At 45.4% G+C, this 57,671-nt stretch carries 58 protein-coding genes and 2 other annotated features (2 of these 60 cut by a window edge); of the genes, 37 read left to right on the forward strand and 21 right to left on the reverse strand.

Annotated features, from left to right (window positions below; genetic code table 11):
- The 5 genes from IEX62_RS10310 to IEX62_RS10330 all read right to left on the reverse strand — a co-directional run.
- Positions 1-1,135, reverse strand: the 5' portion of a protein-coding gene (locus IEX62_RS10310) for a Y-family DNA polymerase (protein ID WP_188775402.1). The gene continues 146 nt to the left of window position 1, outside the view; the window shows 1,135 of its 1,281 coding nt (coding positions 1-1,135); it begins with the start codon at positions 1,133-1,135; its stop codon lies off the left edge, out of view.
- Between the two features lie 137 nt (positions 1,136-1,272).
- Positions 1,273-1,938 (reverse strand): hypothetical protein, encoded by a 666-nt coding sequence (locus IEX62_RS10315; RefSeq protein ID WP_188775403.1) that lies wholly within the window; start codon positions 1,936-1,938, stop codon positions 1,273-1,275.
- 40 nt (positions 1,939-1,978) lie between these two features.
- Complete coding sequence (locus IEX62_RS10320; RefSeq protein WP_188775404.1) at positions 1,979-2,251, reverse strand: hypothetical protein; 273 nt, start codon at positions 2,249-2,251, stop codon at positions 1,979-1,981.
- 17 nt (positions 2,252-2,268) lie between these two features.
- Positions 2,269-2,421 carry a hypothetical protein gene (locus IEX62_RS10325; protein WP_188775405.1) on the reverse strand — a complete coding sequence of 51 codons (153 nt, stop codon included), beginning with the start codon at positions 2,419-2,421 and terminating at the stop codon, positions 2,269-2,271.
- Between the two features lie 32 nt (positions 2,422-2,453).
- Positions 2,454-3,494 carry a hypothetical protein gene (locus IEX62_RS10330; protein WP_188775406.1) on the reverse strand — a complete coding sequence of 347 codons (1,041 nt, stop codon included), beginning with the start codon at positions 3,492-3,494 and terminating at the stop codon, positions 2,454-2,456.
- Positions 3,495-3,666: 172 nt separating this feature from the next.
- Here IEX62_RS10330 and IEX62_RS10335 point away from each other — a divergent pair, with 172 nt between their 5' ends.
- Genes IEX62_RS10335 through IEX62_RS10350 form a run of 4 tightly spaced genes read left to right on the forward strand, consistent with a single transcriptional unit; the run spans position 3,667 to position 5,314 of the window.
- Positions 3,667-4,326 (forward strand): hypothetical protein, encoded by a 660-nt coding sequence (locus IEX62_RS10335; protein WP_188775407.1) that lies wholly within the window; start codon positions 3,667-3,669, stop codon positions 4,324-4,326.
- On the forward strand, positions 4,323-4,808 hold the full coding sequence (locus IEX62_RS24100) for an accessory gene regulator B family protein (protein ID WP_188775409.1): 486 nt from the start codon (positions 4,323-4,325) through the stop codon (positions 4,806-4,808). The genes IEX62_RS10335 and IEX62_RS24100 overlap by 4 nt, the downstream gene beginning before the upstream one ends.
- Positions 4,792-4,932, forward strand: a complete 141-nt coding sequence (locus tag IEX62_RS10345; protein WP_188775412.1) for a hypothetical protein — start codon at positions 4,792-4,794, stop codon at positions 4,930-4,932. Before IEX62_RS24100 ends, IEX62_RS10345 begins: the two co-directional genes overlap by 17 nt.
- 1 nt (position 4,933) lies before the next feature.
- Complete coding sequence (locus tag IEX62_RS10350; RefSeq protein ID WP_188775414.1) at positions 4,934-5,314, forward strand: hypothetical protein; 381 nt, start codon at positions 4,934-4,936, stop codon at positions 5,312-5,314.
- Between the two features lie 239 nt (positions 5,315-5,553).
- Here IEX62_RS10350 and IEX62_RS10355 read toward each other — a convergent pair whose 3' ends face one another.
- Entirely contained in the window at positions 5,554-5,778 is a 225-nt protein-coding gene (locus IEX62_RS10355; protein WP_188775416.1) for a helix-turn-helix domain-containing protein, read from the reverse strand.
- A gap of 129 nt (positions 5,779-5,907) precedes the next feature.
- Here IEX62_RS10355 and IEX62_RS10360 point away from each other — a divergent pair, with 129 nt between their 5' ends.
- The 7 genes from IEX62_RS10360 to IEX62_RS10390 all read left to right on the forward strand — a co-directional run bounded on the left by IEX62_RS10360 (position 5,908) and on the right by IEX62_RS10390 (position 10,897).
- A complete protein-coding gene (locus tag IEX62_RS10360) occupies positions 5,908-6,165 on the forward strand; it encodes a hypothetical protein (protein WP_188775418.1) in 258 nt (85 codons plus the stop codon).
- Positions 6,166-6,972: 807 nt separating this feature from the next.
- Positions 6,973-7,569, forward strand: a complete 597-nt coding sequence (locus IEX62_RS10365; protein ID WP_188775420.1) for an RNA polymerase sigma factor — start codon at positions 6,973-6,975, stop codon at positions 7,567-7,569.
- On the forward strand, positions 7,566-8,192 hold the full coding sequence (locus IEX62_RS10370; protein WP_188775422.1) for an anti-sigma factor family protein: 627 nt from the start codon (positions 7,566-7,568) through the stop codon (positions 8,190-8,192). Before IEX62_RS10365 ends, IEX62_RS10370 begins: the two co-directional genes overlap by 4 nt.
- Positions 8,193-8,452: 260 nt before the next feature.
- Positions 8,453-9,028: a histidine phosphatase family protein gene (locus IEX62_RS10375; RefSeq protein ID WP_188775424.1), complete on the forward strand. Its 576-nt coding sequence runs from the start codon at positions 8,453-8,455 to the stop codon at positions 9,026-9,028.
- A gap of 258 nt (positions 9,029-9,286) precedes the next feature.
- Entirely contained in the window at positions 9,287-9,793 is a 507-nt protein-coding gene (locus IEX62_RS10380) for a gamma carbonic anhydrase family protein (protein WP_188775426.1), read from the forward strand.
- A gap of 22 nt (positions 9,794-9,815) precedes the next feature.
- Positions 9,816-10,055: an IDEAL domain-containing protein gene (locus IEX62_RS10385; protein WP_188775428.1), complete on the forward strand. Its 240-nt coding sequence runs from the start codon at positions 9,816-9,818 to the stop codon at positions 10,053-10,055.
- 209 nt (positions 10,056-10,264) lie between these two features.
- Positions 10,265-10,897, forward strand: coding sequence for a DUF1405 domain-containing protein (locus IEX62_RS10390; RefSeq protein WP_188775430.1), 633 nt, complete (start codon positions 10,265-10,267; stop codon positions 10,895-10,897).
- Between the two features lie 783 nt (positions 10,898-11,680).
- Here IEX62_RS10390 and IEX62_RS10395 read toward each other — a convergent pair.
- Complete coding sequence (locus IEX62_RS10395) at positions 11,681-12,556, reverse strand: YitT family protein (RefSeq protein WP_188775434.1); 876 nt, start codon at positions 12,554-12,556, stop codon at positions 11,681-11,683.
- A gap of 340 nt (positions 12,557-12,896) precedes the next feature.
- Here IEX62_RS10395 and IEX62_RS10400 point away from each other — a divergent pair, with 340 nt between their 5' ends.
- The 10 genes from IEX62_RS10400 (at position 12,897) to panD (ending at position 22,168) form a co-directional block, all read left to right on the forward strand.
- The gene (locus IEX62_RS10400) at positions 12,897-13,265 is read left to right on the forward strand and encodes a nucleotide pyrophosphohydrolase (protein ID WP_188775436.1); all 369 of its coding nucleotides are present in this window, start codon (positions 12,897-12,899) and stop codon (positions 13,263-13,265) included.
- Between the two features lies 1 nt (position 13,266).
- Positions 13,267-14,070 carry a 4-hydroxy-tetrahydrodipicolinate reductase gene (gene dapB / locus IEX62_RS10405; protein WP_188775438.1) on the forward strand — a complete coding sequence of 268 codons (804 nt, stop codon included), beginning with the start codon at positions 13,267-13,269 and terminating at the stop codon, positions 14,068-14,070.
- Between the two features lie 49 nt (positions 14,071-14,119).
- Entirely contained in the window at positions 14,120-14,548 is a 429-nt protein-coding gene (locus tag IEX62_RS10410; RefSeq protein WP_188775440.1) for a methylglyoxal synthase, read from the forward strand.
- A complete protein-coding gene (gene bshB1, locus IEX62_RS10415; RefSeq protein ID WP_188775442.1) occupies positions 14,545-15,243 on the forward strand; it encodes a bacillithiol biosynthesis deacetylase BshB1 in 699 nt (232 codons plus the stop codon). The genes IEX62_RS10410 and bshB1 overlap by 4 nt, the downstream gene beginning before the upstream one ends.
- A gap of 243 nt (positions 15,244-15,486) precedes the next feature.
- Positions 15,487-16,647, forward strand: coding sequence for an N-acetyl-alpha-D-glucosaminyl L-malate synthase BshA (gene bshA, locus IEX62_RS10420; protein ID WP_188775443.1), 1,161 nt, complete (start codon positions 15,487-15,489; stop codon positions 16,645-16,647).
- 8 nt (positions 16,648-16,655) lie between these two features.
- Entirely contained in the window at positions 16,656-17,987 is a 1,332-nt protein-coding gene (locus IEX62_RS10425; RefSeq protein WP_188775444.1) for a CCA tRNA nucleotidyltransferase, read from the forward strand.
- Complete coding sequence (locus tag IEX62_RS10430; RefSeq protein ID WP_188775445.1) at positions 17,980-18,951, forward strand: biotin--[acetyl-CoA-carboxylase] ligase; 972 nt, start codon at positions 17,980-17,982, stop codon at positions 18,949-18,951. The genes IEX62_RS10425 and IEX62_RS10430 overlap by 8 nt, the downstream gene beginning before the upstream one ends.
- A gap of 860 nt (positions 18,952-19,811) precedes the next feature.
- Positions 19,812-20,684, forward strand: a complete 873-nt coding sequence (gene panB / locus IEX62_RS10435; RefSeq protein WP_188775446.1) for a 3-methyl-2-oxobutanoate hydroxymethyltransferase — start codon at positions 19,812-19,814, stop codon at positions 20,682-20,684.
- On the forward strand, positions 20,681-21,595 hold the full coding sequence (gene panC, locus IEX62_RS10440; RefSeq protein ID WP_188775447.1) for a pantoate--beta-alanine ligase: 915 nt from the start codon (positions 20,681-20,683) through the stop codon (positions 21,593-21,595). The genes panB and panC overlap by 4 nt, the downstream gene beginning before the upstream one ends.
- 189 nt (positions 21,596-21,784) lie before the next feature.
- On the forward strand, positions 21,785-22,168 hold the full coding sequence (gene panD / locus IEX62_RS10445) for an aspartate 1-decarboxylase (protein ID WP_188775448.1): 384 nt from the start codon (positions 21,785-21,787) through the stop codon (positions 22,166-22,168).
- 96 nt (positions 22,169-22,264) lie between these two features.
- On the opposite strand, the gene IEX62_RS10450 is transcribed toward panD, so the two are convergent.
- The 4 genes from IEX62_RS10450 to IEX62_RS10465 all read right to left on the reverse strand — a co-directional run bounded on the left by IEX62_RS10450 (position 22,265) and on the right by IEX62_RS10465 (position 26,356).
- On the reverse strand, positions 22,265-23,209 hold the full coding sequence (locus IEX62_RS10450) for an ABC-2 transporter permease (RefSeq protein WP_188775449.1): 945 nt from the start codon (positions 23,207-23,209) through the stop codon (positions 22,265-22,267).
- Positions 23,181-23,846, reverse strand: coding sequence for an ATP-binding cassette domain-containing protein (locus IEX62_RS10455; RefSeq protein ID WP_188775450.1), 666 nt, complete (start codon positions 23,844-23,846; stop codon positions 23,181-23,183). Before IEX62_RS10455 ends, IEX62_RS10450 begins: the two co-directional genes overlap by 29 nt.
- An 89-nt stretch (positions 23,847-23,935) precedes the next feature.
- Positions 23,936-24,472 (reverse strand): hypothetical protein, encoded by a 537-nt coding sequence (locus IEX62_RS10460; RefSeq protein ID WP_188775451.1) that lies wholly within the window; start codon positions 24,470-24,472, stop codon positions 23,936-23,938.
- 162 nt (positions 24,473-24,634) lie between these two features.
- On the reverse strand, positions 24,635-26,356 hold the full coding sequence (locus IEX62_RS10465; protein ID WP_188775452.1) for a methyl-accepting chemotaxis protein: 1,722 nt from the start codon (positions 26,354-26,356) through the stop codon (positions 24,635-24,637).
- A gap of 375 nt (positions 26,357-26,731) precedes the next feature.
- Between IEX62_RS10465 and dinG the strand changes: the two genes are divergently transcribed.
- From dinG to IEX62_RS10485, 4 genes are read left to right on the forward strand one after another with little or no spacing between them, the layout of a single operon-like run.
- Positions 26,732-29,626, forward strand: a complete 2,895-nt coding sequence (gene dinG, locus IEX62_RS10470; RefSeq protein ID WP_188775453.1) for an ATP-dependent DNA helicase DinG — start codon at positions 26,732-26,734, stop codon at positions 29,624-29,626.
- Positions 29,623-30,282: a redox-sensing transcriptional repressor Rex gene (locus tag IEX62_RS10475; protein ID WP_188775454.1), complete on the forward strand. Its 660-nt coding sequence runs from the start codon at positions 29,623-29,625 to the stop codon at positions 30,280-30,282. The genes dinG and IEX62_RS10475 overlap by 4 nt, the downstream gene beginning before the upstream one ends.
- Complete coding sequence (locus tag IEX62_RS10480; protein ID WP_188775455.1) at positions 30,263-31,570, forward strand: amidohydrolase; 1,308 nt, start codon at positions 30,263-30,265, stop codon at positions 31,568-31,570. Before IEX62_RS10475 ends, IEX62_RS10480 begins: the two co-directional genes overlap by 20 nt.
- 30 nt (positions 31,571-31,600) lie before the next feature.
- Positions 31,601-32,134 carry a cell wall elongation regulator TseB-like domain-containing protein gene (locus IEX62_RS10485; RefSeq protein WP_188775456.1) on the forward strand — a complete coding sequence of 178 codons (534 nt, stop codon included), beginning with the start codon at positions 31,601-31,603 and terminating at the stop codon, positions 32,132-32,134.
- A 497-nt stretch (positions 32,135-32,631) separates the two neighbouring features.
- On the opposite strand, the gene IEX62_RS10490 is transcribed toward IEX62_RS10485, so the two are convergent.
- Positions 32,632-34,182, reverse strand: coding sequence for a 2-isopropylmalate synthase (locus tag IEX62_RS10490; RefSeq protein WP_188775457.1), 1,551 nt, complete (start codon positions 34,180-34,182; stop codon positions 32,632-32,634).
- A gap of 278 nt (positions 34,183-34,460) precedes the next feature.
- Positions 34,461-34,692, reverse strand: a binding site (T-box leader).
- Positions 34,693-34,821: 129 nt separating this feature from the next.
- Here IEX62_RS10490 and IEX62_RS10495 point away from each other — a divergent pair.
- The 4 genes from IEX62_RS10495 to IEX62_RS10510 all read left to right on the forward strand — a co-directional run bounded on the left by IEX62_RS10495 (position 34,822) and on the right by IEX62_RS10510 (position 36,601).
- Positions 34,822-35,238: a hypothetical protein gene (locus IEX62_RS10495; RefSeq protein ID WP_188775458.1), complete on the forward strand. Its 417-nt coding sequence runs from the start codon at positions 34,822-34,824 to the stop codon at positions 35,236-35,238.
- Positions 35,239-35,287: 49 nt separating this feature from the next.
- Complete coding sequence (locus IEX62_RS10500) at positions 35,288-35,704, forward strand: hypothetical protein (protein ID WP_188775459.1); 417 nt, start codon at positions 35,288-35,290, stop codon at positions 35,702-35,704.
- Between the two features lie 126 nt (positions 35,705-35,830).
- The gene (locus IEX62_RS10505; RefSeq protein ID WP_188775460.1) at positions 35,831-36,292 is read left to right on the forward strand and encodes a hypothetical protein; all 462 of its coding nucleotides are present in this window, start codon (positions 35,831-35,833) and stop codon (positions 36,290-36,292) included.
- A 15-nt stretch (positions 36,293-36,307) separates the two neighbouring features.
- Complete coding sequence (locus tag IEX62_RS10510) at positions 36,308-36,601, forward strand: hypothetical protein (protein ID WP_188775461.1); 294 nt, start codon at positions 36,308-36,310, stop codon at positions 36,599-36,601.
- Between the two features lie 259 nt (positions 36,602-36,860).
- On the opposite strand, the gene IEX62_RS10515 is transcribed toward IEX62_RS10510, so the two are convergent.
- Together IEX62_RS10515 and IEX62_RS10520 are read right to left on the reverse strand one after the other, a co-directional pair.
- Entirely contained in the window at positions 36,861-38,552 is a 1,692-nt protein-coding gene (locus tag IEX62_RS10515) for a methyl-accepting chemotaxis protein (RefSeq protein WP_188775462.1), read from the reverse strand.
- 36 nt (positions 38,553-38,588) lie between these two features.
- Complete coding sequence (locus IEX62_RS10520; RefSeq protein ID WP_229685714.1) at positions 38,589-39,581, reverse strand: substrate-binding domain-containing protein; 993 nt, start codon at positions 39,579-39,581, stop codon at positions 38,589-38,591.
- A gap of 619 nt (positions 39,582-40,200) precedes the next feature.
- Between IEX62_RS10520 and IEX62_RS10525 the strand changes: the two genes are divergently transcribed.
- The 7 genes from IEX62_RS10525 (at position 40,201) to IEX62_RS10555 (ending at position 49,126) form a co-directional block, all read left to right on the forward strand.
- On the forward strand, positions 40,201-40,728 hold the full coding sequence (locus IEX62_RS10525; protein ID WP_188775463.1) for a hypothetical protein: 528 nt from the start codon (positions 40,201-40,203) through the stop codon (positions 40,726-40,728).
- Positions 40,728-42,230 carry an AAA family ATPase gene (locus IEX62_RS10530; RefSeq protein ID WP_188775464.1) on the forward strand — a complete coding sequence of 501 codons (1,503 nt, stop codon included), beginning with the start codon at positions 40,728-40,730 and terminating at the stop codon, positions 42,228-42,230. Before IEX62_RS10525 ends, IEX62_RS10530 begins: the two co-directional genes overlap by 1 nt.
- Before the next feature lie 268 nt (positions 42,231-42,498).
- Entirely contained in the window at positions 42,499-43,371 is an 873-nt protein-coding gene (locus IEX62_RS10535; RefSeq protein ID WP_188775465.1) for a 3-hydroxyacyl-CoA dehydrogenase family protein, read from the forward strand.
- On the forward strand, positions 43,368-44,567 hold the full coding sequence (locus tag IEX62_RS10540) for an acetate/propionate family kinase (RefSeq protein WP_188775466.1): 1,200 nt from the start codon (positions 43,368-43,370) through the stop codon (positions 44,565-44,567). Before IEX62_RS10535 ends, IEX62_RS10540 begins: the two co-directional genes overlap by 4 nt.
- Before the next feature lie 38 nt (positions 44,568-44,605).
- On the forward strand, positions 44,606-45,898 hold the full coding sequence (asnS, locus tag IEX62_RS10545) for an asparagine--tRNA ligase (protein ID WP_188775467.1): 1,293 nt from the start codon (positions 44,606-44,608) through the stop codon (positions 45,896-45,898).
- Between the two features lie 307 nt (positions 45,899-46,205).
- Positions 46,206-46,901, forward strand: a complete 696-nt coding sequence (locus IEX62_RS10550; protein ID WP_188775619.1) for a DnaD domain-containing protein — start codon at positions 46,206-46,208, stop codon at positions 46,899-46,901.
- Positions 46,902-48,703: 1,802 nt separating this feature from the next.
- Positions 48,704-49,126 carry a LysM peptidoglycan-binding domain-containing protein gene (locus IEX62_RS10555; protein WP_188775468.1) on the forward strand — a complete coding sequence of 141 codons (423 nt, stop codon included), beginning with the start codon at positions 48,704-48,706 and terminating at the stop codon, positions 49,124-49,126.
- Positions 49,127-49,564: 438 nt separating this feature from the next.
- On the opposite strand, the gene mtnB is transcribed toward IEX62_RS10555, so the two are convergent.
- The 7 genes from mtnB to IEX62_RS10590 form a co-directional block, all read right to left on the reverse strand.
- Positions 49,565-50,209, reverse strand: a complete 645-nt coding sequence (gene mtnB, locus IEX62_RS10560) for a methylthioribulose 1-phosphate dehydratase (protein ID WP_188775469.1) — start codon at positions 50,207-50,209, stop codon at positions 49,565-49,567.
- The gene (locus IEX62_RS10565; protein ID WP_188775470.1) at positions 50,206-50,880 is read right to left on the reverse strand and encodes a 2-hydroxy-3-keto-5-methylthiopentenyl-1-phosphate phosphatase; all 675 of its coding nucleotides are present in this window, start codon (positions 50,878-50,880) and stop codon (positions 50,206-50,208) included. The genes mtnB and IEX62_RS10565 overlap by 4 nt, the downstream gene beginning before the upstream one ends.
- Complete coding sequence (locus IEX62_RS10570; protein WP_188775471.1) at positions 50,877-52,091, reverse strand: 2,3-diketo-5-methylthiopentyl-1-phosphate enolase; 1,215 nt, start codon at positions 52,089-52,091, stop codon at positions 50,877-50,879. The genes IEX62_RS10565 and IEX62_RS10570 overlap by 4 nt, the downstream gene beginning before the upstream one ends.
- Positions 52,088-52,957 carry a pyrroline-5-carboxylate reductase gene (gene proC, locus IEX62_RS10575; RefSeq protein WP_188775472.1) on the reverse strand — a complete coding sequence of 290 codons (870 nt, stop codon included), beginning with the start codon at positions 52,955-52,957 and terminating at the stop codon, positions 52,088-52,090. Before proC ends, IEX62_RS10570 begins: the two co-directional genes overlap by 4 nt.
- A 105-nt stretch (positions 52,958-53,062) precedes the next feature.
- A complete protein-coding gene (locus IEX62_RS10580; RefSeq protein WP_188775473.1) occupies positions 53,063-54,313 on the reverse strand; it encodes a glutamate-5-semialdehyde dehydrogenase in 1,251 nt (416 codons plus the stop codon).
- A 77-nt stretch (positions 54,314-54,390) separates the two neighbouring features.
- On the reverse strand, positions 54,391-55,500 hold the full coding sequence (proB, locus tag IEX62_RS10585) for a glutamate 5-kinase (RefSeq protein ID WP_188775474.1): 1,110 nt from the start codon (positions 55,498-55,500) through the stop codon (positions 54,391-54,393).
- A gap of 61 nt (positions 55,501-55,561) precedes the next feature.
- Positions 55,562-55,781 (reverse strand) — a binding site (T-box leader).
- A 217-nt stretch (positions 55,782-55,998) separates the two neighbouring features.
- Complete coding sequence (locus tag IEX62_RS10590) at positions 55,999-57,204, reverse strand: pyridoxal phosphate-dependent aminotransferase (RefSeq protein WP_188775475.1); 1,206 nt, start codon at positions 57,202-57,204, stop codon at positions 55,999-56,001.
- Between the two features lie 371 nt (positions 57,205-57,575).
- Between IEX62_RS10590 and IEX62_RS10595 the strand changes: the two genes are divergently transcribed.
- A protein-coding gene (locus tag IEX62_RS10595; RefSeq protein ID WP_188775476.1) for a carbon-nitrogen family hydrolase crosses the window boundary here: on the forward strand, positions 57,576-57,671 show its start. It continues 714 nt past the right edge of the window; the window shows 96 of its 810 coding nt (coding positions 1-96); it begins with the start codon at positions 57,576-57,578; its stop codon lies beyond the right edge, outside the window.

Here is a 57,671-nt window from a genome sequence, read left to right on the forward strand (position 1 = left end):
AGATACCATCGAACAGATCAACCTGTATCGCATCTTGGTGCACCATATTAGTAACGCCTACGCTAATATGACGAATAGGTGCGTCAGTAGAATGCGATAATAGTTCCATACAGGCTAAATAGAGCGTCTTAGACAAGTTCGTAGCAGAGTAGAGGGAAGTGGATTTGCTAAAGGATGGCGTGTCTTCTCGCTTACTAAAACGTAGAGATAGGGATATGGTAAACGCGGCAGCTCGCGCTTGACGAAGTTTGCGCGCAAGCATGTCTGTGAGCTCGTAGATGACGACTGCAGCCTCATCTTGGTAATAATCGCGTACAAGTGTGATCCCATGGCTAAATCCTTTACGTGCTTCAGCAAGCGGATCAACAATGACAGGGGAGTGATCGATCCCCCAGGCATGATAATACATTTGCTCGCCAATGATACCGAAACGTTTACTGAGTATGCGTAAAGGTGCTTTGGCGATATCACCAAGCGTAAAGATGGCCATACGATTAAGGTTGAGTTGCATGCGCCGTCCAATGCCCCAGATATGTTGCACGGGGAGCGGCCATAGGTGCTGTTTGATTTGAGGATAGTGAATAGCGGCAAGGCCGGTCTTCTTGGCATAGTTGTCTAATATGACTTTTGCTAGGAACTTGTTTGGACCAATACCTACTGCAGCGAGTAGACCCAACTCTTTATAAATGGCACGCTTGATCATCATAGCGATATCACGAGCTGTAGCGGGGACGCCGTTTTGCGCAAAGAGATTTTCAGTACCAGTGACGTTAATCCAGGCTTCATCGATAGAATATACCTGGATCGCTTCAAGGGGAGCGAAACGGTGATAGATATGTGTGATTTGCATCGACTTTTCCAGATACAAGCCCATGCGCGCTTTTGCAATATGTATGCGGCGGTCATCCGTTGGGATTTGATAGAGCCGGCTACCGGTTTGGATTTGATAGCGTTGTTTCAATGCGGGAGAGGCAGCCAATACCACGCCACCACGCCGGGTGACGTCACCCACAACGGCAATCATATCATGGAGGGGGTCAAGCCCTAACTCGACGGCTTCAACGGAAGCGTAGAATGATTTGAGATCCACACAGAGTATCTTGTAGTCAGGAAGCTTTGTATAGTCGATCTGCATGTTGATCACTCCTATAAGAACGTTTGTTCCTATATTAACATGGGTTATGTATTTTGTAACTTAGATATTTAGATATCAAAAAGTACCGTATCAAAATGATTGATCGGTACTTTACTATGGGCACTACTAAAGAAATATCAATTGGCTTTATTTTCGATTTTTTCTTTCTGTTTATAGGCCTCTTTTACGCAGAAATGGATACTTGATATCCACATATATCTAAACCATGTCAAAAAAACTATTAATACAACTACCAAAAGTACTGATATAAGTGAAAATAGGTACTGGTGATAAATATTAATTAATCCAATATTATAAGAATCGATCTGTTCATTTATGCTATCCTTGTAAAGCTTATGTTTAGCGCTGTAAAGAGCAACTGGATCTTTCAGCCATTCATGACTCTCTAATAGATCGGATTGTGCTTTCAAATCAAGCATAATTACATCGTGACTCCAGTCAACGTTTTTCATTGATTGCTGCATAAAGAAAGTAAGACCTCCTAGCATAGTCGTTAATAAAAATATAATGACAGTGAGAAGCAGGCCTACTTGTTTCATAAATTCATACTTCGATTCGATTCCAGAATGGATACTTGCTAGTGTTTGATAGCTTTCTTGTTTAATTAAGCTATGTTTTAGTTGTAAGTCCTCTTTTGGAGAAATTGAACCTAAGCCTAAATTGAGGATTTTACCTACACCGTATTTCTTTCTTAAATATGTGGTTACTTGGTAATCCGTGCTAAAATTCCTTCTCAGACTAATTCCTCCTCGACTTCTACAAATTGATATTTTATTACACATAAAAAACGCTCTATCAATATTTCTGACAGAGCGTTTTTTACTATGATCCCCAGCCGATGTTACTCGCTGGTTCAGAGCCTATGCCAAATCCGGCAATCAAAGGGCTGCCACCCTCGCCATGAGTGCATGTTACCTGATCGCCTAATCCATGCGTAGCAGGGCTTGTTCCTACTCCATAGCCTGCTCTTATTGGCTCTGCGCCGTCGCCATGGATTGAAGTTGGGCTACTGCCTATACCGTAACCTGCACGAATTGGACTGTGATCCCATCCATGATGTGCTAATACTGGACTTCCGCCTTCTCCGTGAATCATATTTCCATCTCCTTTGATTATGATCCCCAACCAAAATTGTAAGCTGGAGCTGATCCTTCACCATAGCCTGCGCGTGAAGGGCTTCCACCTTCGCCGTGCATAGACATAGCAGGACTTGTACCTACTCCGAAACCAGCTCGTACAGGATTACCACCTTCTCCATGATTCATATGTATCACCTCCTTTGTTAAAAGATATAATCTCAGTTGATTATATTTAGATAGGTTGAGACTTCATTATATACAGTCATGGCATCAGTGATACTAGTAAATGCTTGCTGCTCATAGTTAGCTTTATCATATTTTGATATTCCCTTGGCTAGTGACATAGCTTTTTGTGAATAAGCATCATATACCAAATTACAGTAAATATCTAACTTCTCAATGATTTGCTGATTAGATTGTCCGGTAGAGTTTCTTTGTGCTTCGTCTAATCTTTGTTCCAGGTATGCTTGTTCTTCAGTAAATACTTTTGTGTAATCCGTTTGTTTATCGGAACGAAGCTGGGTATAAGCCCTCATGTCTGCTGAGATCGTTTCGAAGATATTTCGCATGTCGTCTTTGGTGAGTGCGGTATCATTCGGTGTTGGCGAGTTAGGTTCGTCCGTGTCGCAAGCGTTACATACATAGTAATCGGCTGCCGGATCTCCAATACTATTCAAGTAAGCCAGAACGGCGCGATTTTCGTCAGGCGTTCCTTGTATCCAATCTTGTAAATTGATCTCAATTACCTTTTTGTTTTTAATGCCGATAGTTAATTTCTGATCAGTAACGTCACCGCCGTACCCGTAATATACTATGCCATTTGTATTCAAGGTTGTTAGCGGCTTACCTAGTTTTTTTAAGGCATTTGCAGGCGGATCGCCGACTGAGGCTACACCCGGTATACCTTTTCCTTTTTCTGAAGTGATAATGTTTTGAAGAATGCCGCTTTCAAATATTAATCTTTGATTTTTATCATAAAATGCAATCAAAGTATTATATTGCTTGTCTTCTGATGGCAGCTCATATTTCATTTTATTCAATTTAGGTAAGAGATCTGAAAAAGAAGCTCCAAGTTCCCAGCCAGCATTTTTCTGATAGTCAGCGTATGTCTTTACTTTGGTTGATTGCGTTGCTGATGACTTAGCAGTTGTAGCAGCAGTTATTGTTTCGGTAGTATGTATATTCTGAGCTGAAGAGTAGAACATAAGTCCAGCAATGGCGAAAATTACAATTGAAACCGAGAAGTGCTTCGATCTCATTATATATACTCCTCTCTAATTCATATTTAATAATAGTATATCGGTAAATAGTGGAAAAGGATTCATATTTTCATTAAATAATTTTAATTCACACATTTTTGTTATTTGTCAGTATACTAACAAGTATGTATTGACGTATAATTTGAACAACTACGTTTTCAAGAGGTGTGGAATGTCAGTAGCTGTATTTATTGGGTTAGGTATTCTAGATGTGTTTGCAGTATTCGTGTTGATTTTTAAACTGTATCGACTTCCTTTATTTTTTGATTTTGTTAAGATAATGTATTTTTGTGTCTTTGCAGCAGTCGTATCATACATAATCAGAATATTTTTAGTGATGCCTTGGATCGATATGCCACTACTGATTATCATGATGATCTTATTCCTGAGATACATTTTAAAGATGCGAGTACTGTATGCATCCTTGGCTATCAGTGCAGGCATGAATGCTTATATAATCATTCAATTGATGATCGCAATCCTGTTTACTAATTTTATTAGTTTTGATAAAACAGTGTTTGCGCAGGATTTAACAGCTCAATCTCAAATCATTCAGCTTACTTCAATCATTGTAGCCTATTTAGTAGGACTCTTACTTTACAAAACAAACCGTGGATTTTCTTTTATCCCAGTTATGCCGCACGAATTCAGTATTAAGACCAAGTATAGTAAGCATAAAGCGATAATGGTCGTTACCGTTGTAGGCATGATATTTCTTGCACTGGCAATAACATTGTTGTTGCAGTTGCAAATAATTTTGCTATTGCCTGGTAGTATTATAGCTTTTGGCTTATCTTATTATTTCTCTAAAAGGAAGGATATCGAATTATGATAGAGTCGATATCTGTATCCTTAGCCAAGAAAATTCAACGCTCATATCCGCCAGCGAGTGTTGAAATTATGGCGTATGAAATTGCACGTAAAATAAACTTTTGGGCAATTATAGTTTTGACTGTGTTGGTGTCTTGGAGAGTAGGTGACATGTGGGGGTCGATCTTGTCGATGTGTTCCTTTGCATTAGTGCGTTACTGGAGTGGGGGGAAACATTTCAATTTGACCTTATGTACGATCGTTTCAGTAGCTTTGTTTGTAATAACTCCTTTAATACCGATAACTCAAATTCTAATCTTATTGATTGGTGCAGTAACATTATTGGTTTTCTTTTTTAAAACCAATAGTCATCGCAGGATATATTCTTGCGTGTTCATTGTTATCGCCGCCTCCATAGATTCGTCCATACTCATTCTAACATTTTGCGCTCAAGCGATTTTATTGCTCTGGAGGGAGGACAACACGAATGAAAAAAATAGCTGAGTTGCTATCACGAAAGCTTGAAAAAGATGCTATCAGAAGCGCTAAAGGTGACTATACAACAAACAAGGTGTTCATTGGTAAGCAGGATTTGCCAAATGAGCTGCTAAAAAAGCTGGGTAAGTAATATGATTATAGACGGTAAAATACTAGGATCAATTATAGATAAAGAGAAAGAGATCGGCGAATACACTCTTCACGATCTTAACGATGTTTGTTATATTGATATGTTTTCTGTTAATAAAAATCAAAAGAACCGAGTTCCGCGATTTAATTCGCGGAACCTGATGACAACTGAAGTGAGAACATTTGAAGCAGTAAAGCAAGGATTAGAGGATGTAGGCGGTAATTTTCTTCAAATGGATACTGGTCTACTCGTTAATTTCGATCTTGTGAAAAGAATTTTAGATACTCCACAAGGATTATATGCTGACTTTGGAGATGGGTATAAGGTAAGGATTGCAGATAACAAAGACAAAATGCCAATAGTAAAGAGCCTCATGTATTAGAAACGAGGCTCTTTACTATTTTTATCTATAATTGTCAAGATATTTTGAGCAGGGGTCTAAATACAACCATCAATTACTTTTTTCGACATTTTTCCTGTTTATGGATGAAAAGTTTTGTAATAAACTAAATTGGTAAGTTTATAACATGAGAATCAGATAGAAGATGCATGAGAGCTACATAACATTTGAGAGCTATTTGCTCCCAAAATCTCCAAGGGAGACTGCGGAAGCCACCGCAGTTATTGCTGGTTACCAAATTCGAATTCATAAAACTGATCCATAGGAATATCAAGTATGATCGATGCCCCGTATAGAACATCTAGTGGCATTTCACGCTCATTATTACAGTAATGAGACACCATGCGTTTGTTGATATCCAGTCGCCGAGCGAACTCAGCTTGGCTCATTTTACGATTTCTCAAATGGTCACGCAGCAAGCATCTCCCCAGGGAGACTCTACTCATTGCTTCCTCCTTCTCGGTTCTCGGAAAGGAGATGTAACCCAATGAAGATTATAGCATTCGATTTCTAAGTGGTAAACGAGAACAATGAACGAACTATACACATAAAATACAATTAAAAGGGGAATATACATGGATACCGTTTACGAATGGATAGCGCCAAAATTAGAACAAAGAGCTTGGGAAGCAGTTTTGATAGTAGAAAGAGAGAATCAGGGTAATATAAAAGAATTCTCGGCACAGTTAGAAAAAATTAAGGTTTTTTTGACGGGGGAGGGTGCGGCAGAATTAAGTAAACTGGAAGCGATCTTTTTAGAAAAAAATGTCGCAGCTAAAAAAGCTTATAAAATGGGTTTTGAAGACGCACTCCATCTAAAAGCTTCATTATAATAAAAACTCCAGTACAAGGATAGGAGTGTCCACTCCTATCCAATAACTAGAGCACCTGAAATAGGGTACTCAGCCGCTAACAAATGTTAGCGGTTTCTTTTTTTTGTCTGCAACTTTTTGTAAGGCTTCGTTGTGTTCAGTTTGTGGAGAGATGTAGAGGATCGTGAAAGATAGGTCATATCGATTTTGTGCTCCGTATTGTTTTATGGTATAAAGGAAAAGTGGCGTAAACTGCTATCTGGCTAAATACGCTACAACACATAGATGTAATCATTTTGCACGGTGCTTGTTATACATAAGGTTAGGGCGCGTAGCTTGCTCCACGTCTACGATTTATGCCGATGATCGGTACGGCTGGTGACGTGAATTTGGCAAGATGGTGGGACGAAATGGAAGAATACGGCAACCTTTTGACTTTGCTTTGCGTCTAGAAGTCAGGTATGATGATAAGGTTGTGCGTGAATGCTGACTTGAAACGAAAGCAGCAGATGAGACGGTATGGATAAGGTAGGGCATGATTTGAGGCTGTTTTACACGGATATGAATACATTTTGACATAGATGAGGGAAGTGAGCTGGATGAGCTCGCTTTCGGTTAGAAGGCGCCTGGGGGAAGGCATCGTTTTGGCTGAATTGAGCATTCGTGCTCGGCTAAAAGGCTGTTGCTCCATTCGCGATCATCGGCTTGAATGGCTGTATATCGCGTAATTTCAATGATTAACCGCAACTTTTGCCGTCCTGTTCAGTATTAATGAATACATAAGGAACGGGAAGATGCGGCGGCAACAACGAGGAGGGTCGCATTTCAATGACAGATTCCCTGATTATTCAGGAAATAAAAAATGGCGATGTAGAGCTATATTCAGAGCTTATGCGTCGTTATCAACGCAAAATTCTGGCATTCATTTATCATATGCTGAAAAGTGCCAATCTGGAAATGATGGCAGAGGATCTTTGTTCGGAAACCTTTTATAAGGCGTACAAAAGCCTGCACTCATTTCGCGAGGTGGATGCATCGTTTTCCACCTGGCTTTACACAATCGCACGCAATACCGTACTAAGCGAGCTTCGTAAGCAAAAAGCTGGTCATGTACCGCTGGAGGAAAGTGGGTATACGCCGGTCGCTCCAAGTACGATGGTGCCAGAGCACGCGGTGCTACGTGGCGAACGTGTACAGATGGTACGTGATGCTATCGATCAGCTGCCGGAAAAGCAGCGTTCTGCTTTGATCCTCCGCGAATATGATCAGCTGGATTATCAGGAAATTGCTGATATCCTCTGTCAGAGTGTAAGCTCCGTCAAATCTCTTTTGTTCCGGGCGAGGGCGAGTGTGAAAACACGGTTAGAGCCGTATTTTCATGATTCGGTCTACGATGAGCCTATTGAAGGGATGAAGGGAAAATGAATTGCAGAGAGGCCGAGTTATTATTCGGAATCTATTGGGATATGAAGCCGGACGACCCGCGTCGTCAGGAACTCCATCAGCATCTCAGCGAGTGCGAGGACTGCGCAGCGGAATTTGCCATCTGGCAGGAAAGTCATGAGCTAATGGAAGCTGAAGCAGCTGCTCTATCGATAGATCCAGAGCTGGAGCTGCGAGCAGAGCAAGTGAATCGTAATGTGATGGAACGTATCTATGCAGAGACGCCGTGGGTGCTGCAAAACGGTGCCAAGCGTGGCCCGATCTCTCGCATGTTCCGCCGCCGGATGTCCTTCTGGATTGCGGCAGTAATCGGTATCTTCTTATGCAGTTTTGTTTATTTGACGCTTGATGTATCGAATAGCTTTCATTATGAAGCGGTACAGGAGCCTGTCTCCGGCATTGTGCCGACGGGTGTGGCAACAAGTGATGCAACGACGGTTATACACTCGTCACTGCATTTTGCAGGCTCTCAGCGAGGCTTAATTGATCCGCTCGTCATTCAGATGGACCCGACTCATCCGCAATACTGGATGATCCTATCTGTCGTAGGGATGCTGCTGGCATTGGTATCACTGCGCTTTCTGGCACGACCACGACATCAATAGAGGGCTATTACGGGCTAATGTGATGGGATATGAATGAGAATATAGATGAATTAATAAATAAGATAAAGGAATACACCGGGCAAAAGGATATGCCTGTACGCATCAACCTGATCTGCTGTCTTGCTGCGATGGATCAGGTTGATTTTTTGTATTGTGCTCCTTTATACTGTGGGCTATATGTAGGGAGGGAGCATGCAGGTAATCCATTCCTTTAAATACAATACCCGATTATAGCTAAAGAAAGGATGACAATACATAAGATGCGAATTGGATTAATCCGACATGGTCTGACCGATTGGAATGCGCTGGGACGCATTCAGGGACATAGCGATATTCCGTTAAATGAAGAAGGAAGACAACAGGCGAGCCAGCTGGCTGAGCGGCTAGCGATCGAGCCTATCGAGTGGGATCATATCGTGTCGAGCAGCTTGGAGCGTGCTCACGAGACAGCTCGTATTATTGCAGAGCGATTGCATATTCCGCTGCTTGAGCCAGATGAGCGACTCAAGGAGCGCGGCTTCGGACAGATTGAGGGTATGACCTGGGAAGAGCGCGAAGCAAAATGGGGTGCTGATTGGGAAACTATAGAGCTTGGACAGGAGCCGCTGGATGTATTACAAGGCAGAGCGATGGATTTTTTGGAAGCGTCCTGGCAGCAGTTTCCGAATCATAATATACTGGTGGTGAGTCACGGTGGCTTGCTGTCACAGCTGTTCAAGCTACTGATGCAGGAGCATCATACCGAGCGAGTGGGTAACCTATCACTGACGGTATTGGAGCGTGAAGCTGATGCGTGGAATACAGTGCTCTATAACAATAGCGACCATCTACGATAAATACTTTGAAAGATAGCCTAGCTTATGCTAGGCTATTTGGTTATAATTGGAATAAATAGCCCGTTAGTGCTGGCAAATCAGCACCATTGGCTGTTTATCGCCTTAAATGTCGTTTTTGACGTTTTTGTTACTCGGTTGGAGAAAGGTCGCTCTGTCGTGAAAGATGACAATACTTTTATCGAATCCGCCGCCTTTTTTACAAATTTGTTGATACGCTTACATGGATTTTGGTTAAAATGCAGATAAGGAGCGGATGACATGTTAATTCCCTACAAAAACCGGATGCCTAGCGTGGAGGAACTGACCTTTATCGCAGAAGGCGCAAAGCTGATCGGTGATGTCAGCATCGGAGCATACAGCAGTGTATGGTTCAATGCCGTACTTCGCGGCGATCTAGCTCCCGTTCAAATCGGACAGCGCTGCAATATTCAGGATCTGGCTGTAGGGCATGTGCATGAGATTCATCCATTACTTATCGAAGATGATGTTTCTGTCGGACACTCGGCTATCGTTCACGGCTGCCGGATCGGCAAGGGTTCGCTGATCGGCATGGGTGCAATCGTGCTGAACGGTGCGAATATCGGAGAATATTCGCTCATCGGTGCAGGCTCCATTGTGACGGAGAACAAAACGATTCCCCCTTATACTCTGGCTCTAGGCTCACCTGCACGTGTCATTCGTGAACTCACGGAAGAAGACTTGCAGCGTATGGCCAAAACAACGCAAAGCTATGTGGATAAAGGAGCAGAGTTCAGAAATCCCTGAATAGCATATGGAGGTGCGCCCTATGTACAAGATGAAGGTAACCTACGAAGTTATGTTGGGTCTGGCTGCAGAAATGGTATGGGATCAAATCCTACGCGAACATCGCATTGAAGAACTACACACACTCATTGACCGGGCGCTTGCCGATCGGGATGAACAGGCCTTTCAGCAATGGACGGACGAATTACGCTCACTAACACCGGCGATCGATACAACATTGCCAGAAGTGGAGCGTTATGAACGCAAATCGCTGTCACACTGATCATCAGCTAAGCATGGCACGGCACATACACAATACATTTTGCATACACAATACATTTCGATAAAAGTCCACCTGTATCCAGGGTGGACTTTTTGCTTGTTTACAGGTGCAGCTTGTACTTTTACAATGGAAAAGATTATTGATTCCAATCCAGCTCGCTTTTACTGGAAGAAGAGCTGGATACCCACTAGAGATAAAGGAGACTGGGAATGCCGATTTCTTATTTTTGGAGCAGAGCCTTTTTGACAAACCGCTGGCTACTATGGCTGCTGCTCATTTGCAATGTGCTAGGTACGATTTATGGATATTACTGGTATGCGCTACAATTGGAATATACACTGCTGCACTGGCCCTCCTGGATGATCGTGTTCGTACCGGATAGCCCGACAGCCAGTCTATTTTTCAGTATAGCGATTGCTTTCCTATTATTCCCGCCACGTAATCGCTGGCTAAAAGGAATTCGTGCCCTATTCGAAGCACTGGCTGTCGTCACATCCGTCAAATATGGAGTATGGGCAGTAACGATGATCTTCTGGGGAGCAGCACTTGGCGATACGCTCGTATGGCAGGACTGGATGCTAACCGCGTCCCACCTCACGATGGCGATCGAAGCGCTGATCTATGTACGCTTCTTTATCTTCCGACACACGACATTGGTGCTAGCATTAGGCTGGACGCTTCTGAACGACTATATGGATTACAGTCAGGGCATCTACCCATGGCTGACTGAACAACTAGTCATCCGCTTAAACCAGGTACGTAACTTCACTGTATCCCTGACGCTGGCATCCGCACTTGCAGGTGCATGGGCGCTGTGGCAAGCGCGCGATGAGCGCAAGTGAAATAGCTAATGGTGAGCGTTAGTAAAATGAATATGTAGTAATGGATAGCGATATTAAGTGATAAGAACAAAGTATTTCATATTTAAAATGAAGCAGATAAATAGGTTATTCGCGTACGATGTTATAGTATTTCTATAGAATAAATTGTGAAGGAATCATGTTCTGATGTACTCACAAAATTTGCTTCGATTCCACTTGAGGCAAACTGTATTGGATTTTAGTGGATAAAATATATTTTTGAATGGTTTTGATCTGAATTTTGCTTGAGATAAATGTGAACAAGTGTAGATCGGATAAGTTAGCAATAAGTGTGGAAGCATATAGTAATAGATAATATATCTACGAAGTGATTGATATAACATGAACAAATGAATGAAGTGGAGTACAAAGTGTATCTTGAAAGTTCCTGTCACTGATATGTTCAATGGGAAAACTGATACAAACGCACAATATTAGTGCATAAACGAAACAAAATTATGAAGTCACAAGCACTGAACGTAGACAAGGAAATAAGGGAAAAGGACGACTTTGGAGGGGCGGGAATCTACATTATCTCCCTAATCCATAGATTCCCGCGGCTCCACCGGAGTCTGTTCCCTTATTCCTTGTCGGAGTGGATTGAAGCACCTGCATCAATTCAGCATAACCGCTCGAATCAAACACTAATTCATTCCATAAAACCATCTACAAAACTACCAAAAGCCGCTTACAACCAAGCGGCTTTTATCATTCCTCATCCTATACCGAAGTCGCATGCTATTCGCACCTTGACCATTCCGCCCGTCAGTGCGGCTGCTCCTCCCGAAATCCTTCTCCATGCACATCATTCACTTCATTAATAATCACAAACGCCCGCGTATCAATCGCCTTCACAATCATATGTACACGGCGAATCTCCTGCCGGGATACTACACAGTAGGCCATCTGCTTCGCCTGCCCTGAATAGGCACCAATCGCCGGAATAAGCGTTACCCCGCGATCCATCTCCTTCATAATCTGTGCCGCGATGATATCCGCATGATCACTAATAATCGTAAATGCCTTACCCGAATACGCGCCCTCCTGAATAAAATCAATAATCTTCGTCGCAATAAATACGGTCACCAGCGTATACAGCACTAGCTCCTTGGAGATAAAGAAGAGCGATGAGCCGATGATCACGATATCTAACCCCAGCATCACCTGCCCGATGCTCCAGCCAAAGCTACGGTTCAAAATAGTGGCAATAATATCCGAGCCTCCGGTCGTTCCACCGAATCGGAACACGATCCCCAGTCCGAGCCCTAGCGTTACACCAGCATACAGTACAGCCAGAATATAATCATGCTCCGTCTGAAATGGAGCAATCCAGCCCTGCTTGATCAACCATTCAAATAGCCACAGGAAGAACGATAACGAGCCGATGCCGACACCTGTATAGATCATTCTGCGCCAGCCAAGCATTTTCAGCCCGATCAAAAATAGCGGAATATTCAATAGCAGTGTAGACAAGGCAGGAGCCAGTCCAAATCCATAATTCAGCAAAATGGTAATCCCGGTTACGCCGCCTTCCATGAGCTTATTCGGAATAATAAAGTAGAGTAAGCCAAATGCATAGATAGCGGCACCACATATAATCGGTAAAATAACGCGAAGCTGCTTCCAGAAACGTTGTACCATAAACGAAGACCTCCATAAATGTGATAGCCAGGAATGAGTATGTCATTATGAACAAAAAAGCATTTGTTTTCAAAATCGCTTTAGGATAACATGGTAATGATAACTTGCACGAATGGAAGGATACCGAACAACGCGGGTGCACTTGAATACGCTCAAGTGATCGTATCGATTAGTAGCAGGGTGACCGCTCCATCCTAACTATAGGAGGAAGTCACGCATTCGGCAATAGGGCAGGAAAAGCCTGCCAGGACAGGGCTGCATATGTATACAGCAATCGCTTTTTTTATGCTGTATAGCGTCCCGGGTCACAGGATGAATTTGGTTGATGGAGGGAATACAGATGACGGAAAAAACGCTGGCAACGATGCAAAAGGAAGTCGATGCGTACATTTCACAATTCAAGGAAGGCTACTTCTCGCCGCTGGCCATGCTGGCACGGATGTCTGAAGAAGTAGGCGAGCTGGCGCGTGAAGTGAATCATTCGTATGGTGAGAAGCCAAAAAAGAATGATGAAGCCGACAATTCGATCGAGCTGGAGCTTGGCGATATTTTGTTTATTACGATCTGTTTTGCGAATTCGCTCGGGATCGATCTGACCGAAGCGCATAACAAAGTTATGCATAAATTTAATACACGAGATAAAGATCGCTGGACGCGGATCGAAGACGGTAATACCGACGAATCTGAACAAGCGGGTAAAGGAGAATAACATGAGCGAGCAAATCAAAGTAATTGTAGCAGGGGCTGGCGGACGTATGGGCCGTGAGGTCGTCAAGCTCGTACTTGGCGATGAACAGCTAGAACTAGCAGCAGCGATTGGTCGCTCGGATGCTGGACGGGATGCAGGCGAGCTAGTGGGCATGAAGAATGCAGGTGTTGCGCTTGTGCCAAGTTTGGAGGAAGCGCTCACGTCAGTCAAAGCCGATGTGCTGGTTGATTTTACAACACCAGAATTTGCCTATGAGCATGCCCGTCTGGCTATTCAGCACGGGGTGCGTCCAGTAATGGGAACGACAGGATATACACCGGAACAGATTGATGAGCTTGATCGTCTATGCAAGGATGCAGGCATCGGTGGCTTGATCGCACCGAACTTCTCGATTGGTGTAATTCTGATGATGCGCTTTGCTGCTCAGGCTGCCAAGCACTTCCCGCATCTGGAGATTATCGAAACGCACGGTGATCACAAGCTGGATGCCCCTTCTGGTACAGCAGTGAAAACGGCTGAAATGGTGCGCGAGGTTCGTGAATCATTTAAACAGGGTAATCCGAATGAAAAAGAAACGATTGCTGGCTCGCGTGGTGGCGAATTTGATGGCTTCCGCATTCACAGTGTTCGTTTACCTGGCGTATTTGCTCAGCAGGAGGTTATTTTCGGTGCCTTTGGACAATCGCTCAAAATTCGCCACGATTCGTATGAGCGTGCAGGCTACATGCCTGGCGTGAAGATCGGTGTACAAAAGGTGATGGAGTACACGGGTATGGTATACGGCTTCGAGCGTTTTGTAGATTAATATTGGATAGGTGTAAACAATACAGACTATATGATTAGGGGAGATTGCCATGTTCCAGATAGCTTTTGTCGCGCACGACCGCAAAAAAGATGAAATGGTTAATTTTGTGACTGCCTATGAGCATGTATTTCACGGTCATAAGCTATATTCGACCGGAACGACCGGACAACGTATTATGGCGCAAACAAAGCTGGATATTCATCGTTTTATGTCTGGTCCGCTCGGTGGTGACCAGCAGATCGGTGCACTTGTCGCGCAAAATGAGCTGGATTTAATCATTTTCCTGCGTGATCCGCTGATGGCACAGCCACATGAACCGGATATTACTGCATTGCTGCGTATTTGCGATGTGCAGGGGATTCCGGTTGCGACGAATATTGCGACCGCGGAGATTCTCGTTAAAGCACTGGATCGTGGTGATTTTGCCTGGCGTGAGCTTGCACATAAGTACAAGCCAGCTGGAGAGGAATTGAAATGAACGAGAAGCTAGATATCCTCGTCTTCGGTGCTCATGCCGATGATGCGGAGATTGGTATGGCGGGAACAATTATCAAACACACCACTGCCGGCCTTCGGGTCGGCATCTGTGATCTAACCTATGCAGAAATGTCGTCAAATGGCACGGTTGAGCTGCGTAAGCAAGAAGCTGCCGCTGCTGCCGATGTGCTCGGTCTGTCCTACCGTAGTAATCTCGGGTTACCTGATCGCGGTCTGGAGCGCAATCCCGAACAGCTGGCAGTGATTACTGCCGAAATTCGCCGCTGTGCGCCACGAATTGTATTTGCGCCTTACTGGGAAGATCGTCATCCTGACCATACGTGGTGTAGCCGACTGGTCGAAGAAGCCGTATTCAATGCGAAGCTTCGTCGCTACATGCCAGAGCTGCCACCTGTACAGGTAGAGCAGATCTATTACTATTTTATCAACGACACCGCGCCTGCAAGTGTGCTTGTCGATGTCACTGCTCAATACGAGCGCAAGGTCGATGCCTTATCCTGCTACGCCTCCCAATTCGGTCTGGCACCTGGCAATGACGCTGTTGCTACGCCCTTAACGCAGGGCTACGTCGACCGTGTTCGTTACCGCGATGCTATCGCCGGTCAACGCAGCCTGATTCCTTACGCCGAAGGCTTTGTCATCAAAACGCCTTTTGTAGCGGATATGCTGTTATAGGAACGGATAAGCGGCCCCTGCATCCAAATGCATGATATAAAAAGGCATAGCGGTACCGAGCTAAACAGAGCACACCAGGATACACAGCTTTACTTACTTCGCTTACTATGTACTCCACACTGATCAAGTATGCGATTATGCTCTACATCAGAATGGTCTAATCACACATAGATGAATTATGAATCGCGACAACGTTGAAAAGAATATACCTCATATTTTAAAACTGGAAGGGAGATTGCCCTTATGGACACGATGCTTAAAATAGGCATCACTTGTTATCCTTCACTTGGCGGATCGGGCGTCGTGGCTACCGAACTTGGCAAGCTGCTTGCTGAAAAAGGGCATGAAGTTCACTTTATTTCGCATAGCGTACCTTTTCGCCTGGGAACTTTTCATAAAAATATTTTTTACCACGAAGTTGAAGTCAATGACTATTATGTCTTCAAATATCCGCCCTACGACCTGACCCTTGCGAATAAAATGGCGCAGGTTGCCAAAATGCAGCAGCTGGACGTTCTGCATGTACACTACGCAGTGCCACATGCCGTTTGCGCATTTTTAGCGAAGCAGATGGTCGGTGAGCATCTGAAAGTAGTTACCACATTGCATGGTACCGATATTACTGTGCTCGCTCAGGACGAATCGCTCAAGGATCTGATTCGATTGGCGATCAATGAAAGCGATGCGGTTACCGCTGTATCACGCGATCTGATTCGTGAGACACGCGAGCTGCTTGATATTACACGCGATATTGATCTAACGTATAATTTTGTAGACAAACGGGTTTATTATCCGCGCGAGATTCAGCAGCTTTGCGATGATTTTGGCTTTGGCGATGATCGGATCATTATGCATATTTCCAACTTCCGTCCGGTTAAGCGCGTAGGTGATGTGGTGGAAGCCTTTGCTCGCATTAATAGCGAAGTGCCATCCCGCCTTGTACTGGTCGGAGAAGGCCCGGATTTGCCGAAAATCCAGTGGCGCATTCAAGAGCTAGGCTTGACGGAGCGCGTACATTTCCTGGGCAAGCAGGATGATATTCCGCAGGTGATCTCGATGGCAGATATCTTGATGCTTCCATCGGAAAAGGAAAGCTTCGGTCTGGTTGCGCTGGAAGCGATGGCGTGCGGAGTACCTACGATTGGCTCGCGTGCTGGAGGGATTCCAGAGCTGATCGTGCACGGGGAAACCGGCTATCTATCATCGATTGGCGATACCGAGGATATGGCGCAGCATGCGATTCAGCTGCTGACCAATCCAGCGCTGATGGAGCAAATGCGTCAAAATTGTATCACTCGTGCAACAGAGCAATTTAGCAATGATGCGATGATGGAAAAGTACGAACAAATTTACTATCGTGTGCTGGGACGGCAAATGCCAACACCCTCCACGGTTCGGGGTTGATCAATGATATGATGCAATGGAATTGGGTGGACGCGCACACGGCGGAACGGGGAATGTCCCTGCTCCGCCGTCTCGCTGACCACGGATATGAAGGTTATTTTGTCGGTGGCTGTGTCCGCGATGAGCTGATGGGTAGACCGATTAATGATATGGATATCGCGACCAATGCAACGCCAGAGCAGGTACTGGAGCTATTCGAGCATACTGTACCTACGGGTATTGCACACGGTACGATTACCGTTATTGTAGATGGTGAGCATTTTGAAATAACGACCTATCGAACGGAAGGGCAATATGTGGATCATCGTCGCCCGGAGCAGGTTGAGTTTGTTAGCGATCTGTATGAAGATTTGCGCCGCCGTGATTTTACGATGAATGCGATTGCGCGTGGACTGGATGGCGAGTACGTAGATCCATTTCATGGACGTGAGGATTTGCAAAAGGGCATCATTCGCTGTGTCGGTGTACCGGGTGAGCGTTTTGATGAGGATGCGCTACGGATGGTGCGTGGTCTGCGCTTTGCATCTGTGTTTGATTTTGAGCTGGAGCCCGAGACATGGGCAGCGCTGCTGGAGCGACGCGAGCTGATTCGTTATATTGCGACGGAACGTATCCGCGTCGAAATGGAGAAAATGATCGCTGGATCACATCCGGTCAAAGGGATTCGTTTGCTCCAGCAGAGCGGTCTGGTCGGCTACATGAAGGTTAACGTACCCTGTCCTGCGGCAAGGCCAGAGCTGCTGGAACGCCTGGAGGTTGTAGCAGGCGAACCGTGGTTACTGCGCTGGACGCTGATCATGCTAGCGCTTGGCTGTAATGATGAACAAGCAAGGCAGGCGTTGAAGCAATGGACATTTTCTAATGCGGCAGTAGATCTTGTTGTACGGTTATTGCGTCTGCATCAGCAGCTGTTGACTGTCGATATGCCAACCGCTCAGGATACGAATGACAAGCATGACGTTGTTGCTAGTCAAGAGAAAAGTAACCCTGCACGTCTCACGCTTATCGCTGGTGTGCTGCACTATGGGCAGGATACGGCAGAACTGTGGCAACAGCTATACACCGCTTTGCCTGAGCAGGATCATACGCCGACACTGCGTATACTATATGAGCAGGCTCCAGCATGGATAGAAAGTATGCAGGCATACAGTCTGGCTGATCTATGTGTGAATGGTCAGGATGTACTGTCTGCACTGGATACACGCGGTGGCCCGTGGCTCGGTAAGCTTATGCAACAGATACTGCTAGCCGTAGCGAGTGGTAAGCTGGACAATGAACGCAATACCGTACTGGATTATGCGCGCACGCATGCAGAGACAGGAGGGAAGGCCAATGCGTGATGAACAATTGCTGGAGCTATTAACCGAGCGACCAGGCGAGTACATTTCCGGTGAGGAAATTAGCCGCCGTCTGTCTGTAAGTCGTACCGCTGTCTGGAAGGGCATCAATCGGCTAAAGGAGCAGGGCTATGAGTTCGATTCCGTTACGCGTCGTGGCTATCGTATCGTGCGCTTACCTGATCGGTTTGACGAGGTTTCGTTACGGTTGCAGCTGGGGAAGCTTACCTCCTGGGGACAGCCACTGCATCTGCTGGATACTATTGGTTCGACACAGGATCTAGCTCGTGAGCTGGCCGAGAAGGGTGCGCCTGAAGGAACACTGGTCATTGCCGAGCAGCAAACGGCTGGACGTGGTCGTCAGGGTCGAGTGTTCCATTCGCCTGCTGGACGCGGTGTGTGGATGACACTTGTGCTTCGTCCACAGCAACCGCTACAGTATACTTCCCAGCTCACATTGCTTGCCGCTGTAGCCATTTGCCGTGCACTGCGGGATGTGAGTGGTCTGGATATCGGTATCAAGTGGCCCAACGATCTGCTGATCGGCAATCGCAAGGTATGTGGTATTCTGGTTGAATCTGCGGCTGAGGATGGTCATGTGCGTTATGCACTGGGTGGATTCGGGATTGATGTGAATGTGGCGCTGGAGGATTTGCCGGAGGAGGTCCGTCCGCTCGCGACCTCGCTGCGTATTGAGCGCGGAGAACCGGTCGATCGTACAGCCGTAGTAGCGGCGATACTGAGTGAGCTGGAGACACTATATCATCTATACAATCGCGAAGGCTTTGCTCCAATTGCGGCGCTCTGGGAAGCTTCGGCGCTGGCGATTGGAAAAGTAGTCACGGTCAAAACGCTACAGCATACGATGACCGGTATTGCTCGGGGACTGGGAGAAAACGGTGAATTGCTGTTAGAGCAACCAGACGGCAGTATCACTCCTGTATATTCGGGTGAAGTCGGCTTCTAAGTATAAGTCATGGTATAGCTGTCTAAGCATAAACATATTACTTAGGTCGTGTTAAGATGACTAATCGTTAACAGTAAAGGGCTGCTGTGTAAGTGGAGAGATTTTATTAGACCGCCACGAGCATAGTAGCTTTTTGCGTATTTTGTTTATGTTTTTAGAAGAATTCGGGCATGATTCTAACCAATAGACCATACAAATATTCTACAATTCCGGGCGATTAAATCGGATATATATACCATTCGTAAATAGCTATATTTTTTATGGCAAAATGAGTGTAATTGCTAGCGTACTCTGTTATACTATGCAGGAAGACGGTATCGGCATGGCCGAGCCGTACTTTATCATGTTATATTGGTGTGAGCTGGCAGGCAAGCACCGTTAGACGCAATGCTCTACTGCGCCTGGCAGATGACGGAACAGACCACAATTGTGGCTGGCATCAGTAATCTGACCGCAAATGGCACTAGCCCCGATACAGCATACATGCAGCGAAGAGAACGGTATCTTATAGAGCCGGATCATCGATAGCTGCTATGGATGAGTAGAGGTAGAAGGAAAGGTCTGTGACTTTTCTGGCTGAACGGTAGGCATCATCCAATTATGCTGGACAGGCTGGAGTGTGAACTCCATACATCTGGCAAACCTGCTGTATCCCATTATGATTCGTATCCACAACAAGATACGCTGAAGAAGCGAGGTGTTGGCACCATTCAATTCTGCTCTGAGCCGTTACGGGACCGAGACAGGAGAGATGATCGCAAAGTGACTCTTTTTTGGACTCAGGACCTTTTTCGTACGAGACGAAAAGGTTTTTTATTTTGTCCAAAAACAATATTGAATACAAAGGAGCTTGATGTCACATGGCAGCCAAAACGCCGCTGAATATTGTCAAAATGAAAAAAATGAAATCCGAGCGCAATCCGCTCACGATGGTAACCGCATACGATTATCCAACCGCTCGCCTTGCTGAAGAGGCTGGGATAGATATGCTGTTGATTGGAGATTCGCTTGGCAATGTTGTGCTGGGCTATGATTCTACCATTCCGGTTACGGTTGATGATATTGTGTATCATTCCCGTGCTGTGGCACGCGGTGCCCAATCGACCTTTATTGTAGCGGATTTGCCTTTTATGACCTATCACGGAAGTATAGACGAGACACTGCGCACCGTTAAGCGCATTATGCAGGAAGGCCATGCCCATGCAGTAAAGCTGGAGGGCGGCGCTGAAATTGCCGACACCGTTGCTGCGATTACCCGTGCAGGTGTACCTGTACTGGCGCATATCGGTCTGACCCCACAATCGGTGCATCAGATTGGTGGCTATCGTATTCAGGGCAAAGATGAGCAGGATGCACAGCGTCTGCTGGACGATGCGAAGGCATTGGAAGCGGCTGGCGCATTTGGCGTCGTGCTGGAGCTGGTGACTGAGGACACCGCTGCACGCATTACGGGCGAGCTATCCATTCCAACGATCGGCATCGGTGCAGGTCGCGGCTGCGACGGTCAGGTACTCGTATTCCATGATGTGGTTCAATATACCGATAATTATCGTGAAAAACGATTTGTAAAAACATACGCCGACATTGGTGCAACGATTCGGACGGCGTTAGAGCAATATGTGAATGAAGTGAAGACACGCGCATTTCCAGCGGAGCAGCATGTGTTTAATCCGGATGAAAAAGCACTGGATTCGCTGTATGGACAACAACGGAAGGTGGAGAATTTATCGTGAAGGTCGTACGTAGCATTGCTGAAGTCAGACAGCAGGTCAAACAGCTTCGCCAGCAACGTAGTCAAGGTGGAGGGGATGCGGTTGTAGGTCTGGTGCCAACGATGGGCTTTTTACATGATGGTCATGCAAGTCTGATGCGCCGTGCTAAGCAAACGAGTGATATTGTCGTGATCAGTATTTTTGTGAACCCGATTCAATTTGGGCCTAATGAAGATTTTGAACGCTATCCGCGTGATGAACAGCGCGATCTGGCGCTGGCAGAGCGTGAAGGTGTAGATGTCGTATTCATGCCAACGGTAGAGGATATGTATCCTGCTCCAACCAAGACGCATGTGACAGTAGCAGAGCTGACCGATACATTATGTGGCGCTTCACGTCCAGGTCACTTTGACGGTGTGTCAACTGTCGTAACCAAGCTGTTCAATATCGTAAAGCCTGATGAAGCCTTTTTCGGAGCGAAGGATGCACAGCAGGTGGCAGTTATCAAGCAAATGGTCATCGACCTGAATATGGATATTAACGTTGTAGCTTGTCCGATTGTCCGCGAAGTAGACGGATTGGCACTAAGCTCGCGTAATGTATACCTTTCAGCAGAGGAACGTGAGCAAGCACTTGTACTATCTCGTTCACTGGAAATGATCAAGCAGCGTGTAATCGAGCAACCGGAGCTCACTGCTGGTGACATTCGCAGCATGCTACGCAGCGAGATCGGTACTTCATCGATTGCTATTATTGATTATGCCGAAATTATGACCTTCCCGCAGCTTGAAGCGATGGAAGATCGTGCGGTTGTGCGTGATGTAGCAGGGGAAGTGATTGTGGCACTGGCTGTGAAATTTGGCAAAACACGTCTGATCGATAATGCGATCTTCTCGCCATCCACATTGCCTCAAACAGTGGTACACGCCTGAGTGTAATCGATATACAGCATCAATATGCTGGCAGTGATCCATCTTCATAAGCTCGTCTTATCGATGAATTCACCCCTATACGCAATGGTATAGCTGAGTGTATGGGTGAATATACAGGATAACAGATGAGTCATAAACGAACAAAAAGTACAACGAATAGATACTATATTGAGAAAGGGGTTGCCCTGCATGTTTAGAACGATGATGAAATCGAAAATTCACCGCGCGACGGTAACCGAAGCTAACCTGAACTACGTAGGCAGCATTACCATCGACGAGGATCTGATGGACGCCGCAGACCTACTGGAAAATGAAAAGGTTCAGATCGTCAATAACAACAATGGCGCTCGTCTGGAAACGTATGTGATTACAGGTCCACGCGGTAGCGGTGTAATTTGCCTGAATGGAGCGGCGGCTCGCCTTGTACAGCCTGGCGATAATGTGATCATTATTTCTTACGCAGTGCTCGATAATGCGGAAGCGAAGGAGCATCGTCCAACAGTTGTATTTGTAGACGATGCGAACAAAGCCGTTATGGAAGCACACAAGGAAGTTCACGCAACGATTGTGTAAAGTAAACAAAATAATTTAGTTTATATTAGTAAAAGAGCATAAATAACATGTTAATAGATGTTCATAACATATCATTTATGCTCTTTATAATTTATTTTAATGTGTGTACTTGCTTTGTCTTTTAAATAGTAAGAATGATCCAGCAATTAATAAAAGACAGAATAATAATAGTATAAATAATGATTGTGTAACAGGAATAGGTACTGGCACGATTAGTTCAAATTTTCCTTTGAATGAAAAGATAGAATGAGCAACGCTTGCAATCAAATTTTTAAAATCATACTTACCAAGTAATGGAACAAAGAAGTTGTAAACAAAAATTAGAATAGCTGGGAATAAGGTTGTTTTGAAAATAATCCCAAGTAAAAATCCAATTGCTGTAAATATTATGCATAAGAATAGAGCATACAGAAGTTGTAAAGGAAGAGAGCCGATAGAAAAAGTATCCACGATAGGAAATGAGTAAACAGGAACTTTTTTGCTCAAATATATACTAGCAACTAGACCAGCCAAGCAAGAAATGATTAAAGTTATAACCATAACTACTATTATGCAAATCAAACTTACAATGAATTTAACTGTAAGTATATGTTTAGGAGTTGCATGTAGCATTTTTAATTTTAGTGTTTTATATTTGTAATCGTAAGTAGCTACATACAAACCGTATAATCCGAAAATAATTGGACAAAATGCAAATAACAACCATTCTAGTGTTGGTGTGATTAGATGAACTCCATCCAAAATATAGATTGTAGAAGATAATTGATCATAGTAGTACCTTACAGAGTTATCAACAAGTGAGCTACCGGGAGCTGAACCAGGAAGTTTGAGAAGTGCCTCTACATCAACACCTTGCTCTTTATAAAAAGTATATGACTTTAAATAGTTATTATAAGCATTAATCGCTTTAGATATAAGTCCATATATATTAACCAATGATAAAAATACGGCTGATACCAAAGTAATCCAGAGAACGTGACTGTAACGTTGATATAGGAATTCTTTTTTCAAGCTATCCCATATGGTTACGGTAGATTTCAACTAAATCATCTCCATTCTCTTTAATGTGATCCATTTGGGTAGCTGTCTGATTGGCAATGACAATCACAGAATCTACCAGATCATCATAAAAATCAAACTGGTGACCTGTTGCGATAACAGTAATGCCTTGTAATTGCTCTTTTAAAATCTTTTTAAGTTGAAGTAATGAGTCATAGTCTAAACCATTTGATACTTCATCCAAAAATAAGTAATCTGGCTCATACAATAATGCAATTAACAAGCTGAGCTTTTTACGTTGTCCATATGAGTAATGCTTTACTTTCTCCTGTAAAAGCTCAGGATCAATAATACTTTCAGCTTTATTCTCAATGTATTTTCGTGATATATTCCCAAAATATAGTATTTCAATGTTTTGGAAACCAGTCAAGTGATCATAAAGAGGAGTTTGATCGTAAATCGCATAAATTTTAGGTGGAGATGTTTGTGCAGTCTGAGTATCAAATAAAATCTTCCCTTGATAAGGCTCTAATCCAATCAGACATTTTAGTAGTGTAGTTTTACCACTTCCATTTGCACCAGCAATAAAAGTAAAACGATGTTTAGGAATAATTAAATTAACATTTTCAAAAATGATTCGTTTACCATAAGTTTTACAAAGATTTATAGTTTGGATCAAATGATATCACCTCAGCTGCTTTAAAATAAACAGACGACTACCTAGGTACAATAGCCGCCTGTTCATATTTTAGCTATATACTTTAGAAATTAATAGTGAGACGAAGTTCCATCTTTATTTACTCTGATGTAATCAGAATAATCGTTATTATAGACAGTTACATCACCCCAAGGTGTAACTGATCCGGCGCCGATTGTAGTTTTAGAAAGATAAATATGGTAACTACTTGCAGATGAGGTTTGTTTAGTAATTCCATTCTTTCTTACAATATTAGGAAATATGTATCCAGCATCTTGATGAGCTGAACTATTTGTAACAGCGTTACCATTGTAGCTCCAATCTACTGTAGCTTCTGACCAAGCTAAAGAACTTCCTCTTTTAAAAGTCACACTCTTTGAAGTTGTCGCTGCTGCTGTGAGAGCATTTGTTGTAATTGGTGAAGATTTTACTTTTTCTGAAACTATTACTTGGTCAGCTGCTTCTAGAATTTTTTGCTGCTCTTGTGTTAATTCAGAACGAGATATAGTCGAGACGTTTGAATTTGCTGCTACAGCAGAAATTGTTGGTATTACAGCTATAGCAGAGAATAGGGAGGCAGCTAAAACAATCTTTGGAATTTTGTTCATTTCTTCATGTTCTTTTCTTTATTTGAGTTATTAAGTGCCCTTTAAACACTAATTAAATTCCTATTGTAAGTCAATCAGATATAAAAAAATGGTAGAATTGCACTAAAATTGTAATGGAAATCAATATGAATCATATGACATAAGTTTTATATATTGATATTGTCACACCTTAAATCGCCCAATCAACCCATTCAAGCGTTCCGACAACTCCGCTAGATGATTGGCAGAGCTATTCACATGCTCCATGGCGGCTTGCTGCTCCTCAGCGCCTTCGGTCACCTGCTCAAAGCGGTGCGCCGACTGGCGGGTGATGCCTTCCATTTCATCCACAGAGGCAAGCATTTGCTGAGAAATCGCCGAGATTTCGGCAGATGATTCGGACACCTGATGAAGCTGCGTGGCGACTTCGCTCAGACGATCATGAATACGTTCAAATGACTGTCCGGCGTGCTGTACGACATCTTTACCCGTATGAGCCTCGGTTCGATTCGTCTCCATATGATAGTGTAGCTCGATAATCTCGCGCTGCATGGCAGTTACAATCTCCGCAACGACCGACGCGGAGGACTGCGATTGTCCAGCCAGTTTTTGCACCTCGCCCGCGACGACGGAGAATCCGCGGCCATGCTCACCCGCACGAGCTGCTTCAATCGAAGCATTCAGTGCAAGCAGGTGAGTCTGTCCAGCAATATCATTAATAAGTCGTAAAATATCCTCAATTCGATCGGAATGCTGCTGTAGCTGTCCGGTCGCTACAGCCATACGATCGGAAGACTGCGTGATCGCTTCCATCTGCGCTACTGCCTGTCCGATCGACTGTTTTCCTTGTACGCTCTGTTCCAGCGTATCGCCTGAACGATCCGAGACGATGCTTACTGCTTCTGCAATGCGCTGCATGCCTGCGCTCACTTCGTTCATGCCATGCTGCATTTCGATCGCGTGAGCTGCCTGTGTCTGCGTATCGGCGGCTGTTTCGTTCACATGTCCAGCAATCGTACGACTTGTCGCTGCTGTCGTCTGTGATTGCTCGGAAAGTCCAAGCGCTGCCTGCTGTAGCTCCTGCGCGCTATCTCGAATACCTACGATTACGCGATTCGTATCGGTTACGAGTCTGCCAAAGGCTGTGGACAATTGCCCAATCTCATCCTTGCTCGTACTGTTAATGTGAATGGTCAGATCGCCTTCATTAACCCGATGGATGTCTTGCATTAGTCGCTTGAGTGGACGGATCAGATAACGAGCTAGCAGGTACACCAGCACAATACTCACCAGCAAAATAATAATCGAGACGATGATCGTCATCTGCTTGGACTTTTGCATCAGCTGGTAAATATCTGTCGCATCCAGATCAGCACCGAGCACACCGATCGTCTGTCCATCTGCATTTTTAATAGGAACAAAGGAAGTAATGATCGCGCCATATTGATCCTGACTCAGATCACCAACAGCAGGCTTGCCTGTATCCATTACCTGCTTCATTGCCGGATAAACAGTATCTTCAACCGTACCCAGCGGGGAAAAATCATCTTCAGCCACATCCTGCGGCGCGCCATCCACAATATAGACGTATTGTTCTTTGCCATCCTGCTGAACCCGATTCAATGTGTAAATGTAGCGAAAGCCATTATCCTCACGTAGCTTATTCAGCTGCTGCCGTAGCTCTGTATAATAGGAAGTCTCGCCACCTTCTCTGGCAGGAATCGCCGCATACTGCACCGGATCGATTAGCGCGCTGGCACGTAAGGCAACCTGCTCGGCTTGCTTGCCGATCGATTGAATGACAAGAGAATTAGAGGATTGATACACGGTCATTCCAACAATAGCAATTCCGATCACAATCAGGCTGGAGAAAAATAAAATCATTCTTGCGAGTAGACTATTCAATAGATTATCCCCTTCATGATGTACGCGCTTGATTAGGGTGTTATGTAGAGTGGTATAGTTCTTATTAATCAATGCATATAGGTATTTATACTTACTATAATCGAGACGGCTAAGCCTGTAAATCATTGCTTGATTGCTTCGCATAATTTGATGAATATCGCATGGGGTTTACACAAAGCTACTGGAACAACCGTTCGATTTAAGGTATACTACAATTATTATAACGCCGAAGCAGGGTGATACTGTGCGAGCCGATTCGCGCCCGGTATCACCTTTTATTATGGTTGATTTTCAAAACTGCTGTCTTCTGGTATGCTGATAGTTGACGATTTTACATCAGTGCAGAAGGGCTGCTGGGAAAGGATTTAGACATCCATGAAATTTGCTGTACTGGATTTTGAAACAACAGGGACCCAGGCTACGGATGATATTATTCAGGTGGGCCTTGCTATTATAGATCATGATATGACGGTGAGCGAAGTATATAGCTCAATGGTCAAGCCAAACGGAAAGATTCCGACATTCATTACCGGACTTACAGGCATTAGCAATGCAGATGTAGCGGATGCTCCTGAGCTTGATGATGTGATGCTGGACATGATTCCGCTGCTGGAGGATGCTGTGCTGGTCGGACATAATGTCGGCTTTGATCTCGGCTTTCTGCAACGCGCGCTGGATCGTACCGGCTATTTGCCGTTTACGGGCAGAGTGCTGGATACGATGGACTTTTTACGTATTTTCTTCCCGAATTTGCCAAGCTACCAGCTCAGTATGGTGAGCAGCTCGCTTGGTTTTCAGCATGACCGTCCACACCAGGCAGATAGCGATGCACTGGCAACAGCACATGTATTTTTAAAATGTCTGGAAGAGCTGGACGGATTGCCTTTAATTACGGTGCAGCGACTATCCGAGCTATTTGATAATCAGGATAGCGATCTGGGCTGGTATTTTGATGGGGTACGGATGCAGCGTGAGGCACAGCCTGCGCAGGATCTGGACAGTCATCGCTTTTATCGTCAGCTGGCGCTGAAGGTAGGCGATTGGATCGATATTCCGTCCGCAGCGGATGAGCGCGGCACTATGCCGCTTGAGGATACATCATTTGAGCAATTTATCGAGCAGGTGAAGGATAATTTGCGTAACCTGCTGCCAGACTATGAGGAGCGTACCGCGCAAAATCATATGTTTGACGAGGTCATTCAGGCGTTGACCGATGAGAAGCATTTGCTAATTGAAGCAGGAACAGGTACCGGCAAATCGCTCGGTTATTTATTACCTTCCATTTATCATAGTGTCAAAACGAATGAACGCGTGATGCTCAGCACGCATACGATCAATTTGCAGGAGCAGCTGCGTGAGCGAGATGTACCACTATTAACAAAGGTGATTCCGTTCGCTTTTCGAGCGGCTGTATTTAAAGGAAGACAGCATTATTTGTGTCTGCGCAAATTTGAGCATAAAATAAATACAAAGGAATTTCAGAGTCCTAAAGAAGATGTGCTCATTGCAGCACAGATGATCGTCTGGCTGACCGCTACGGAAACCGGTGATGATGAAGAGCTGAACATGGGGAACCGTGGGGGCGACTTCTGGGAAACGGTAGCAAGTGATACCGACTCCTGTCTGGGACGTGCGTGTCCATGGTTCAAGCAGTGCTATTATCATCGTGCTAAGCATGAAGCGGGCGCAGCAGATGTGGTCATTACGAATCATTCCAAGCTGTTTACCGATATTAAGGCAGGGCATCAGCTGCTGCCAGGCTATGAACGACTGGTAATCGACGAGGCCCATCATCTGGAAGATGTGGCTGGTAAGCATCTGGGGATGCACATGAAATATTTCACATTGGTTCATCCACTGCTGCGTCTGTTCAAGGATAGCAAAAATGGACAGCTCGCTGTATTGCGTCAGCAGCTTGGCTCATCCGGTAGTGAACGAGCGATGGAATGGGCGATTGCGATCGATAATCTGTATCCTGAGCTGGCGGATGTGAAAGAAGACTGGGACAAGCTGAACGAGCTGCTGTTTGCGCTTTTGCCGCAGCGCAGCGATGCTGGACCAGGGGAAGCCGCTCAGTTCACCTTACGACTGCTACCGGATAAAAAGCCGGAAGAATGGGCGCAGATTACCGAGCTGGAGAATCGTATTCATATCGCGCTTAGCCAGATTATTCGTCAGGGTGAGCATATTATGGGTAAGATCAAGGATTCTGACGATATTGTGGATACCGATGGTCTGGTGACGGATGTAACAGGTCTATTTAAGGATCTAGGCGGTGTGCGCGACGATCTGCGTCATTTTGTGAAGCTGGACAGCACGGATACGGTATACTGGTATGAAGCGAATGCAAGCTATCGCAGCAAATCGCTACAGATGTATGCTGTACCGGTAGATGTGAGTGAACAGCTCAAGGAGCACTTTTTCGATAAAAAGAAAAGTATTATTCTGACCTCAGCCACATTATCGATCGATAAAAACTTCCAGTATATGATCGAGCAGCTAGGACTCAAGGAAGCCGAGCAGCAGGGCAAGCTGAATACGGTCATGCTGGAATCGCCATTTAATTATCGCGAGCAATCGCTCGTGCTCATTCCGCGTGACTTCCCAACTTTGAAGGGGAGCGTAGGCGATGAGCATTTTGTATCGATGCTGGTGGAGTCACTGGCAGAGTCTGCACAGGCGACACGCGGACGAATGCTCGTACTATTTACATCCTATCGGATGCTCAGGCAGGTGTATGAGCCGCTGAAGGAGAAGTTATCTACTAGCGAGATTGCAGTTTTCGGTCAGGGAGTAGATGGCGGCAGTCGTACGAAGCTGACCCGTCGCTTTCAGGAGCATCCGGCATCGGTATTGCTCGGAACGAGTAGCTTCTGGGAAGGCGTCGATATTCCAGGTGAGGCATTGACCTGTCTTGCGATCGTAAGGCTACCTTTCCAGCCGCCGAACCATCCGCTCGTTGAAGCGAAAAGCGAACGGCTCAAAAGGGAAAAGAAAAATCCATTCATGAAATTATCTGTGCCACAGGCAGTTATCCGATTCAAACAGGGCTTTGGGCGACTTGTCCGGACGGCAAATGATCGAGGGATCGTGCTTATTTATGATACGCGGGTAATTGAGGCCTATTACGGCAGACACTTCCTGTATTCTCTGCCAGGCCCCAAAATGGAGCATATGTACACCCGTCAAATGATTCCCCGTATTGCCGAATGGTTGAGTGACCGGCCACAGGAGACGGAAGCTGCAAATCAAGAGGGGGAGCAAGCATGAAATCCGAAAAAATATCTGAAGCCGTCGTGCGAAGATTACCTGTCTATCTAAGATATCTGAATGAGCTTCATGCCCGTGAGGTGCCGACAGTATCCTCTCAGGAGCTGGGGCAAAAGCTGGATCTGAATCCAGCGCAAATCCGCAAGGATCTTGCCTATTTTGGCGATTTTGGACGTAAAGGTATCGGTTATGATGTATCGTATCTGATCGAGAAGATTCGTCATATTCTCAAGCTGGATCAGCAGATTAATGTGGCGCTGATCGGAGCAGGTAATCTGGGTCATGCCTTATCGAACTACAATGCCTATTTACAGGAGACGATGAAAATTGTCGCTGTATTCGATTCCTATGAGCCGAAGGTCGGCACCAAGATCAACACACTGACCGTCAAGCCGATGAGCGATCTGGCAGAGACGATTCAGGCGAAAGGTATCCGTGTCGGTATCATTACCGTACCGAATACAGAAGCACAGCATGTGGCGGATCAGCTGGTTGAGGCAGGTATTGAAGCGATTTTGAATTTTGCACCGATTATTTTGAGAACACCACCGCATGTGCGTGTGCATACAGCAGATTTTACAACCGATTTGCTCAGTCTGGCTTACTATCTTGAAGACGGAAAGGAATTAGAAGTTAATGAACAACTCTCCGAGTAAATGGATGATTAAAAATGGTATTTTTGCCGTTCTGAATGGACCGAAGCCCGTACTGCATGGTCATATGGTGATCGAGGACGATCTGATCACGTATATTGGTGAAGAGGAGCCACAGGTAGAAGAGGATGTAGTCGTTGTCGATGGACGTCATCAATTCTTCATTCCAGGTCTGGTCAACAGTCACGGTCATGCAGCGATGTCACTGCTGCGCGGCTATGGTGATGATCTGGCATTGCAGGTATGGCTGCAAGAGAAAATGTGGCCGATGGAAGCCAAATTCACAAGTGACGATGTATACATCGGAACAGCACTGTCTGTACTGGAAATGCTCAAAGGCGGTACAACGACATTCCTCGATATGTATGATCGTTCGGAGCGTGTCGCTGAGGTTGTTGAGCAATCCGGTATGAGAGCTGTACTGATGCGTGGTGTTATCGGTCTGTGCTCAGAGGAAGAGCAAACCGAGAAGCTGAATCAGGCGACTCAATTCGTACGTGATTGGCATGGTAAGGCAGATGGACGTATTACGACAATGATGTCTCCACATGCGCCGTATACGTGCCCGCCACAATTTATCGAACGCTTTGTACAGGCAGCACATGATCTGGATGTGCCGCTGCATACACATATGTCCGAAACCATCGCTGAGGTGGAGCAAAATGTACGTGACTACGGTCTGCGTCCAGTTGCTCATCTGGAAAAGCTGGGCGTGTTCACACGTCCAACGCTGCTTGCGCATGCGGTTCATTTGAATGATGAGGAAATTGAAGTGCTGGCTAAGCATAAAGCGACCATTTCCCACAATCCAGGTAGTAACCTCAAGCTGGCAAGCGGTGTAGCACGAGTGCCGGATCTGCTGAAAGCAGGAATCGTTGTATCGCTCGGAACGGATGGCCCGGCAAGTAATAACAACCTGGATATGTTCGAAGAAATGCGTCTGGCTGCCCTGATTCATAAAGGTGTATCCGGTGATCCAACAGCCGTACCTGCAACAGAGGCGCTACGTATGGGTACAGAGTATGGTGCCAAATCGGTATTCCTCGATAACACAGGCAGCTTTGAAGTGGGTATGAAAGCCGATATCACATCGCTGAATATCGATCAGCCACATTTCCTGCCATTTACAGACTTTATTTCCCATACTGTGTACTCTGCAAGCGCCAAGGATGTACTGCATGTATGGGTAGATGGCAAACAGGTAATCAAGGATGGCGTATCGCTGACGCTGGACGAGGAGAAAATCCGTCGTGAAGCGCAGTCGGCCTTTGAAGGCTTGCTCACACGCTGACTTGCAACAGATTAGAAAGGATGGCGTGTCTTGCGAAATTTGGGAACAGGCAAATGGATTGCGATCATTATCACGATTCTCGGACTGATCGTGCTCGGCGTGAATCAGTTCTACGTTCATGTCATGGCCAAGCCGTGGAGCCAGGAGCAGACTGCTCTTGAGATCGCCCAGCAAAATGCCAAGTTGACATCGGTCACACATAGCTACAAGTCGGTGTGGAACGATACTTCCATTTACTGGGTCATTCAGGGTAGTAATGAGCAAAATCAAAATGTAATGGTCTGGGTGAAGTTCAACACCGACGGAACTCCAGCTACAGGCATTAATGCGGTGCATACGGAGCAGACAGCAGGTACAATCACCGAGCAACGGGCAGGAGAGCTATTGCAAAAGGATCTTCCCGGCGCTGAGGTTGTACGCTCGATTCCTGGCTCGTATAACGGCAAATATGCCTGGCAGGTATTTGCCAAGTCAGGCGATCATTACTATTATGTATTTTATAACTTCCGTGACGGTACGAAGCTAGGCGGCCCAATGCAGCTTCCGAACACACTTACGCCGTAATACCAATCAAACACATCTAAAGTTGTATGTGAAGGTTGAGCGAAAGGGTGGCAATAAGCTTCATCTATCAGCTGCTAAACTGTAGTGTACTGCACCAAGTAAGTTAAACAGTAAAAAACAACCGACTGGAGAGACGAGTATCGTTTCTTTGGTCGGTTGTTTTATTTGTTAAGCAAAGAGATATAAGGAGATATTTACATTCATTCATATGGCATAGTTAGCGATAAAGATAGAAGTGGTATAAGTTTAAATTGTACTGGAAATATACAAGTATCAGCTACTATCAGCCACCTGTCATCCGTATATTCATCCGTGCTGAATAGGTTGGCTTGTTTTAATTGAGGCATTTTATAAGCTTACTTATGCACCGGCTTACGAATTGATATACGCACCCAATCAAACTAAATCTAAAAATCTTATAGGCTATAACCGGACTAAAAATTCCATAGACTATACACAGTTTGCAAACGAATGATAACCACTATAAATGATCTTTCTTAAACGCCTGCCGGCTCGCTCGATTCAGCAGTAGCCAGTAAGATCGCATTAATTCCGTTCAAAAATGCCAGACCACTCGCCTTGATCACATCCGTATCCATCGCTCTGCCTGTATACAGCTGACCTTCATGCTGAAGCTGAATATGAACGCGTCCAATCGCTTCCTGACCGCTTGAAATGCTGTTGATTTTGTAATGCTTGAGTGTAGCTTTTACGCCAGTCAGCGAGAAAATTGCACTATACAACGCATCGATCGGGCCATCACCAATCGCGCTACCGGTATGCAGCACACCACCTTTTTTCAGTTGTACCGTTGCAGTTGGCTGCAAGCCACCGCTAATTACCTGAAAATGATCCAGCTCGTACAATGGAGACGTGATCTGCTCCTGCTCCTCAGTATCATTCAGCAAAAAGAACAGATCATGATCATACACTTCTTTTTTACGGTCAGCCAGCTCAAGGAAGCGCGCAAACCACACTTCCAGTTGTTCGGGATCATTGGCAGTATAGCCCAGTCGTGCCATTGCATTTTTAAAAGCGTGACGACCTGAGCGTGCGGTCAACACCAGCTCCATTTCACCTGCACCGACTTGCTCGGGCGACATGATCTCGTACACATTTTTATCCTTCAGCAAGCCGTCCTGGTGAATACCGGAGGAGTGGGCAAAGGCATTTTCGCCTGTAATCGCCTTGTTCACCTGTACATCCAGACCAGTCAAATGCGTCAACAAGCGAGACGTATTCATAATTTCTTCTGTGCGAATGCGCGTGCTGCACTGATAACGTTCCTCACGTACTTTTAATGCCATCACGACTTCTTCCAGCGATGTGTTACCGGCACGCTCGCCAAGTCCATTAATCGTACATTCCACCTTTTGCGCCCCTGCACGAATCGCACTCAGCGTATTGGCAGTAGCCAGACCCAGATCATTATGACAATGGACGCTCAGCATGACTCGATCATCCAGATTTTTCAGACGATCATTGATTCTGGCGATCAGATGGCCGAATTCCTCTGGCTCTGCATAGCCGACTGTATCGGGTACATTAATAATCGTTGCCCCTGCACGAACAACCGCTTCAATCGTTTGCCACAGATATTCAAATTCCGAGCGTGATGCATCTTCTGTGGAGTATTGCACATCCGGCATCAGCGTACGTGCATAGCGAACCGCATCCACACCCATTTGCATAACGGCATCACGCGAACGATTGAACTTTTTCTCGACATGGACGTTAGAGGTTCCCAGTACAATATGGATGAACGGCTGATGAGCATCGCGAATACTCTCATATACGGCATCAATATCAGCTTTGACCGCACGCGCCAGCGCGGTGATCGACATCTTCTGACCTGCGGTGCGAGCAATTTGCTGAACCGCTTCAAAGTCACCACGCGAGGAAGCAGGGAAGCCCGCTTCGATCATATCCACCTGCAAACGCTCCAGCTGCTTGGCAAAAGTCAGCTTCTGCTGCAAATTCATTCGTGCTCCAGGTACCTGTTCACCATCGCGCAACGTTGTATCCAATACAATAATATTTCGATTCATCTCATATTCCTCCCAGATTTAGATTGAATGATGATCGCCTGCTTGCGATCTGCTTGCACTGGCTCGTCAGCCATCGCTTGCAGGGTAAGCAGGGGAAAGGGACATCAAAAATAAGTCTTACGCAGGAATCGGGCCCGAATCCAATGCGGTACGCTGTTACTTCGTTATGTGCTTTTATATGTGGGTTCAATCTCGATGTAAGGTAGTCATGCTACCCATGTATATCAAGCGAGCCTATCCACATCCGGAATATGGACAGCAAAAAGCCCCGTCTCCATAATAGAGACGGGGCATAACCCGCGGTACCACTCTAGTTAATCGCCAGCTTGCAGCGATTCAGCTCATTCGATGGCGAACACCATCTATCCCTGTAACGGGGGAACCCGGCTCACCCTACATATCAGGCGGCTGCTCATAGACCAGTTCGGAATGATTCCACTACCGCTTCTCACCAACCAGCGGCTCTCTGAAAGAATCCTCATTCGTACTTCTTCTACTCATTGCATTTGATTATGTTCCAGCTGTGTAAATTTGTTACATAATGTAGCATAATATTTTATGAGAAAGCAAGTGTTTTATTTTAAAAATACAAATTATATTTCTTGAATGAAATGGTGGAAAGGAGGTTAGGTTATACAAATGGCGGACTCTCATGGATATATGGAATATGATTTTGCGAGTTTGAAGAAGGTACAAGTATTGGGGCAAAAGGAAGCAATTAATGTATTTTTGAATTGTTTTCGTTTAAAGAGTGAATATAGCTTTAAAGGTATGCTGGAGTTTGCTGATTTAGAAGAGATTTTGGTGGAGGATTCTTATTTGGTTATGAATAATGAACCGAGGCGAAAAGGAAAGCAGATTTTTTTTACAGGGAATGTCGTTGAAGCGAAAAAGGATGATCTATTGTTTTTTCTAAGTGAGCCTATACAGAGGCATGATCTGATTGTTCCTTTAATGATCGTGCCTGTCACTGATGGTGGTCAGCCTAGCTATATAGTAGCGACTCAGGAGGATCCTATTTTTGAATGGTTTGCGGCAAAAGAAGGACAACGTTGAGAAGAAAGGAGCAGATCGGTATGTATTTTACGATCGCTGAGATGAAAAGATGAACGCACAAATGTCTGTATTTATAAGTTATTTCGGTGACCCTGTGGAGCCAAATGATGCTACATCAATCAGGAAAGATATTATAAATGCTTTTAGAAAGCCCTACCTCAAAAAGGATATGACTACACATGGGTCGTTATGGAATCAATATTCTTTTCCTCAAGGTACAATTACGGTTGACCATATAGCGCCAGACAACGATATTTCTGGTTATATGTATGTGGAAGGTAAGGGGAAGGATGAGGTTATTTTTTTAGCTATGTTGTCACAGTTTATAGATTATCTTAATGGTCGAGAGGATGGCTTATTCCCAGCTGTGTATTTTGTTGATCGTGAATGTACGATGTGTCTCTGTGAAAATGGGGAGCGAGGTGCAATGAAGCCTGTCTATCTTTATCAAGGTGGAACGAGGTGACCTGCTACAAATCGGAGTGACATACCAACAATAACGTTGTTGAATTTTTAATTATTTTTAGAAATGTCGGTTTAAATGCTACTATGATATAAAAGAAAGACACTGCTCACATAGGTGAGGTGCAATATGAACAGACTGGAACAAAGCATACGCGAAAAAATAAAAAAAGAATATCGTCTTCCGCACGATATTGAAGCTATAGCAGCAGCTATCTATACATTGAAAGTTGCTGACAAGTCCGATACGAAACTAATCATAGCAGATTTTTTAAAAAGTGTAGCTTGCTCCAAATACAGTGATATCGTTAACATTACTTATCAGTATTTAAAGCAACTAGCGCAAAATCAAGGAAAGCTAACGGATGAAGAATATCAAAAAATTGCACATTTGTTTGACTCTATACATATATTTTTGGATCTAGGTATGGGGAATGAACATAATGTTGTGGAGAAGTCGGAAAGGCTGATTTTAGATTTATTAGATAAAAGAGGAGCCACCATACTTTCGACTTCAGACACTTCAAAGCCCTGGTGGAATGAAGTACGAAGGAAGTACAAAGCGAATCGAAATGACAAATTAACCATGTAGATGGAAGGGTGACGTATGCTGGATATAATTAACGCGATTAATGAAAAAATAAAACAAATTCACTTAACTGAAGCCTCGTCTGAGGAGATTCATAAGTTAATTGTATTAAAGCAAATAGCGATGTATTTGGTAGAAAATGATGTGTCCTCCAAAGTAGACTCTATCGAGCAAATTGAAGACGAAGCAACAGGCTATTCGGAATATCGCATTATAAACGATAATGAGTCTGATGATCGATCGCTATGGGCTGAATATAAGGATGGAACGGTCAGAATGAATCCGGGTGATTTGCTGATAAAAATGAAGTGAGATTACATAGCAAAAAGCCCCGTCTCCAGCATAGAGACGGGGCTTAGCTTCTAGGATCATCCTAATGAATCACTAACTTACCGCAATTCAGCTTGTCTGATAGCCAATATTATCTATTCCGATAACCAGCTCACTTTACATCATAGACAGTTGCTTATAAAGTCATTCGCAATAACCCACCCTGCGACTGCCTTTCACTTACATTAAACTTTTCAAAAGAAGCCTTATTCACACTTCTTCTACATATTCAAAGCCTCGATCAATCCAGCTTAAACCGCGCCACTGCCTGCTGCAATTCCTCTGCCATATGATGCAAAGTAGCGGTATGCGCAGCGCTTTGCTCCAGAAATGCCAGTTGTTCCTCAGCAGCCGCACTCACACTTTCGGTACCGGAAGCAATATTTCCTGTCGTTGTTGAAATATACTCCATCGATTGTACAACTTTACCGGAGTTGCCATTCAAATGCTGGAGCTCATCAGTTACACTGCCGATCTGTTGCGTAGTGCGATCCGTCAATTGCTTGATCGTATGGAACAGCTCATTTACAGAGCCTGCTGCCGCTGTACCCTGGTGGACTTCTTCGACCATATCATGTACAGATTGTCCGGCTTTGCCTGTTTCGGATTGAATCGCCTGAACTAGGTTGCGGATGCGGACAGCTGATTCATTCGTTTCATTGGACAGCTTGCGAATCTCGGACGTAACTACGGCAAAGCCGCGTCCGTGCTCGCCTGCACGCGCTGCCTCAATAGCAGCATTCAGGGATAGCAGATTCGTTTGTGTAGCGATGGAGGAGATCGCATTATTGATTTCCTCGATTTCCTCAGAACGTTTGCCAAGTGAGCGAATAACCTGCTCAATCTGTCCCATACGCGTCTGGATCGCTTGCATCTGCACGGTAACGCGCTGGATTTCCTGTTCTCCCTTGAGCGATTCGGTCTGTGCCTGAATCGCGATATCTCGCGCCTGCTGGCTGTTTTCATCGATCTGATGGATATTCGAGCTGATGTCATAGATCGACTTGAGCCCATTTTCGACAGTAGAGACCTGCCCGCCAGTATTGCTGGATAGCTCATACATAATTCCAGCTACATGCTCGGCGGCTTTGCTCGTTTCGGAGGTGCCGCTAGCAACCTCGCGTGAGATCGTAATGACCTGATCTGTATTTCCGTTAATTTCCTGTACCAGCTCACGCAGATTATTTTTCATCAGGTTAAACGATTCTGCGAGCTGACCGATCTCATCACGCTGCTTCACCTGTACGTCTGCGATATTCAGCTCGCCATTAGCAATTTGCTTCGCATTGCTGGAAAGTACACGCAGTGGCTTGGAAATGATTCGAGAGACGAGCGCGCCAATCAGAATGGCAAGCACTAGATTGAGTACGGTAACGATAATTGCAGTCAGACGCGTAGTGATAATGGTTTGCTCTGTTTGCTCGCGTGCAGCTGTCATCAATGTATCCTGTTCATCAGAGAATTGCTGAGCGAATTTGACCAGCACGCCACCCATCGGGATCAGGCTTGTTTTGATATCCAGATAAGCGTTGCTTACTTCAGCAGGTGTCATTTGAATCAGGCGCTCGGAGCCGGATTTGTAGTAATCATTCATTTTGAGCAGATAGTCGATCTGCTGTAAGCTTTTCGTATCCGTCACTTTGGATCTCATGCTGTTCAGCAGGTTGGACGTTTGCTGATTGGCGGCTAGCAGCTCGGAGCCGTAATAGGAATCCCGGCTCAGCATGTACGTTAACATATTACTATTTTGAACGGTTGCATAAAATTTAAGATTGTCCGCTTCTGACTTGAGGACAGCATATTGATCGAAAATATGATCCGTCGAATCGTGAATTTTATCTAACGAGTGAATATAAATCACACCAGCTCCACCTGCAATCAAGGCAATCAGAAGGAAAGAGGCAAGTAGCTTTTGTAAAATCGTCCATTTCATGAGCAAGGCTCCTTTGGCTAAAATCAATATTGTCGTTTATTGCCACTTCGCAATGTATTTCTCCACATTATCCTTTGTAACGAGTTCGTAAGGCACCATGATCTGCTTTTCAACTGTTTTTCCAGCGGCAGCGTCAGAAGCAGCCTTGATGGCAGCTGCACCTTGCTCTGGTGCATTTTGGAATACCGTTACCTGTAAACGTCCAGCCTTCATGAATTCGAGTGCATCCATCGTGGCATCGACACCGGCAAAAATAATGTCCTTGTCTTTGTTTTCAAGCTGAGCAGCTAGAATGGCACCGATGATCATCTCATCATTGTTAGACACGACTGCCTGGATTGGAGTGCCGGAGGCGAGCCATTTGCCCATTAATGCCATTCCCTGTGCGCGATCATAGTTCGCTGTATCTTCCAGTACAACCTTGATGCCCGGGTTTTTACTAATGACCTGCTTATTACCTTCAGTTCGTTTAGCTTGGGCTTCGGTGCCCATCTCACCATTCATAATCGCTACATTACCTTTGCCCTTGAGCAGCTTGGCAACTTCTTGCATTTGCATCGTGCCTGCGGTCAAGGAGTCAGAGCCTACATAAGCAGTCGCATTATCTACAGATGGATAATAGCGATTCACAACCACGATCGGGATATTCGCCTTGTTCGCCAGCTCGATGGAGCTGGTAGCGCTGGCTTCATCCGTTGGAATAAGCACAATCGCACGTACACCACTTTTGATCATCGCGGCAACCTGTTGAACCTGCTGGCTGCTATTATTGGCAGCATCGACATAGGTAGCCTTGATATTGTTTTTGGTTGCAGCTACTTTCATCCCCTGTGTGATATAGCTGACGAATTTATCACTCATATCGAAAATAGAAACACCGATTTCACTGCCAGCTCCAGTTGTCGTCGCCGCTGTGTCTGTAGCAGCGGGTGCAGTGGAGGGATCGCTTGCTGGCGCGGCGGTACAAGCGCTCAATAACAGGACAAGCAGACTGGCGATAAGCATAGGGACCAAACGTTTTTTTGTCATAGGATATCCTCCATCCAATTAATAAAGCGCTTACATTAAATCTGTTCACGATGCAGCGATTAACAATACGGTTGTATCTACTTGCAAATCGGTGTTGATGATGTGCTCTCAAGGCGTATAGTCTAACGTAAACTTGCATGATCAGGAACAAAAGCGTTACTATAGTATGCAAATAATTAGAGCCTGCAAGTATGAATAGGTGAAGCGACTGTTCCTTACCGTGCTAATCGGCTGAGATAAGCTGTTGAGCATAGCTCGAACCACTTTAATGAATACATTTATCGACTCAATTCTGCATTTAGTTTATAGCTGTTCTTCATAAACCGACAAAATAACGACAAAAAATCCGATTCCCCTCATTATGCGTACTACAATGAAGAGGGAATCGGATGCTATGTATACAGAATGATCAAAATGCTCAACGTTCATAGAGTTGCCTTAGAATCCGCAAATATCCTGTGTTATACTAGAATTACTTGTAAATGGTAATAAAAAAATTTGAAAAACACAAAAAAACCTGTCGCTTTTTGCTTATCGAAAAGTTCTTACCAGCCGAAATAAATGTATGGCCTTTTACTCACACATCATGTTGAATGCATAAATTTGAAGGAGGACGTTTATGAAGCTCCGGGCTTTGCCTGTTATCATTACTGCCTTAGTGTCGGTTGCAGTATTGTTTGGGGGATTTTTCGCTTATCGTCAGCTTACTTTGTATAAGCCGCTGATGAATATGGTGACTGCGTACCCTGGTGTCAATTCTGCTCAGATATCCATTAACCAAAAAGAGGTTGATTTGAAACTCGATTTAAAATCAAATGCAGATTTGGGTTCGATTATGGAGCAATTCAACAAGCAGAGCATGCCGATTGTAGGCGCTCGTAAAGTAAAATTAGAAGTTGAAGATCATTCTGATCAACAATTAAATAATATCTGGGAAAATGCGATGTTTCCTGTTTCCCAGGCCATGGCGAATCGCCAATATACGGACATCCCGAAAACGATGCAGCAAATTGCTGGCAAAAATAGCGGTATAACTGCCAAAGCACAGATGGATGACCGCAACGTCTACGTGTCAATTAGTAATGGAAAAGCGAGCAAATTTCTTATTTTGCCGCTGAGTGCTCAAGCTACAGGAGGGAATGCCTAATGCCAAAATGGACCAAAGAGATTGCTGTCGGATTCGTCCCTGTGCTCCTGATTTTTCTAGCTTTTATCGGATATAATATCGTACCACTCGTATTGATTGGTGCGATCGTCGGTGGGTTGCTGTTATTTATGCAGATGCGTGGTGGGCTTGCCGTTGGAGCAAGTCAGGAGCGTAATCGTAAAAAGAACGGGCCAACCAAGCTAACCTTTGAACAAATTGGCGGTCAGGAAAACGCGAAGCGTGAGCTACGTGAAGCGTTGGACTTTCTCGTTCGTCATGATGAAATTAACAAATTCGGTATTCGCCCACTGAAAGGTATTTTGCTGACCGGCCCTCCGGGAACAGGGAAAACGCTCATGGCGAAGGCTGCTGCACATTATACGAATTCTGTATTTGTTAGTGCATCGGGTAGTGAGTTTGTAGAGATGTATGTTGGTGTCGGTGCAGGTCGTATCCGTGATTTGTTCAAAGATGCGCGTACCCGTGCCGCTCGGGAAAATAAACAAAGTGCGATTATCTTTATCGATGAAATTGACGTAATCGGTGGTAAGCGTGAAGGTGGACAGCAGCGTGAGTACGATCAGACGCTTAACCAGCTGCTTACCGAGATGGATGGTATTTATAGCAATGAAGCGCCGCGTATTCTGATTATGGCGGCAACCAACCGTAAAGAAATGCTTGATAGCGCGCTCCTGCGTCCAGGTCGCTTTGACCGTCATATTCAGGTTGATCTGCCCGACAAAAAGGGTCGTAAGCATATTCTGGAGCTACATGCAGCGAACAAGCCGATTGCCGAGGATGCGAATCTCGATAAGCTGGCTGAGGAAGCATACGGCTTCTCCGGTGCACAGTTGGAGAGTGTGATGAACGAAGCAGCGATCTATGCGATGCGTCAAAATGAAGAAACGATCTCGCAGCGTCATATGTCGATGGCGATTGATAAAGTCATGATGGGCGAGAAGACCGACCGCGAATCCAGCGCCGAAGAGAAAAAGCGCGTGGCGATTCACGAGCTGGGACATGCGATTATGGCAGAGGTGGTACGCCCTGGTAGTGTAGGGCAGGTAGCACTCAGTCCACGTGGTCAGGCGCTTGGTTATGTACGTCATAATCCGCAGCAGGAGCAATACCTGTATACGAAGCCATTTTTAGAACAGCAGCTTATGATTGCGCTGGCAGGCTCGGTAGCAGAGGAAATGTATTATGAGGGTCGCAGTACCGGCTCACGCGGTGACTTTGATCAGGCATTGAATATCGTGCAAAATATGGTCGAGGCTGGCTTGACTGGACTCGGTATCGTTACGGTAAATATGGTTCCAAAGGAATTGCTGATGAAAGAAAGCAATGCGATTTTGGAGGAGCTGGGCGAGCGTACACGCAAGCTGCTGGAGGAACGTCGCTCCATTTTTGACTATTCACTGGATATTTTATTACGTGAAGAAGTGTTGTCTGGTGAGCAATTCCGCGAACAGTTCAAGAAAAGTTCAAATGTACCGGCTTAATTCACAAAGCCGGTACTTTTTTTTTACTTTTTGGTTGTGCTACGGTATTATTAGATGTTGGAGATTATATAGAAGCCCGGCATTATTCATTCGTTGTTTTCGCGCACCCGGCGCTCGTGCCTTCATTGCAAAATGACGTTTGTTCGAGCCGGTTTTGCTTTAATACAGCTTGAGAAGAATTAATGAAGATGTAAGGGCAGCATGGTATACGGCTGTAGCAAGTCACGTGCATGCCATACCAGAACATTGGAAGGGTGGAGTAGAAAGCATGAATTTCAAAAGAGTCGGCGTAATCGGCGGCGGTACGATGGGTCAAGGTATCGCAGAGATGCTCGCCAAAAAAGGCATTGAGGTATTGCTCGTAGAGAAAACGCCTGAGAAGCTAGATAATGCTTGGGATATGATTGAAACCAGTCTGGACAAGCAAATGGAAAAATGGGCACTGACTCAAGCAGAGAAAAAGCTCATTCTCGGTAAAATCCAGAAGGTTACTCATTTTGCTGAACTCGGCTCCTGTGAACTCGTGATCGAGACGATCAGTGAAGATTCCGAAGCGAAAAAAGAAGTATTCGCGCAGCTGGATCAAGTGTGCTCCAGTAAAGTTATTCTGGCAAGTAACACATCCACACTCAGCTTGACGGAGTTGGCCAGCTCAACCAAGTACCCGGAGCGTGTGATCGGCTTGCACTTCATTTATCCGGTATCCAAAATCGATCTGGTGGAGATCATTCGTGGTCTGCGTACATCAGACGATACGTTTGAGCAAACGAAGCAATTCGTAGAAGAAACGGTTGAAAAAAGAGGGATTACGGTCTACGAATCCCCAGGCTTCGTAACAAGCCGCATCATCTGCCTGCTGATCAATGAGGCACTGCATGTGCTTGAAGAAGGCGTAGCTTCCGCAGAGGATATCGATGACGCGATGCGTGTCGGCTACCAGTTCCAATATGGACCACTGGAAATGGCAGACCGTTTCGGTCTGGACTCGGTAAATGCAGCGCTGGAGCGTATGTTCCGTGAATATGGCGAGCTGAAATACCGCCCGGCTATCATTTTGAAAAAGATGGTTCGTGCAGGCAGTCTCGGCGTAAAAACGGGCGAAGGCTTCTTCAAGTATGACAAGGATGGTGACCGGATATGAAAGTTCTCGTAATTAACTCAGGTAGTTCCTCGCTGAAGTATCAGCTCTATGATATGACCGACGAATCCGTACTAGCAAAAGGCTTAGTCGAACGGATCGGAATGGATTCTTCCATTTTGACACACAAGCCAACAGGTAAAGACGAAGTCACCGAGGTTAGCGAAATTCTGGAGCACAACACAGCGATTCGCAAAGTTATCGACAAGCTGACAGATAGCGTACATGGCGTTGTATCCAGCGTTAGCGAGATCAATGCTGTTGGTCACCGCGTCGTACACGGCGGCGAGTTCTTTAAAGAATCCGCTATTGTGGATGAGCAAGCGAAAAAGGATATCCGTGCGCTGATCGATCTGGCACCACTGCACAATCCAGCTGCTATCATGGGTATTACTGCATCTGAGATCAATATGCCAGGCGTACCGCAGGTCGTTGTATTTGATACAGCGTTCCACCAGACGATGCCAGAGCGTTCTTATCTGTATGCTATTCCACGCGTACTGTACAACAAGTACAAAGTACGTCGTTACGGTTTCCACGGCACGTCTCATTATTATGTGAGCCAGGCTGCTGCTGAATTCCTCGGTAAGCCAATCGAAGACCTGAAGATCATTACAGCGCATATCGGTAATGGCGGCAGTCTGACTGCGATTCAGGACGGGGTGTCTGTCGATACATCGATGGGTATGACACCACTGGAAGGTCTGATGATGGGTACACGTAGTGGTGATCTTGATCCAGCAATCGTGCCTTACGTAATGAACAAGGAAGAGCTGACTGTAAGTGAAGTGAACTCCATGCTGAACAAGCATAGTGGTCTGCTCGCGATCTCCGGTATTAGTAGCGATATGCGCGAAATTACCGACGGTCTGGAAAAAGGCGATTCCCATGCAAAACTGGCATTCGAAATGTACGAATATCGTTTGCGTAAATATATCGGTTCATACGCAGCAGCGATGAACGGTGTAGACGTGCTTGTATTTACAGCTGGTGTGGGTGAAAACTCCGCTATCGTTCGTAAAGCAGTATGCGAAAACCTGAGCTATCTCGGCGTGGAGATTGATGAGGAACTGAACAAAATTCGTTCCGGCGATGCACGTCGCATTTCCACACCAAATTCCAAAGTTGAAGTGCTCGTCGTTCCTACCAACGAAGAATTGGTGATCGCTCGTGACACCTACAAGCTCATCAACAAGTAAGAACGGCAGCAACGCATAGACAAGGGGAGAATATAGGAATGTCCACTAAAACCGTTATTAAAAAAGTCAATGAACATGTTGGCGAATCCGTAACGATTGGAGCCTGGATCAACAACAAACGCTCCAGCGGTAAAATTCAATTTTTGCAATTGCGCGATGGAACAGGCTATATCCAGGGCGTTGTGGTAAAAAGCGAAGTACCTGAAAGCGTCTGGGATGATGCAAAAAGTCTGACTCAGGAAAGCTCCCTGTATGTAACTGGCGTGATCCGTGAGGAGCCACGCAGTAAATCCGGTTACGAGATGACGGTAACGGGTATTGAAGTCATTCACGTTACATCCGAATATCCAATTACTCCAAAAGAACACGGTGTTGATTTCCTGATGGATCACCGTCACCTATGGCTCCGCTCGCCAAAGCAGCGTGCCGTGATGGTTGTCCGTGCTGAGATCATCCGTGCAGTACAGGAGTTTTTCAACACGAATGGCTTTACCAAGGTAGATCCACCGATTCTGACGCCTTCTGCGGCAGAGGATACTACAGAGCTGTTCCATATTAAATATTTTGACGAGGATGCTTACCTGACGCAAAGTGGTCAGCTGTACATGGAAGCCGCAGCGATGGCACTGGGTAAAGTATATTCCTTCGGTCCAACCTTCCGCGCAGAGAAATCCAAAACTCGTCGTCACCTGATCGAGTTCTGGATGATCGAGCCGGAAATGGCGTTCGTGAACCATGAGGAAAGTCTGGAAGTACAGGAGCAATTCGTATCCCATGTGGTTCAATCTGTACTGAAAAACTGCCGTGCAGAGCTGGAAACGCTGGAGCGCGATGTGACCAAGCTGGAAAACATTCAAGGTTCCTTCCCGCGCATCACGTATGATGAAGCGATTGAGTTCCTGAAGGGCAAAGGCTTTGACATTCCATGGGGCGATGACTTTGGTGCGCCACATGAAACAGCGATTGCTGAAGCATATGACAAGCCGGTATTTATTACGCACTATCCGAAGGACATCAAGGCATTCTATATGAAGCCTGATCCAAATCGTCCAGAAGTGGTACTGTGTGCCGATATGATCGCACCAGAAGGCTATGGCGAGATCATCGGTGGTTCACAGCGTATCGACGATCCAGAACTGATGGCAGAGCGCTTCAAGGAGCATAACCTGGGCGAAGCTTATCAATGGTACATGGATCTGCGTACGTATGGTACAGTTCCACACTCCGGCTTCGGTCTTGGTCTGGAGCGTACCGTAGCATGGATTTGTGGTCTGGATCATGTACGTGAAACAATTGCATTCCCTCGTATGCTGTATCGTTTGTATCCATAGGCTATTATTTTAAAATAGCGGATATAGACAAAAGAGGGTTGAATCGATAAATAAGCGTGGTAATATAGAAGCACGAGTTGTATAACAGCACAAGTAATCAGAGATGTACACAAAGTGAATGTGTTTCACTTTAGATACAGGCATCCTTCTGATGAGTATCGCTTCCTGGTGGGAGCATTCAAGCTACAGGGCACAGATGGCTCGTTCATCGTGCCCTGTAATTTTTGCTCATTAGTGGTGTATAGATGGTGCTGAATGAACAGGTGGTATCGTTTCTCTGCGGAGAAGCATGGAAAGGTTGATGAATATGGGTGGAGAACAATGGCAATCATGGGCACAGGGCGCTGCCTATGCCATGGGAATGCAAACGGCGAATATTCCGTATGCATTGCTCAAGTATTATCAAGCGCTCGATCTGGACGATGCAGAAGCGATGCTGCTATTGCAGCTGATTGCGTTTCGTCAGGTGGAGCATAATGAATTCCCGACGCTGGAAGAGTTGGAATGGCGTACAGGTGCGGCACCGTCGATTATCGCCGCTCGCATTCAAAAGCTGATGAAGGCTGGTTTTATTGCAATTGAGGATGAGCAGGACCCACTGACCGGTGTGCGCTACGAACGCTACGATCTGAATGGTCTGTATGTGAAGCTCGGTACGGTACTGGCTTCAGAGCAACAGGAGCGCACCAGAGTTGTGCGCAAAGCTGAAGAAGCAGCCAAAACACAGGCAGCCAAAGAAGAGGATCAGCAGCGCAATCTGTTTATCATTTTCGAAAAAGAATTTGCACGTCCATTATCACCAATGGAATGCGAAACGATCTCTAGCTGGATCGATCAGGATCGTTACCCGGAGGAATTGATTCTGATGGCGTTAAAAGAGTCTGTATTTGCCGGTAAGCTGCATTTCCGGTATATCGACCGTATTCTGCTGGAATGGAACCGTAATCGTATTCGTACGGCAGATGATGCACGAGCGTATACGCAAAAGTTTCGCCAGCGTTAAGGTAAGGATTGATGGGGTGCTTGGCTATAAGTCTAGCTAGGTAACCGAAATGAATGCATGACTTATGATGAGTGGAGTTATGGATTGAACAATGGGATGAGTAGGCTGTGTTGGATTTGCTATTGAATAACGTGCTTCTGTTTCTGCTTCGTCATAGTCTATTTGCTTATTAAGTATAACGATGTAGGTATGGGTACGATTAGCCTGATAGTGGGAATAGAAACTTACTCAAGGCTCTAAACTTTCTAAAAGCTCTAAGTGCTCTAAGTGCTCTAAGTGCTCTAAGTGCTCTAAGTGCTCTAAGTGCTCTAAACCCTTGAGCTTAATGACGCGGTAAATAGGGCATGATGAACTTCATAGATGATATAAGACGTAAGTAACTTTGAATATGAATATAAGCCCTGAGGCGCTGTATAGGCGATCTCAGGGCTTTTTTGTGCAGGTTAGTGTAGTGAGAATAAGGCAAAGAATAGTTAATAAATCATACATAATAGATCATACGTAATAGCTTGTAAGGTAATAGCTTATAAGTCACAAGCCTTATACAGCGAAAATGAGCGAGCTAGGACGAAGATGAAAGAAGAGCTAGAAGATGATTGAAGAAGCGATGCTGATTCGTAGTGAACGATGTGGAAGCAGAGGGGAGATATAGACATATGATTTGTAGAAAAAGCAAACCAACGATTATTAGCGAAACGCAGTCAGATGTATAAGAAGAAGGTCATACGCGCAAAAACGTTACTTTTTCAAAAATAATTCTAACTTTATATCGAAAATAATTACCCAGCATATTGTGAGATCGAGTACAAATTAGCCACAGCGAACTAGAATAAAGCAACCAAATAATCTAAAAATAGTGATTTCAAGATAGAATTTTAAAAAAATAAAAAAATTTTTGAAAGGATATTTTTAGTAATAAAACCCTTATTGTATAATAAAATGGAAATTTTTAAGGGATGAATGATTATTCATTATAAAGTTATATTATGCATTATGAGATGAGTCGAAAACAATGAAATATTAATCCTATAATCCATACTGATTTTGATTAAAAATTTCAAAAACGTGATTTAGATCACTTTTCATGTTAGCTTTCGAGCGTTTTTACTCTAAATATAAGAATTATACATATATTTAACAAAATCAATGAACAGAAATAACAATGATCTATTTTCAGAATGTGTACCTGAAGTTCAGATCAAATTGAGTTAGATAGCAATTATATAGCTATACTACGCAATTGGTTGCTAGATCACTTGAGCAAAATAGAATGTTAGAAATACGAATACTGTCCAAATGACATAATAATCAAGACAATCGAAAAGAAACAAAATCCTTGCTTGCTTGTTAAGATACCTGACACAAACGACGTGTACACTTAAAATGTGAACGATGTTTGTCCAGCTTGTGAAATGTAAACGAAAAGTGAAAAATTATGCACTTTATTTCAGAATAGGATGAAGTGCATGTAAAATGTAAGCGTTATCCAAATTTGATATGTACATAATGACACCGCTATCAAAACGTCTAAATGACGCTAAAATGAATTTCGTTAGGCTTGCAATTTATTTGAAATAGGAGTAAAGTAGCTTTTGCCCTCATTAAAACAAGTACCGGCTGATTAAAAAAAGCTGCGCTCGTCTCATATTTATACATTACACACGATTAGACGAAGAACCATTACATCCGTGAATACGTCATCTGCGCAAAGTCAGCTTTTTACTTAAATCGCATTGTCATTGATCGACAGTGCAGTGAATCATTTATTATAAACAAACATAATCTAAGGAGAGATTCCACTCATGAACAACAAAATTCAAAAAGTATTGCTTTCTACTGCTCTAGTTGCAGGCTTCGGTGCTGTAGCTGTATCCACTCCATTCAGCGCAAGTGCTGCTCCAATCGAAAAGTCTAACCATGACAAACGTCAAGACAAAGCAGATCGCATTGCTGACAACGCAGCATTCCTGGCAGCTCAAGAAGCTCAATTCCAAGCACTGTTCGGTACACCTGCTACTGAAGAAACAACAAAAGAAGAAGCAGCTGCCCCTAAAGAGACAACTGCTACTGAACAAACACAAGCTAAAAAAGAAATCACTGTTGTCGTTCCACAAGGTGCCAGCCTGACTGATCTTGCTGCTCAATATGGCGTAACTGTAGACGAGCTGGTTGCTGCCAACAACCTGCTGCCTGCTGGTTTCCAACTGACTGTTCCACAAAAATAAGAAGTAATTGATCTGATCGGCCAGGAACAGATAAATAGCATAACGCGTACTATCGAAATCCATTGCTGCCACAATGGGTTTCGTGCGTTGTCTTTACTTTTCTTTGTGCAACCTATGCAACAAGGACAGTATATGTAGAGATGACGTAATGTGATTGCGTGCTTGCTTTATACGATTGAATTCAGTATACGGGTATTTGTGATAAAGGGCAATAATAAAAATCGATTTTTATACAAAAAAAGCTGACATTAAATGAAATGTCAGCTTTTTTGTACGTTTTCATTGCTAAAATAACGAACAATAAAATTATAATATTAATTAAAGTTCGTTTATTAATGAAATATGAATTGAAATATTCCATTTTTATACAGCGATTGATAAGTTGTAACCTACTCATGACTATTTTCGGTTAGGTTAAGTTTGATCACTTAAATTGCGTCATTTACGCAGCAACAGATCACGATAGATATATTCGAAGATGAATTCAAAGGCTTCCAGATGGCGCTTTGCTTCAAATGCATTTTGACCCCATGCATAGATGCCATGTCCACGCAGCAGAATGCCCGGTACAGCCGGATGAAGAGCATCGGGTACTAATTCCGCAATCCGCGGGATATCCGCGTAATTCGGCAATACAGGCACCGTAATCGCAGCATTTTCCTCCCAGATATTAAACGCTTTGATCAGCTCCAGTCCTTGAATTGGAACCTGACCCTGCTCGCCGAAGTATTCGCTCACCAGATTGTTAAACACGGTATGCACATGGAATACAGCGCCACAGCCTGTTTTGCGATAAATCTCACAGTGAATAAGGGTCTCTGCGCTGGGACGTAGTTCAGTCGTTTCACATGCACGCCCCTCTTGATCGACGAATAGAAAATCAGAGGGAGTGCTTACCGATTTGTCTTTTCCACTTGCTGTGATCGCAAAGTAGAAGTTATCCGGCGTATAATCACCGATTCGCAGCGATAGATTACCACTGGTGCCTGGAAACCAGTGTCGAGCGGCAAACTGCTCCTTAATGCCGCTCAGCTCTCGTAGTACGGCTTGCTTTTGCTCCAAAGGGATAGTAACAAAACTCATGAATGGATCGCTCCTGTTCTTTGTCGGAAGTCTGCAATAATATCGTGGAACGTCTCAAACGGGACATGAGGCACGCCCAGCTCCCGGCATTTCTCGGTTAAGGTAGAGCGTGAATAGACCAGATCAGCAATTTTTGCTCCTTCAAAGTCGGTTACACTATCGCCGATTAGAATACGCTCATACTGCTCGGGTGGGAATTCGCGCATCACGGTCGTTTTGCACATGCCACAATCATTGCTACAGTGCTCATCACACGGATGAGGCCATAGAATCTCGATATATTCGCCAGAAAAATCAGCGCTATTGCAGAAAATATGATCATCCGGTATGCCAAATGGCTCCAGCAACGGCTTCAAAAAGAAGTCGATCCCGCCACTGGTCACATAATAGGGAATCTGCTGCTCACGCACGAAGGCGAGAAATTCAGCAAATCCTGCACGTATACCAGCATGCTGCATTACAAAATCGATAATATCCTGCTTTTGCGAGGAGGGCATCAAGCCAAACATCGCAGTGACTCCATCCCGAATCGAACGCTGCTGATGAAAGACTTCATTTAATATTGTTTCATAGCCAGCTGGAGCAAAGTGCTTCATAATCGCGACGATATTGTCTGAATTCGTAATCGTTCCATCAAAATCACAGAAGATCACAGGCTGTCTCGTACTCATCGCTCGCCACCCCACATCTCCAGCGCCTGCGCTAGCTCGGTATGACCCTGTACGGCATAATCAGCAAGGGAGATGCCCGCCAGTGCAGCATCAATCGCTTGCTGGAATGCACGTCCACCTGCGCTTGCGCCGCCAGGATGACCATGAATGCCGCCGCCTGCATTGATAATGACCTCTGTACCAAAATCCTTCAAAATCAGTGGCACCAGCCCCGGATGAATACCAGCAGATGGAACCGGGAAGCTATGCTTATACGGCAGTCTGCCTGTAATGAGCTGTTCCTGAATCGCCATATTCTCTTCACGTGGCATCGTGACCGAGCCGTATGGAGAAGGGAATAGCACCAGATCGGCGCCAGCAAGGCGCATTAGCTGTCCTAGAAGTACAGAGGCAGAGATGCCGTAATAGGGCGATGGATAATACGCCCCTGCAAGCGCAGGATGTGCCATAATTGGAATCGAAATCTCTGGATCAGCACTTAGCTCAGCTAGCACATCATAGCCATAGGAGAGCACATTGAACAGTAGTGCATTTGCACCTGCATCAATCGCTTTTTTCGCCTGCTCACGTAAGCGGAAGGTAGAGCCCGTCAGATTGGCGGCGTACAGCACTGTTTTGCCAGTTTCCGCTTGAGCCGCTTCGGCAGCTTTACGGCAGGCTTCCACACGCTTTTCGATGGGCGTTAGTTCATTTTCAAATAGAATCTCATCATCCTTGATCAGATCGACACCACCTAGCGCCTGTGCGCTGAATTGACGGGTCAGTTCATCCAGATCGTGACCGATCACCGATTTGAAAATGCTCATCAGCAGTGGACGCTTCGGTACACCGAGTAATTCACGTACACCCTGCACGCCAAACTTTGGACCCTGGAAATGGCTCAGAAAACGCTCGGACAATTCCAGATCGGTCAGCTTAATGCGTCCATCCATGGAAATTTTACCGAATACTGTCACGAGCAGCGCAGGGATATCACTGCTAAAGTTCACATCTGGATAAGCGATGCGAATATCAGCATAGCGCTCACCTGTGGCTGAGCGTGCTTCATCCACGGCGATCACTTCACCGAGATGCTTTTTCATGGAGGCTTGCTTGGCAGCAGGCAGCTCAGTCCAGCTACCTACCGTCATGCCAACCGCAATCGAGGTTGCTTTTTTGTGAAAATCCGCCTGTTCGTCGTAACAGCGGTACGTTGCGATGCAATAGCTCATGATAGTTCCTCCTTTAATGCTGCCCCCATTTCCTGGGAGCGTTCAGCACAGCGTTCAATACCACGAATAATCGTTTGCTTCATCTGATGATCATCGAATACTTTGATTGCAGCTGCGGTTGCGCCATTCGGTGAGGTGACTTTAGCGCGTAGCTCCGCAGGATCTTCTCCGGTTTGCTGTACCATATGTGCGGCACCAATCGCGGTTTGGATCGTTAGCTCGCGTGCTTGCTCATGTGTGAGACCACCCTGAACACCGGCTGCGATCATTGCTTCCATCATATAGTATATATAAGCAGGGCCACTGCCGGAAATACCGGTTAATGTTTCCATTTGATTTTCAGCAATTTCGGTTACGGTACCTACCGCTTCAAACAGTCGACGTACGGTTACTCGCTGCTCCGCCGATACTTCCTCCGAATAAACGATACCTGTTGCGCCAAGTCCAATCGTGCTGGACGTATTGGGCATCGTACGAGCGATCGGTTGCTTTTTGCCGAGCAGGTTTTGTATCGTGTTAATTTCCAGACCTGCAATCACGGATACAAGTAGCTGGTCTGGCTTGAGCAGTGGACTGAGCTGGCGTAGCGCAGCCGCTGCATCGATTGGCTTCATCGCAAGCACAATAATACCTGCCTGCTGTAATGCCTGATCACGATCCGTCTCATTGCTAACGACCGTTACGCCGTAGCGTTGAATCAAATATTGCAAGCGATCCTGGTTGTTGCGATTGAGCATCGTGACCTGACCGGGAATGACGACCGAGCGGTTAACCAGCCCACGTAAAATGGCTTCTGCCATCGAACCTGCTCCATAGAAGCAGATCGATTGCTCGATTAATGCATGTTGCGTTGAAGAATGACCCATATTTATCTTTCCTTTCTATATAAAGAGAGCTTTCCTGAGGACAGCCTTAGTGATGTACATGTGTATGTGTGTGAAGCCCGGCTTCGAGTTGCAGGGACATGTGGATTAGCCGCGAACCTGGCCGTTACCGTAAATTTTGTATTTGGTTGAGGTGAGGGCTGGCAATCCCATAGGACCACGAGCATGTAGCTTTTGTGTGCTGATGCCGATCTCAGCACCGAAGCCGAATTCAAACCCATCCGTAAAGCGAGTGGAGGCGTTATGGTAGACGGCTGCTGCATCAACCTCCTGCATGAAGCGTGCAGCATGGGATTCATTTTCGGTTACGATACATTCTGAATGCTTGGTGCTATAGGTGGCAATATGCTGTAACGCTTCATCCAGCGAGCCCACGATTTTGACATTCAAAATATAATCATTGTACTCGGTCGCATAATCCTGCTCGGTTGCCAGCGTTGCCCATGGCAGACGTTCCAATGTAGCCGAGCATCCGCGAATTTCGACTTTGTATTGCTCACGTAATTGTTCTGCCAGCTGCACAAATGCAGCAGTATCATAATCCGCATGAACGAGCAGCGTTTCCATCGAGTTGCAGACGGATGGACGCTGAACCTTGGCATTAATGGCAATCTCATCGACCATTGAAGTAAGTGCAGAAGCATCGACAAATGTATGGCAAATGCCTGCGCCTGTCTCAATTACAGGTACGGTAGAGTTTTGTACGACATTTTGAATGAGGGAGCTACCGCCGCGTGGAATAATCACATCGATCAGTCCATTTAGACGCATCAGTTCATTCACAGAAGCACGATCGGAATCTTCAATGAGCTGTAATGCGTCCGCTGGAATTGCGGATTGCTCCAGTGCGGAATGAAGCACCTCCACGATTTTACGATTGGAGGATAATGCGGCTGAACCACCGCGCAGTACGATAGCATTGCCTGTTTTTAGCGCAAGCCCTGCTGCATCGACTGTAACATTCGGACGGGCTTCGTAGATCATGCCAATGACACCGATCGGTACACGAATTTTCTCGATATGCAGTCCATTGGGACGCTCGATGATTTCCAACACTTCACCGATTGGATCGTTCAGCTCGACAATCTGGCGCAAGCCTTCTGCAATATCGCCAACACGCTTGGTGTCCAGACGCAGACGATCTAACAGTGATTCAGATGTGCCATCGGCACGTCCGCGCTCGATATCCTCACTATTGGCGGTGATGATCGCATCGGCTTGCTCGATCAAGGCATCTGCCATCATTAATAGTGCTTTGTTTTTGTCTTCCGTTGTGATGCTGGCAAGTGGAGATGCTGCCTTGCTCGCCAGCGTTGCTTTTTGTACAACTTCACTCATTGTGTATACCTCCTGACGCCCTCAGGCGAAATGATAATCTTGTTAGCTCTATGACCCTGTAGAATAGCGATTATCTTCTATAATGTAATCCATTCATCACGGTGGATCGCTTCCAGATGCTGAATATAATCCAGTCCAAGCGTCGTGGCGATACGACTGCTTGGCAGTCCGGCAATCTGTTGCAATTGATCGTGATCATAATTCACAATGCCACGTCCAAGCGTCTCGCGCTCTAGATTCTGCACCTCAACCACATCACCTGCATGAAATTGTCCTTCAATCTGACGAATGCCAACAGGGAGCAGGCTACGTCCATTATCGATCAATGCCTGCTCAGCGCCTTCATCGACGACGAGTGTACCAAGCGGAACACTGAGAAAGCCGAGCCACTGCTTTTTCATCGGTAGCGAAGCGCTATGCGTAGCAAAGTAAGAGCCTTTACCGGTACCATTTGCCGCTGCCAGTAGGTCACCTGCTTCGGTCACACGTCCAACGAATACTGGAATACCGCCGCGGGTGGCGATTTTGGCAGCATCCACCTTGGAGCGCATACCACCTGTGCCTACCGCTGAGCCAGCACCGCCTGCGACTGCATAAATCTCATCCGTAATCTCATCGATTCGATCATAGCGAACAGCGTTGGGGTCTTTGTTCGGGTTGGCACTGTACAATCCATCCACATCGGTCAAAATCAGTACATGGGATGCGCGTGCCAGATTCGCTACGAGTGCAGATAATGTATCGTTATCGCCGAATTTGAGCTCATCGACGGAGACGGTATCATTTTCATTAATGACCGGGATGACGCCTTGCTTGAGTAGCTCTTCAATCGTCATACTCGCATTCGCAGCACGTTTACGATGTGTAAAGTCGCCGCGTGTGAGCAGGATTTGCGCACTGACCAGACCGTGCGTAGCAAATGCCTGCTGGTAATCTCGCATAAGCAGTGCTTGTCCGACTGAGGCAGCTGCCTGCTTTTCATGTAATAGCTTCGGTCTTGTTGCATATCCGATCTCGCGGAATCCGGCAGCCACCGCACCTGAGGTGACGAGTAGCACCGAATGTCCATGCTGCTGTAAGGCAGCGATTTCTGAGGCGAAAAAGGCAACGGCCTCACGATTTAATCCGCCCTGTGGGCCTGTCAGCGAGCTGCTGCCGATTTTCACGACAATACGCTGATGTTCCATGATTGTTCACTCCTTTGGCATAACAACAAAAAAGACCTCCGTCCACGTATTCGTATTGAATACAAAGGACGAAAGTCTGAACTTCCGCGGTACCACCTTTATTGACAGCCCAGAGCTGTCCGGCTTCGTGCCCGGATAACGGTGGGAAGACCGTCCGACGTTTGGCGCCGGAAGCTCGGGGGCAGGTTCGGCAGGAGCTGGCGGTGAATCCTTTCAGCCTCCGGAATTCACTCTCTATACACGCCGCTTGATTTGCTTACTATTCCCGTCATTGCATTAATTGTTGTTGCTGATTAGGATAGCACGGACTTGGACTTTTGCCAAGTACCGCGCCAGCGTTCGATAGAAATTTAATGAGGATAGTTGATGAATAGACCCTGTATTTCAAAAGATCATCCAGGCTACTAATCATACTTCATCGCTGCTACCGATCTAAATTAAGGAAGGTCTACGCTCATAGGATGGCATTCGGCAATATGAATGCACAACACCAATCGCTCAGGCAAACAAATTCAGCTTACCAATCCGTTGTACTGCTTCGCGCAAGCGCTCCTCCGAGGTGAGCAGACCAATTCGCACATAGCCTTCGCCACCTTCGCCGAAGCCGATACCTGGTGCCACTGCGACATGTGCTTGCTCCAGCAAAATTGTCGCAAATTCACGCGATGTCATTCCTTCCGGCACAGGCAACCAGCAGAAGAAGGAGCCTTTCGGAGCCTGTGCAGACCAGCCGATCTTCTGCAATTCTTCGAAAAAGGCGTTCCGACGCGATTCATAGCGTGCTACCAGATCCTTTACGCACTGCTGATCGTCAGTGAGGGCACGTGCTGCGGCGGCTTGAATGCCACCAAACAGGCTCACATACACATGATCCTGCATCAGATTAATGAGACGGATAATCTCACGATTGCCCAGTGCAAAGGCAACACGCCAGCCCGCCATATTGTACGTTTTGGATAGGGTATAGAATTCAACGCCGACTTCCTTCGCACCCGGAGTTTGTAAGAAGCTAACTGGCTTTTGCCCATCAAATCCAATCGCGCCATAGGCAAAGTCGCTCGCAACCACGATCTCATGCTCTTTGGCAAAAGCAACCGTATCCTCGTAAAACGACAACGGAGCCGTAGCGGAGGTCGGATTGTTAGGATAGTTCAGGAACATCAGCTTCGCGCGTTCCAGCACCTCCGGCGCAATCGCGCTATAGTCTGGCAAATACGCATTCTGCTCGGTGAGTGGCATAAAGCTCATCTCCGCACCTGCCAGCGCTACGCCAGACCAGTAATCTGGATAACCGGGATCAGGCACGAGACATACATCACCTTGCTGTAGCATAATCTGGCTAATCTCGATTAGGCCAGTTTTGCCACCAAATAAAATAGCGACTTCGGTCTCTGGATCAAGCTCCACATCATAGTCTTCCCGATAGCGTTGTACAATCGCTTCTTTCAAAAAAGCATAACCGCTAAACGGAGAATATTTATGATATTGGGGATTGCCTGCTGCCTCACGTAGCTCCTCGACAATATGCGGTGGAGTAGGCTGATCAGGATTACCCTGACCGAGATTAATCACGTCATGACCTGCGGCAACATGCCGATTCACATCCTGCACCAGCTTAGCGAAAAATTGCTCTGGTAGCTCATTCATGATCGCAGCAGGACGGATCGGAAAGGCAGACACGCCAGCTTCATTTACATTAGACATCGTATTCATCACTCCGGTTGATTCAATTTTGAATGGTTGACTTTTGATGCATCTACATAGTTATCCTAATTTATCACGGTTTTTCCGATTGGCATAGATATGTTATTGGAAAAGTTGGAGTTATACATAGGCGAGGAGACAGAAGTATTGCTTTTTCACACGTACGAGGGATATGATAATCAAAATATAATGTTCACTATGCATATCGATCTGCACGCCTACCTATAGGAGCAGATTGCGAATCGAGCGGTTATCTAATTTAAAAGGCGTTATTATGTGTTTACTATGTGCTATATCATCTATGATGATAGAAAATCTATAATAGTGCTGGATCATTCATTTATTTTATTATACGCAAGGAGCGATGAACGATGGCTTCACAGCAATATCATATTAGTCTGCTGCAAATGGATATAAGACTTGCTGATCCTCAGTATAATCAGCAACGTGCTGGCGAATGGATCGCG

Origin of the sequence: Paenibacillus hunanensis, from assembly GCF_014645615.1 — a bacterium.
In the GTDB taxonomy this organism is placed as follows: domain Bacteria; phylum Bacillota; class Bacilli; order Paenibacillales; family Paenibacillaceae; genus Saccharibacillus; species Saccharibacillus hunanensis.

Coding starts and splice junctions, on each gene's coding strand:
- dapB (WP_188775438.1), top strand. CDS start 13,267: ATGAGCGAGCAAATCAAAGTAATTGTAGCAGGGGCTGGCGGACGTATG.
- IEX62_RS10335 (WP_188775407.1), top strand. CDS start 3,667: ATGTCAGTAGCTGTATTTATTGGGTTAGGTATTCTAGATGTGTTTGCA.
- IEX62_RS10325 (WP_188775405.1), bottom strand. CDS start 2,421: ATGAATCATGGAGAAGGTGGTAATCCTGTACGAGCTGGTTTCGGAGTA.
- IEX62_RS10460 (WP_188775451.1), bottom strand. CDS start 24,472: ATGAACAAAATTCCAAAGATTGTTTTAGCTGCCTCCCTATTCTCTGCT.
- panB (WP_188775446.1), top strand. CDS start 19,812: ATGGCAGCCAAAACGCCGCTGAATATTGTCAAAATGAAAAAAATGAAA.
- IEX62_RS10565 (WP_188775470.1), bottom strand. CDS start 50,880: ATGAGTACGAGACAGCCTGTGATCTTCTGTGATTTTGATGGAACGATT.
- IEX62_RS10430 (WP_188775445.1), top strand. CDS start 17,980: ATGCGTGATGAACAATTGCTGGAGCTATTAACCGAGCGACCAGGCGAG.
- IEX62_RS10535 (WP_188775465.1), top strand. CDS start 42,499: ATGAATTTCAAAAGAGTCGGCGTAATCGGCGGCGGTACGATGGGTCAA.
- asnS (WP_188775467.1), top strand. CDS start 44,606: ATGTCCACTAAAACCGTTATTAAAAAAGTCAATGAACATGTTGGCGAA.
- IEX62_RS10520 (WP_229685714.1), bottom strand. CDS start 39,581: ATGACAAAAAAACGTTTGGTCCCTATGCTTATCGCCAGTCTGCTTGTC.
- IEX62_RS10550 (WP_188775619.1), top strand. CDS start 46,206: ATGGGTGGAGAACAATGGCAATCATGGGCACAGGGCGCTGCCTATGCC.
- IEX62_RS10330 (WP_188775406.1), bottom strand. CDS start 3,494: ATGAGATCGAAGCACTTCTCGGTTTCAATTGTAATTTTCGCCATTGCT.
- IEX62_RS10350 (WP_188775414.1), top strand. CDS start 4,934: ATGATTATAGACGGTAAAATACTAGGATCAATTATAGATAAAGAGAAA.
- IEX62_RS10495 (WP_188775458.1), top strand. CDS start 34,822: ATGGCGGACTCTCATGGATATATGGAATATGATTTTGCGAGTTTGAAG.
- IEX62_RS10540 (WP_188775466.1), top strand. CDS start 43,368: ATGAAAGTTCTCGTAATTAACTCAGGTAGTTCCTCGCTGAAGTATCAG.
- IEX62_RS10360 (WP_188775418.1), top strand. CDS start 5,908: ATGGATACCGTTTACGAATGGATAGCGCCAAAATTAGAACAAAGAGCT.
- IEX62_RS10410 (WP_188775440.1), top strand. CDS start 14,120: ATGTTCCAGATAGCTTTTGTCGCGCACGACCGCAAAAAAGATGAAATG.
- IEX62_RS10570 (WP_188775471.1), bottom strand. CDS start 52,091: ATGAGCTATTGCATCGCAACGTACCGCTGTTACGACGAACAGGCGGAT.
- IEX62_RS10500 (WP_188775459.1), top strand. CDS start 35,288: ATGAACGCACAAATGTCTGTATTTATAAGTTATTTCGGTGACCCTGTG.
- IEX62_RS10380 (WP_188775426.1), top strand. CDS start 9,287: ATGTTAATTCCCTACAAAAACCGGATGCCTAGCGTGGAGGAACTGACC.
- IEX62_RS10555 (WP_188775468.1), top strand. CDS start 48,704: ATGAACAACAAAATTCAAAAAGTATTGCTTTCTACTGCTCTAGTTGCA.
- IEX62_RS10530 (WP_188775464.1), top strand. CDS start 40,728: ATGCCAAAATGGACCAAAGAGATTGCTGTCGGATTCGTCCCTGTGCTC.
- IEX62_RS10510 (WP_188775461.1), top strand. CDS start 36,308: ATGCTGGATATAATTAACGCGATTAATGAAAAAATAAAACAAATTCAC.
- IEX62_RS10400 (WP_188775436.1), top strand. CDS start 12,897: ATGACGGAAAAAACGCTGGCAACGATGCAAAAGGAAGTCGATGCGTAC.
- IEX62_RS10390 (WP_188775430.1), top strand. CDS start 10,265: ATGCCGATTTCTTATTTTTGGAGCAGAGCCTTTTTGACAAACCGCTGG.
- proC (WP_188775472.1), bottom strand. CDS start 52,957: ATGGGTCATTCTTCAACGCAACATGCATTAATCGAGCAATCGATCTGC.
- IEX62_RS10395 (WP_188775434.1), bottom strand. CDS start 12,556: ATGGTACAACGTTTCTGGAAGCAGCTTCGCGTTATTTTACCGATTATA.
- dinG (WP_188775453.1), top strand. CDS start 26,732: ATGAAATTTGCTGTACTGGATTTTGAAACAACAGGGACCCAGGCTACG.
- IEX62_RS10375 (WP_188775424.1), top strand. CDS start 8,453: ATGCGAATTGGATTAATCCGACATGGTCTGACCGATTGGAATGCGCTG.
- IEX62_RS10355 (WP_188775416.1), bottom strand. CDS start 5,778: ATGAGTAGAGTCTCCCTGGGGAGATGCTTGCTGCGTGACCATTTGAGA.
- IEX62_RS10345 (WP_188775412.1), top strand. CDS start 4,792: ATGAAAAAAATAGCTGAGTTGCTATCACGAAAGCTTGAAAAAGATGCT.
- mtnB (WP_188775469.1), bottom strand. CDS start 50,209: ATGAGTTTTGTTACTATCCCTTTGGAGCAAAAGCAAGCCGTACTACGA.
- IEX62_RS10505 (WP_188775460.1), top strand. CDS start 35,831: ATGAACAGACTGGAACAAAGCATACGCGAAAAAATAAAAAAAGAATAT.
- IEX62_RS10480 (WP_188775455.1), top strand. CDS start 30,263: ATGAACAACTCTCCGAGTAAATGGATGATTAAAAATGGTATTTTTGCC.
- IEX62_RS10320 (WP_188775404.1), bottom strand. CDS start 2,251: ATGATTCACGGAGAAGGCGGAAGTCCAGTATTAGCACATCATGGATGG.
- IEX62_RS10315 (WP_188775403.1), bottom strand. CDS start 1,938: ATGTGTAATAAAATATCAATTTGTAGAAGTCGAGGAGGAATTAGTCTG.
- IEX62_RS10590 (WP_188775475.1), bottom strand. CDS start 57,204: ATGTCTAATGTAAATGAAGCTGGCGTGTCTGCCTTTCCGATCCGTCCT.
- IEX62_RS10475 (WP_188775454.1), top strand. CDS start 29,623: ATGAAATCCGAAAAAATATCTGAAGCCGTCGTGCGAAGATTACCTGTC.
- proB (WP_188775474.1), bottom strand. CDS start 55,500: ATGGAACATCAGCGTATTGTCGTGAAAATCGGCAGCAGCTCGCTGACA.
- IEX62_RS10370 (WP_188775422.1), top strand. CDS start 7,566: ATGAATTGCAGAGAGGCCGAGTTATTATTCGGAATCTATTGGGATATG.
- IEX62_RS10580 (WP_188775473.1), bottom strand. CDS start 54,313: ATGAGTGAAGTTGTACAAAAAGCAACGCTGGCGAGCAAGGCAGCATCT.
- bshB1 (WP_188775442.1), top strand. CDS start 14,545: ATGAACGAGAAGCTAGATATCCTCGTCTTCGGTGCTCATGCCGATGAT.
- IEX62_RS10425 (WP_188775444.1), top strand. CDS start 16,656: ATGATGCAATGGAATTGGGTGGACGCGCACACGGCGGAACGGGGAATG.
- IEX62_RS10385 (WP_188775428.1), top strand. CDS start 9,816: ATGTACAAGATGAAGGTAACCTACGAAGTTATGTTGGGTCTGGCTGCA.
- IEX62_RS10525 (WP_188775463.1), top strand. CDS start 40,201: ATGAAGCTCCGGGCTTTGCCTGTTATCATTACTGCCTTAGTGTCGGTT.
- IEX62_RS10515 (WP_188775462.1), bottom strand. CDS start 38,552: ATGAAATGGACGATTTTACAAAAGCTACTTGCCTCTTTCCTTCTGATT.
- IEX62_RS10365 (WP_188775420.1), top strand. CDS start 6,973: ATGACAGATTCCCTGATTATTCAGGAAATAAAAAATGGCGATGTAGAG.
- IEX62_RS24100 (WP_188775409.1), top strand. CDS start 4,323: ATGATAGAGTCGATATCTGTATCCTTAGCCAAGAAAATTCAACGCTCA.
- bshA (WP_188775443.1), top strand. CDS start 15,487: ATGGACACGATGCTTAAAATAGGCATCACTTGTTATCCTTCACTTGGC.
- IEX62_RS10490 (WP_188775457.1), bottom strand. CDS start 34,182: ATGAATCGAAATATTATTGTATTGGATACAACGTTGCGCGATGGTGAA.
- panD (WP_188775448.1), top strand. CDS start 21,785: ATGTTTAGAACGATGATGAAATCGAAAATTCACCGCGCGACGGTAACC.